At 44.8% G+C, this 57,671-nt stretch carries 58 protein-coding genes and 2 tRNA genes (2 of these 60 cut by a window edge); 39 read left to right on the top strand and 21 right to left on the bottom strand.

What is annotated here, in order from left to right:
* The 6 genes from AC6I2O_RS16310 to aspS form a co-directional block, all read left to right on the top strand.
* A protein-coding gene (locus AC6I2O_RS16310) for a RelA/SpoT family protein (protein WP_120392878.1) crosses the window boundary here: on the top strand, window positions 1-452 show its 3' portion. It extends 1,852 nt beyond the left edge of the window; 452 of the gene's 2,304 nt are visible here — the last part of the coding sequence; the start codon falls outside the window, past its left edge; the stop codon is at window positions 450-452.
* A 90-nt stretch (window positions 453-542) separates the two neighbouring features.
* Window positions 543-1,199 (top strand): MBL fold metallo-hydrolase, encoded by a 657-nt coding sequence (locus AC6I2O_RS16305; RefSeq protein ID WP_497743281.1) that lies wholly within the window; start codon window positions 543-545, stop codon window positions 1,197-1,199.
* 9 nt (window positions 1,200-1,208) lie between these two features.
* Entirely contained in the window at window positions 1,209-2,729 is a 1,521-nt protein-coding gene (gene hemZ, locus AC6I2O_RS16300) for a coproporphyrinogen dehydrogenase HemZ (protein WP_497743280.1), read from the top strand.
* Window positions 2,722-3,390, top strand: coding sequence for an HD-GYP domain-containing protein (locus AC6I2O_RS16295; protein WP_120392875.1), 669 nt, complete (start codon window positions 2,722-2,724; stop codon window positions 3,388-3,390). Before hemZ ends, AC6I2O_RS16295 begins: the two co-directional genes overlap by 8 nt.
* Before the next feature lie 63 nt (window positions 3,391-3,453).
* Entirely contained in the window at window positions 3,454-4,701 is a 1,248-nt protein-coding gene (gene hisS, locus AC6I2O_RS16290; RefSeq protein WP_120392874.1) for a histidine--tRNA ligase, read from the top strand.
* Window positions 4,702-4,823: 122 nt separating this feature from the next.
* Window positions 4,824-6,632 carry an aspartate--tRNA ligase gene (gene aspS, locus AC6I2O_RS16285; protein WP_120392873.1) on the top strand — a complete coding sequence of 603 codons (1,809 nt, stop codon included), beginning with the start codon at window positions 4,824-4,826 and terminating at the stop codon, window positions 6,630-6,632.
* Between the two features lie 67 nt (window positions 6,633-6,699).
* Here aspS and AC6I2O_RS16280 read toward each other — a convergent pair whose 3' ends face one another.
* Window positions 6,700-8,022: a DUF1294 domain-containing protein gene (locus AC6I2O_RS16280; RefSeq protein ID WP_120392872.1), complete on the bottom strand. Its 1,323-nt coding sequence runs from the start codon at window positions 8,020-8,022 to the stop codon at window positions 6,700-6,702.
* 278 nt (window positions 8,023-8,300) lie between these two features.
* Between AC6I2O_RS16280 and cysK the strand changes: the two genes are divergently transcribed.
* The 4 genes from cysK (at window position 8,301) to AC6I2O_RS16260 (ending at window position 12,013) form a co-directional block, all read left to right on the top strand.
* Window positions 8,301-9,230: a cysteine synthase A gene (gene cysK / locus AC6I2O_RS16275; RefSeq protein ID WP_120392871.1), complete on the top strand. Its 930-nt coding sequence runs from the start codon at window positions 8,301-8,303 to the stop codon at window positions 9,228-9,230.
* Window positions 9,231-9,372: 142 nt separating this feature from the next.
* The gene (locus AC6I2O_RS16270) at window positions 9,373-10,203 is read left to right on the top strand and encodes a MetQ/NlpA family ABC transporter substrate-binding protein (protein WP_497743352.1); all 831 of its coding nucleotides are present in this window, start codon (window positions 9,373-9,375) and stop codon (window positions 10,201-10,203) included.
* A gap of 147 nt (window positions 10,204-10,350) precedes the next feature.
* A complete protein-coding gene (locus tag AC6I2O_RS16265) occupies window positions 10,351-11,361 on the top strand; it encodes a methionine ABC transporter ATP-binding protein (protein ID WP_120392869.1) in 1,011 nt (336 codons plus the stop codon).
* Window positions 11,351-12,013 carry a methionine ABC transporter permease gene (locus tag AC6I2O_RS16260; RefSeq protein WP_120392868.1) on the top strand — a complete coding sequence of 221 codons (663 nt, stop codon included), beginning with the start codon at window positions 11,351-11,353 and terminating at the stop codon, window positions 12,011-12,013. Before AC6I2O_RS16265 ends, AC6I2O_RS16260 begins: the two co-directional genes overlap by 11 nt.
* 156 nt (window positions 12,014-12,169) lie before the next feature.
* On the opposite strand, the gene rpoN is transcribed toward AC6I2O_RS16260, so the two are convergent.
* Window positions 12,170-13,483 carry an RNA polymerase factor sigma-54 gene (gene rpoN, locus AC6I2O_RS16255; RefSeq protein ID WP_120392867.1) on the bottom strand — a complete coding sequence of 438 codons (1,314 nt, stop codon included), beginning with the start codon at window positions 13,481-13,483 and terminating at the stop codon, window positions 12,170-12,172.
* A 242-nt stretch (window positions 13,484-13,725) separates the two neighbouring features.
* On the opposite strand from rpoN, the gene AC6I2O_RS16250 reads away from it, so the two are divergent.
* The 3 genes from AC6I2O_RS16250 to thiI all read left to right on the top strand — a co-directional run bounded on the left by AC6I2O_RS16250 (window position 13,726) and on the right by thiI (window position 16,592).
* Window positions 13,726-14,130 (top strand): ACT domain-containing protein, encoded by a 405-nt coding sequence (locus AC6I2O_RS16250; protein ID WP_120392866.1) that lies wholly within the window; start codon window positions 13,726-13,728, stop codon window positions 14,128-14,130.
* 86 nt (window positions 14,131-14,216) lie between these two features.
* Window positions 14,217-15,374 (top strand): cysteine desulfurase family protein, encoded by a 1,158-nt coding sequence (locus AC6I2O_RS16245; protein WP_120392865.1) that lies wholly within the window; start codon window positions 14,217-14,219, stop codon window positions 15,372-15,374.
* Between the two features lie 36 nt (window positions 15,375-15,410).
* Window positions 15,411-16,592: a tRNA uracil 4-sulfurtransferase ThiI gene (gene thiI, locus AC6I2O_RS16240; RefSeq protein WP_120392864.1), complete on the top strand. Its 1,182-nt coding sequence runs from the start codon at window positions 15,411-15,413 to the stop codon at window positions 16,590-16,592.
* Window positions 16,593-16,688: 96 nt separating this feature from the next.
* Here the strand turns inward: thiI and AC6I2O_RS16235 are convergent, their stop codons facing one another.
* Window positions 16,689-16,919, bottom strand: coding sequence for an HPr family phosphocarrier protein (locus AC6I2O_RS16235; protein ID WP_120392863.1), 231 nt, complete (start codon window positions 16,917-16,919; stop codon window positions 16,689-16,691).
* 192 nt (window positions 16,920-17,111) lie between these two features.
* Here AC6I2O_RS16235 and mtaB point away from each other — a divergent pair, with 192 nt between their 5' ends.
* From mtaB to AC6I2O_RS16200, 7 genes are all read left to right on the top strand, one after another.
* Window positions 17,112-18,521, top strand: a complete 1,410-nt coding sequence (mtaB, locus tag AC6I2O_RS16230) for a tRNA (N(6)-L-threonylcarbamoyladenosine(37)-C(2))-methylthiotransferase MtaB (protein ID WP_120392862.1) — start codon at window positions 17,112-17,114, stop codon at window positions 18,519-18,521.
* A gap of 142 nt (window positions 18,522-18,663) precedes the next feature.
* A complete protein-coding gene (locus AC6I2O_RS16225; protein WP_120392861.1) occupies window positions 18,664-18,939 on the top strand; it encodes an IreB family regulatory phosphoprotein in 276 nt (91 codons plus the stop codon).
* Window positions 18,939-19,373, top strand: coding sequence for a Holliday junction resolvase RuvX (ruvX, locus tag AC6I2O_RS16220; RefSeq protein ID WP_120392946.1), 435 nt, complete (start codon window positions 18,939-18,941; stop codon window positions 19,371-19,373). The genes AC6I2O_RS16225 and ruvX overlap by 1 nt, the downstream gene beginning before the upstream one ends.
* Window positions 19,366-19,629, top strand: a complete 264-nt coding sequence (locus AC6I2O_RS16215) for a DUF1292 domain-containing protein (protein ID WP_120392860.1) — start codon at window positions 19,366-19,368, stop codon at window positions 19,627-19,629. The genes ruvX and AC6I2O_RS16215 overlap by 8 nt, the downstream gene beginning before the upstream one ends.
* A 122-nt stretch (window positions 19,630-19,751) precedes the next feature.
* Window positions 19,752-21,443 (top strand): ribonuclease J, encoded by a 1,692-nt coding sequence (locus AC6I2O_RS16210; protein WP_120392859.1) that lies wholly within the window; start codon window positions 19,752-19,754, stop codon window positions 21,441-21,443.
* Window positions 21,444-21,463: 20 nt separating this feature from the next.
* Entirely contained in the window at window positions 21,464-21,805 is a 342-nt protein-coding gene (locus AC6I2O_RS16205) for a YlbF/YmcA family competence regulator (protein ID WP_120392858.1), read from the top strand.
* Window positions 21,802-22,497, top strand: a complete 696-nt coding sequence (locus tag AC6I2O_RS16200; protein WP_120392857.1) for an O-methyltransferase — start codon at window positions 21,802-21,804, stop codon at window positions 22,495-22,497. The genes AC6I2O_RS16205 and AC6I2O_RS16200 overlap by 4 nt, the downstream gene beginning before the upstream one ends.
* A 269-nt stretch (window positions 22,498-22,766) precedes the next feature.
* Here the strand turns inward: AC6I2O_RS16200 and AC6I2O_RS16195 are convergent, their stop codons facing one another.
* Window positions 22,767-24,101 (bottom strand): IS110 family RNA-guided transposase, encoded by a 1,335-nt coding sequence (locus tag AC6I2O_RS16195; RefSeq protein ID WP_120393879.1) that lies wholly within the window; start codon window positions 24,099-24,101, stop codon window positions 22,767-22,769.
* Window positions 24,102-24,472: 371 nt separating this feature from the next.
* Between AC6I2O_RS16195 and AC6I2O_RS16190 the strand changes: the two genes are divergently transcribed.
* The 18 genes from AC6I2O_RS16190 (at window position 24,473) to AC6I2O_RS16105 (ending at window position 41,891) form a co-directional block, all read left to right on the top strand.
* Window positions 24,473-25,720 carry a peptidase U32 family protein gene (locus AC6I2O_RS16190; RefSeq protein WP_120392856.1) on the top strand — a complete coding sequence of 416 codons (1,248 nt, stop codon included), beginning with the start codon at window positions 24,473-24,475 and terminating at the stop codon, window positions 25,718-25,720.
* A gap of 211 nt (window positions 25,721-25,931) precedes the next feature.
* Window positions 25,932-27,092 (top strand): ABC transporter substrate-binding protein, encoded by a 1,161-nt coding sequence (locus tag AC6I2O_RS16185; RefSeq protein ID WP_497743279.1) that lies wholly within the window; start codon window positions 25,932-25,934, stop codon window positions 27,090-27,092.
* A gap of 205 nt (window positions 27,093-27,297) precedes the next feature.
* Entirely contained in the window at window positions 27,298-28,182 is an 885-nt protein-coding gene (locus AC6I2O_RS16180) for a branched-chain amino acid ABC transporter permease (protein ID WP_120392945.1), read from the top strand.
* 14 nt (window positions 28,183-28,196) lie between these two features.
* Complete coding sequence (locus AC6I2O_RS16175) at window positions 28,197-29,267, top strand: branched-chain amino acid ABC transporter permease (RefSeq protein WP_120392854.1); 1,071 nt, start codon at window positions 28,197-28,199, stop codon at window positions 29,265-29,267.
* Entirely contained in the window at window positions 29,264-30,109 is an 846-nt protein-coding gene (locus tag AC6I2O_RS16170; protein ID WP_120392853.1) for an ABC transporter ATP-binding protein, read from the top strand. Before AC6I2O_RS16175 ends, AC6I2O_RS16170 begins: the two co-directional genes overlap by 4 nt.
* Window positions 30,102-30,800 carry an ABC transporter ATP-binding protein gene (locus AC6I2O_RS16165; protein ID WP_120392852.1) on the top strand — a complete coding sequence of 233 codons (699 nt, stop codon included), beginning with the start codon at window positions 30,102-30,104 and terminating at the stop codon, window positions 30,798-30,800. The genes AC6I2O_RS16170 and AC6I2O_RS16165 overlap by 8 nt, the downstream gene beginning before the upstream one ends.
* Before the next feature lie 87 nt (window positions 30,801-30,887).
* On the top strand, window positions 30,888-31,544 hold the full coding sequence (sigK, locus tag AC6I2O_RS16160) for an RNA polymerase sporulation sigma factor SigK (RefSeq protein ID WP_120392851.1): 657 nt from the start codon (window positions 30,888-30,890) through the stop codon (window positions 31,542-31,544).
* An 88-nt stretch (window positions 31,545-31,632) separates the two neighbouring features.
* Window positions 31,633-32,415, top strand: coding sequence for a 4'-phosphopantetheinyl transferase family protein (locus AC6I2O_RS16155; RefSeq protein ID WP_497743278.1), 783 nt, complete (start codon window positions 31,633-31,635; stop codon window positions 32,413-32,415).
* Between the two features lie 22 nt (window positions 32,416-32,437).
* On the top strand, window positions 32,438-33,328 hold the full coding sequence (locus AC6I2O_RS16150; protein WP_120392849.1) for a homocysteine S-methyltransferase family protein: 891 nt from the start codon (window positions 32,438-32,440) through the stop codon (window positions 33,326-33,328).
* 145 nt (window positions 33,329-33,473) lie between these two features.
* On the top strand, window positions 33,474-34,517 hold the full coding sequence (hflK, locus tag AC6I2O_RS16145; protein WP_120392848.1) for an FtsH protease activity modulator HflK: 1,044 nt from the start codon (window positions 33,474-33,476) through the stop codon (window positions 34,515-34,517).
* Between the two features lie 18 nt (window positions 34,518-34,535).
* Window positions 34,536-35,408 (top strand): protease modulator HflC, encoded by an 873-nt coding sequence (gene hflC / locus AC6I2O_RS16140; RefSeq protein ID WP_497743277.1) that lies wholly within the window; start codon window positions 34,536-34,538, stop codon window positions 35,406-35,408.
* Between the two features lie 275 nt (window positions 35,409-35,683).
* A complete protein-coding gene (locus AC6I2O_RS16135; protein WP_497743276.1) occupies window positions 35,684-37,468 on the top strand; it encodes a Na/Pi cotransporter family protein in 1,785 nt (594 codons plus the stop codon).
* An 18-nt stretch (window positions 37,469-37,486) separates the two neighbouring features.
* Window positions 37,487-38,164, top strand: coding sequence for a response regulator transcription factor (locus tag AC6I2O_RS16130; protein WP_120392845.1), 678 nt, complete (start codon window positions 37,487-37,489; stop codon window positions 38,162-38,164).
* 4 nt (window positions 38,165-38,168) lie between these two features.
* Window positions 38,169-39,497: a sensor histidine kinase gene (locus tag AC6I2O_RS16125; protein ID WP_120392844.1), complete on the top strand. Its 1,329-nt coding sequence runs from the start codon at window positions 38,169-38,171 to the stop codon at window positions 39,495-39,497.
* A gap of 122 nt (window positions 39,498-39,619) precedes the next feature.
* The gene (locus AC6I2O_RS16120) at window positions 39,620-41,032 is read left to right on the top strand and encodes a L,D-transpeptidase family protein (protein ID WP_120392843.1); all 1,413 of its coding nucleotides are present in this window, start codon (window positions 39,620-39,622) and stop codon (window positions 41,030-41,032) included.
* Between the two features lie 200 nt (window positions 41,033-41,232).
* Window positions 41,233-41,307 (top strand) — tRNA-Pro (locus tag AC6I2O_RS16115).
* Window positions 41,308-41,329: 22 nt separating this feature from the next.
* Window positions 41,330-41,400 (top strand) — tRNA-Gly (locus AC6I2O_RS16110).
* Window positions 41,401-41,627: 227 nt separating this feature from the next.
* Window positions 41,628-41,891 (top strand): hypothetical protein, encoded by a 264-nt coding sequence (locus AC6I2O_RS16105; RefSeq protein ID WP_497743275.1) that lies wholly within the window; start codon window positions 41,628-41,630, stop codon window positions 41,889-41,891.
* Between the two features lie 127 nt (window positions 41,892-42,018).
* Here the strand turns inward: AC6I2O_RS16105 and AC6I2O_RS16100 are convergent, their stop codons facing one another.
* Together AC6I2O_RS16100 and AC6I2O_RS16095 are read right to left on the bottom strand one after the other, a co-directional pair.
* The gene (locus AC6I2O_RS16100; protein WP_497743274.1) at window positions 42,019-42,234 is read right to left on the bottom strand and encodes a helix-turn-helix domain-containing protein; all 216 of its coding nucleotides are present in this window, start codon (window positions 42,232-42,234) and stop codon (window positions 42,019-42,021) included.
* 120 nt (window positions 42,235-42,354) lie between these two features.
* Window positions 42,355-42,567, bottom strand: a complete 213-nt coding sequence (locus AC6I2O_RS16095; protein ID WP_497743273.1) for a helix-turn-helix domain-containing protein — start codon at window positions 42,565-42,567, stop codon at window positions 42,355-42,357.
* Window positions 42,568-42,689: 122 nt separating this feature from the next.
* Here AC6I2O_RS16095 and AC6I2O_RS16090 point away from each other — a divergent pair, with 122 nt between their 5' ends.
* Entirely contained in the window at window positions 42,690-43,400 is a 711-nt protein-coding gene (locus AC6I2O_RS16090) for a hypothetical protein (RefSeq protein ID WP_497743272.1), read from the top strand.
* A 143-nt stretch (window positions 43,401-43,543) separates the two neighbouring features.
* Here the strand turns inward: AC6I2O_RS16090 and AC6I2O_RS16085 are convergent, their stop codons facing one another.
* The 15 genes from AC6I2O_RS16085 to AC6I2O_RS16015 form a co-directional block, all read right to left on the bottom strand.
* Entirely contained in the window at window positions 43,544-45,310 is a 1,767-nt protein-coding gene (locus AC6I2O_RS16085; protein ID WP_497743271.1) for a phage tail tip lysozyme, read from the bottom strand.
* A gap of 55 nt (window positions 45,311-45,365) precedes the next feature.
* Window positions 45,366-45,743, bottom strand: a complete 378-nt coding sequence (locus tag AC6I2O_RS16080; protein WP_497743270.1) for a hypothetical protein — start codon at window positions 45,741-45,743, stop codon at window positions 45,366-45,368.
* Window positions 45,736-46,185: a hypothetical protein gene (locus AC6I2O_RS16075; protein ID WP_497743269.1), complete on the bottom strand. Its 450-nt coding sequence runs from the start codon at window positions 46,183-46,185 to the stop codon at window positions 45,736-45,738. Before AC6I2O_RS16075 ends, AC6I2O_RS16080 begins: the two co-directional genes overlap by 8 nt.
* 12 nt (window positions 46,186-46,197) lie before the next feature.
* Window positions 46,198-46,671, bottom strand: coding sequence for a hypothetical protein (locus AC6I2O_RS16070; protein ID WP_497743268.1), 474 nt, complete (start codon window positions 46,669-46,671; stop codon window positions 46,198-46,200).
* Between the two features lie 70 nt (window positions 46,672-46,741).
* A complete protein-coding gene (locus AC6I2O_RS16065; protein WP_497743267.1) occupies window positions 46,742-46,888 on the bottom strand; it encodes a hypothetical protein in 147 nt (48 codons plus the stop codon).
* Between the two features lie 69 nt (window positions 46,889-46,957).
* Window positions 46,958-47,869, bottom strand: a complete 912-nt coding sequence (locus AC6I2O_RS16060) for a phage baseplate protein (protein WP_497743266.1) — start codon at window positions 47,867-47,869, stop codon at window positions 46,958-46,960.
* Between the two features lie 72 nt (window positions 47,870-47,941).
* The gene (locus AC6I2O_RS16055; RefSeq protein ID WP_497743265.1) at window positions 47,942-48,913 is read right to left on the bottom strand and encodes a hypothetical protein; all 972 of its coding nucleotides are present in this window, start codon (window positions 48,911-48,913) and stop codon (window positions 47,942-47,944) included.
* 15 nt (window positions 48,914-48,928) lie between these two features.
* A complete protein-coding gene (locus tag AC6I2O_RS16050; protein ID WP_497743264.1) occupies window positions 48,929-49,381 on the bottom strand; it encodes a hypothetical protein in 453 nt (150 codons plus the stop codon).
* Window positions 49,382-49,407: 26 nt separating this feature from the next.
* Window positions 49,408-50,562: a hypothetical protein gene (locus AC6I2O_RS16045; RefSeq protein ID WP_497743263.1), complete on the bottom strand. Its 1,155-nt coding sequence runs from the start codon at window positions 50,560-50,562 to the stop codon at window positions 49,408-49,410.
* Between the two features lie 18 nt (window positions 50,563-50,580).
* Window positions 50,581-51,567, bottom strand: coding sequence for a hypothetical protein (locus AC6I2O_RS16040; protein ID WP_497743262.1), 987 nt, complete (start codon window positions 51,565-51,567; stop codon window positions 50,581-50,583).
* 87 nt (window positions 51,568-51,654) lie between these two features.
* A complete protein-coding gene (locus tag AC6I2O_RS16035) occupies window positions 51,655-52,092 on the bottom strand; it encodes a hypothetical protein (protein WP_497743261.1) in 438 nt (145 codons plus the stop codon).
* A 19-nt stretch (window positions 52,093-52,111) separates the two neighbouring features.
* A complete protein-coding gene (locus AC6I2O_RS16030; protein WP_497743260.1) occupies window positions 52,112-53,125 on the bottom strand; it encodes a hypothetical protein in 1,014 nt (337 codons plus the stop codon).
* A 31-nt stretch (window positions 53,126-53,156) separates the two neighbouring features.
* Window positions 53,157-53,552 carry a hypothetical protein gene (locus AC6I2O_RS16025; RefSeq protein ID WP_497743259.1) on the bottom strand — a complete coding sequence of 132 codons (396 nt, stop codon included), beginning with the start codon at window positions 53,550-53,552 and terminating at the stop codon, window positions 53,157-53,159.
* 10 nt (window positions 53,553-53,562) lie between these two features.
* Window positions 53,563-57,576 (bottom strand): tail fiber domain-containing protein, encoded by a 4,014-nt coding sequence (locus tag AC6I2O_RS16020; protein ID WP_497743258.1) that lies wholly within the window; start codon window positions 57,574-57,576, stop codon window positions 53,563-53,565.
* On the bottom strand, window positions 57,577-57,671 hold the 3' portion of the coding sequence (locus tag AC6I2O_RS16015) for a phage tail domain-containing protein (protein ID WP_497743257.1). 718 nt of this gene lie beyond the right edge of the window; the window shows 95 of its 813 coding nt (coding positions 719-813); its start codon lies off the right edge, out of view; the stop codon is at window positions 57,577-57,579. It abuts the gene before it with no gap.

Genomic DNA, 57,671 nt, shown 5'->3' with positions numbered 1-57,671 from the left:
TTACCGTTCAGGGGATCAATGATGTCAGCGTGCGTTTTGCAAAGTGCTGCAGCCCGATTCCGGGTGATGAGATTGTCGGCTTTGTGACAAGAGGACGCGGTGTCACTGTGCATCGTACGGACTGTATCAATATCATCAATCTTCCCGAGGAAGAGCGGGTGCGCCTGATTGACGCTGAGTGGCAGCAGGAAGCACAGATGGGCGATAAAGGGCTTTATCTGGCGGAGATTATGATCTACTGCAACAACCGCACAGGCCTTCTGGTAGATATCACCAAAATATTCACAGAGAGAAAGATTGACGTCACCTCTGTAAATTCGCGTACGAGCCGGCAGGGAATCGCGACAATCGCGATGTCTTTTGAGGTTGCAGATAAGGGCACGCTGAACGCTCTGATTGAAAAAATCAGGCAGGTGGAGAGCGTACTTGATGTAGAGCGGACCACAGGATAACTGTGACGGCATGACAGGGCCGGCAAAGTCGCCAGTTGCAAAACTGCATTTATATAATACAGGAAGATTACCGGAAAACAGGAGAAACGTATGGGAAAACTTCGAATTAACACGCTTGTCCTTGGCGCGATGGCAACGAACTGTTACCTCGTCATAAATCAGGAAACAAAAAAGATGATCGTCATTGATCCGGGCGCAGAACCGGAGCGGGTGATTCGAAAGATTGAAGAATCAGGAGGCATCCCGGAGGCCATTTTGCTGACACACGGGCACTTTGACCACATCGGAGCGGCAGAGGCGATACGGAGCTATTACAGCGGGAATATGGCAGAAAAAGCGAAGCAAGGTGTTTGGATCTGTGCGCTGCGAGCCGAACAGGAAGTCTGCGGCAGCAGGGAACAGAATCTTTCATCAGCGTTTGGCAATGGGTTTACCGTGGCGCCGGACTGTTTTTTGGAGGATGGCGAGACTGTCTCCATAGCCGGTGTGACGGTCAAAGTTCTGCATACGCCAGGGCATACGGTCGGGGGTGCATGTTATTATATAGAGGAAGAGAAGACGCTGTTTTCCGGAGATACGCTGTTTTGCTGCAGCGTAGGGAGAACAGATTTCCCGACTGGCAGCATGCGTGAGCTGAGAAACGCAATTCATACGAAACTGTTTGTGCTTCCCGATGATACGCTGGTGTTGCCGGGGCACGGAGCGTCAACGAGTATAGGATACGAGAAAAAATATAATCCTTATTAGGGAACGATTATGATTACAGTACAGTTAAACAGACAGAATTTTGAATATGATATACATTCTCTTGTCAAAGCGTTTTATCCGGAGCAGGATGTGCGTATCTGTTATGTGGGAGAGGCGGTTTCAGAGAAAGAGGATTGTGCCGGGAATATGGACGCAGGGAAGGAAACACCGGAGTCGGAAGCAAAAGAGCTGCCGCTGCTGGTGATTTCTTTTGTGCCGGAGGATTCTGGAGAAAAGATTTGTGCAGAATTTGAGACAGATATCACACACGTTCTTTCCGATGAGACTTTTATACCGGAGGGAACGGAACGCAAAGCGGTAAAAAATGAACTGAAGCGTATGCTTTACCGTATGCTTTCTTTGGCTACAGGAGAAAAACTTCCATGGGGCAATCTTACCGGTATCCGTCCGACAAAAATTCCGATGAACCTTCTGGAAAAGGGCTGGAAAAATTCCGAGATTGCGCAGTATATGCGGGACACGTACTTTGTAAGCAATGAAAAAACGGCGTTGTCGATTGCGATTGCAAACAGGGAGAGTCATATTCTAAAAGATATCAATTTCCAGAATGGCTACAGTCTGTATGTGGGTATTCCGTTTTGTCCGAGCATCTGCATGTACTGTTCGTTCAGCTCAAGTCCTCTACATCTATGGAAGGATAAGGTCGACCTTTATCTGGATGCGCTTTGCAGGGAGATAGATTATGCGGCGGATGCGTTTGCCGGACGGGAGTTGAACACGGTTTATATTGGCGGCGGGACACCGACCACGCTGGAGCCGTATCAGATGGAACGTCTGCTCCAAAAGCTGGAGGAGCGGTTCTGCTTTGCGCATTTGCAGGAATTTACGGTGGAGGCCGGAAGGCCGGACAGCATTACAAGGGAGAAGCTTGAGGTGTTGCGTGCGCACGGAATTTCGAGGATTTCGATTAATCCGCAGACGATGAACCAGGCGACGCTGGATTTGATCGGACGGCGACATACGGTGGAAGAAACCGTGCAGGCATTTGCTCTGGCGCGGGAGATGGGATTTGACAATATCAATATGGACTTGATTGTGGGGCTGCCCGGAGAGGAAAAACCGGAGGTAGAGCACACGATGCAGGAGCTCGCAAAGCTTGACCCGGACAGTATCACCGTGCATTCTCTGGCTGTCAAGCGTGCGGCGCGGCTGCGGCTTTTTAAAAAAGAGCATAAAGAAATGACGATGACGAACAACCGTGAAATTATGGATATGACTGCCGCGTATGCACAGAAAGCCGGAATGGTGCCGTATTATTTATACCGGCAGAAAAATATGGCCGGTAATTTCGAAAATGTCGGTTATGCCAAAGAGGGCAAAGCCGGGATTTACAATATTCTGATTATGGAGGAACTTCAGAGTATTCTGGCACTTGGAGCCGGAGCGTCGACGAAAATGGTGTGGGCGCAGGACAGAATCGAGCGAATTGAAAATGTAAAAGATATTAAAAATTATATTGAGCGTATTAATGAAATGATAGAGAGGAAACGGGCTGGGCTGCATGAGTAATATCGGGCATGAATACAAAAAAAAGTACCAGATCATTCGTCCTGAGGTTATCACAGAGCTGTTGCACGGAACCAAGGTAAGCAATCTGGCGTATCTTGTCGGAAAACAGATGCATTTTACGCAGGAAGAGTGTCATGATCTGGCAGTTGCCGGTTTTCTACATGATATTGGAAAGCTGGAGCTTGCGAAATATGTGAGGGGGCACGAGGGAGAGACTCTGATTATTGAGGAGCTGAAATACGTGCGTCTTCATTCGCGGCTGAGCGCGAGAATACTGGAAAAAAAGGGGTATTCCAAAGAAATTGTAGATATGGTAATGTTTCATCACGAGAATTGCGACGGCTCTGGATATCCGATGAATCTGGTACAGGAGGACATTCCGATCGGGGCGCGTGTGATTCGGGTATGCGACGTGTTTGCGGCTCTTACGGACGACCGGCCATACAGGAAGGCGTTTGATGTGAATACTGCGATGCAGATGATGATCGAAGAATCCAAGGACTATGATATCCATGTATTTCTGGCATTTATGAATGTAGTTCATTATGAAAATTTGGAACGTATTATGAATACATCAGATTTGGAGCAAAGGCTGTGGAAGGCTGAGCTGCCATGGAAGGCAGAAGCGGCAGAGGCCGCAGACAGGCAAAATCCTAAATAGCAGGAAGCAGAACATGTTTTAAAAGATACAAGAAACAGGAATTGCAGCAGAGGAGGAAAAATTATGATTACACAGGCGCCAAGAGGCGTACAGGACTGGTATGGCGAGGAGATGCGCAAAAGAGCGATTGTGGAGAAAAAGGCGCGTGAAATTGCTGCCACGTATCACATGACAGAAATCATCACACCGATGTTTGAGCACACGGTGCTGTTTCAGCGCGGCGTCGGAGAGACGACGGATGTGGTGCAAAAAGAAATGTATACGTTCGAGGACAAAGGCGGCAGAAGTATTACGCTGAAGCCAGAGGGCACAGCGGGCGTTATGAGAGCTTATCTTGAACACAATATGTACGCTCAGCCTGCGCCTGCTAAGCTGTATTACGTGACGCAGGCATTTCGGTATGAGAAGCCGCAGAGCGGACGGCTTCGCCAGCACCATCAGTTTGGCGTGGAATTTGTAGGTTCGTCCAGTCCGCTCGCTGAGGTAGAGCTGATCACGCTCATTACGGAATTAATTGCGAAGCTGGGGCTTTCGGATGCGAAGCTTCATATCAACAGCATTGGCTGCAAAAACTGTCGAAAAACGTATAATGATGCGCTGCTTGCATATTTAAGGGAGCATGAAAGTGAATTATGTCCGACCTGTCGGGAACGGATGCAGAAGAATCCGCTGCGTGTCATCGACTGCAAAGTGGATGCGTGTAAAAAGATTGTAGAACATGCACCGAGAACGATTGATTATCTGGATGACGAGTGCCGGACTCATTTTGAGGAGCTGAAAGCGCTCTTGGATGAGATGCAGATTCAATATACGGTAGATACGGGCATTGTCCGTGGCCTGGATTATTATACAAAGACGGTATTTGAATTTGTGGATTCGAATGGCTTTACGCTTTGCGGCGGCGGCCGTTATGATGGGCTCATTCATGAGATTGACGAAAAACAGGATATCCCGTCCGTGGGATTTGGAATGGGAATTGAGCGTATCTTGTATTTTATGGACAAGGAAGGCGTGGAATTCCCGCCGGCAGACCCGGTCGCTCTGTATGTGGGAATTCTCGGCAAAGAGGCGAGAGGAAGAGCATACCGCCTGGTAGACAGTCTGCGCAGACAGGGATTCATTGTGGAGACAGACTACATGGACCGCAGTGTGAAGGCACAGATGAAATACGCCAATAAGCTCGGTGCGAAAAAGACTGTGATTATCGGCAGCCAGGAGCTTGAAGAAAACAAAGCCCGTATCAAAGATATGGAGACGGGAGAGCAGGTGGAAGTGGGGCTGGATGAAATCGCAGAGCTGCTGAAGCAGTGAGGGAGCGAATTGTGAAGATACCGCCGGTTCAGCGTTTGTATTGGAAACCGGTACCGGAATAAGAGATTACGGCAGAGCGGCATAAAGTATGGATGTATCTGCCTGAATAGGAGGAAGAAAAGATGGCTGAGGCTATGAAGGGGTTGAAAAGGACCCATCGCTGTACGGAAGTGAGTAAGGCAGACTGTGGAAGCACAGTGACGGTCATGGGCTGGGTACAGAAAAGAAGAAATCTGGGTAGCTTGATTTTTGTGGATTTGCGTGATCGTTCCGGTCTGTTGCAGATCATTTTTGACGAGAAGGATATCGGGGCGGAGGGCTTTGAGAAGGCTTATACGCTGCGCAATGAATATGTGATTGCTGTGGTTGGACGCGTGGAAATGCGGGAAGGCGCAGTAAATGAAAACCTGAAGACAGGAGAGCTTGAACTCCGGGCAACCGGGATTCGGATTCTGTCCGAGTCAGAGACACCGCCGTTTCCGATTGAGGAAAACAGCCAGACAAAGGAGGAACTTCGCCTGAAATACCGTTTCCTGGATCTTCGCAGACCGGATATTCAGGACAAGCTGATGCTTCGCAGCCGTGTGGCAATGGAGGTGCGGAATTTCCTGACCGAGGAAGGGTTTCTGGAGATTGAGACTCCGATTCTGATCAAGAGTACTCCGGAGGGCGCGAGGGATTATCTTGTGCCAAGCCGCGTACATCCAGGTCATTTTTATGCACTTCCGCAGTCGCCGCAGCTGTTTAAACAGCTTTTGATGTGTTCCGGTTATGACCGCTATTTCCAGATTGCAAAATGTTTCCGCGACGAGGACCTGCGTGCGGACCGCCAGCCGGAATTCACACAGATTGATATGGAGCTTTCCTTTGTCGATGTGGATGATGTCATTGATGTGAATGAGCGGCTTCTGGCACGACTGTTCCGGAAGGTTCTCGGAATTGAGATACAGCTTCCGATTCAGCGGATGACATGGCAGGAGGCTATGGATCGTTTTGGCTCGGACAAGCCGGATCTTCGTTTTGGCATGGAGCTGCATGACGTATCTGAGCTGGTAAAGGACTGCGGATTTTCTGTGTTTACGAATGCGCTTGCAGCAGGCGGCAGCGTGCGGGGTATCAACGCAGACGGCCAGGGAAGCATGCCGCGCAAGAAAATCGACGCTCTGGTAGAATTTGCAAAGGGGTACGGGGCAAAAGGCCTTGCGTATCTGGTAATCAATCCGGATGGAAGTTATAAATCTTCCTTTGCGAAATTTATGACAGAAGAAGAGCTGCATGCGCTCGTTGAAGCGATGAACGGACAGCCTGGGGATCTGCTTCTGTTTGCGGCAGACAAAAATAAAGTAGTATGGGACGTACTGGGAGCGCTTCGTATTGAGCTGGCCAAAAATCTTGGCCTTCTGAAAAAGGATGATTATAAATTCCTGTGGGTAACAGAATTCCCGCTTCTTGAGTGGGATGACGAGGCAGCCCGTTTTACGGCAATGCATCATCCGTTTACGATGTTGATGGAAGAGGATTTGGACAAGCTGGAAAGCGATCCGGGAGCCGTGCGTGCAAAGGCTTATGATATCGTACTGAATGGTACAGAGCTCGGGGGCGGCAGCGTCCGGATTCATCAGGGGGATATTCAGAGCCGTATGTTTGATCTCCTGGGCTTTACAAAAGAACAGGCGCAGGAACAGTTTGGTTTTCTGCTGAATGCGTTCAAATATGGCGTACCGCCGCACGCAGGACTTGCATTTGGATTTGACCGTCTGATGATGCTGATGACAGGCGCGGACAGCATCCGTGAAGTGATCGCATTCCCGAAGGTGAAAGATGCATCGGACCTGATGACAGAGGCGCCGGGAACCGTTGATGAAAAGCAGCTTGAAGAACTCTGCCTGTCAGTAACAGAAGAGGAAAAAGACGAGAATCAGGGAGCTTAAAGAAACAATAAAAAAGGGCTGTTGCAGGAAGGATAGGCATCCTTTTGCACAGCGCTTTTTTTCGTGTCTAATTATTTACGGTCTCTGTTGAGAGGGTTTCGCGGGAAAGGGAATTGAAGGTTTCAATAGCGCCGCGCATATCTCCGAGCAGAGCATTTGTAAATTCGTTTCCGAAATGGATTTCCCAGATCCTTCCGTCATTATGAAAAATCATATCGATATCTGTCGAACTTACTTTGGTATTTTCTTTGAGTGATTCCAGAAGCAATCTTGAAGTTTCATTTGAAAACGTAACTGCGTCATCACGGATTGATTTTGTTGAGCCCGCATATTCGAGCAGATGTTTCTTATAAATGGTGAGGACATTTTTCATATCGACACTTTTGATTCGAATTACTACTTCAGCTGAGGAACCGTATTCTGTGCATTTTATGATTTCGTAGTCAAATGCAGAGGCCAGCTGTTTGATGTATTCTTCGTCTATTCTCTGATAAAAGTCTGTGTTGTAGGTAGCGAAGATATCTTCCACAGAGAGATATTCTTTCCACTGCTCCGGTGTGAGCTGCTTCAACGCATCCAGATGAATGGAAACAATCTCTGTGACCGGGAGGATGTTCGGGTCATTCATATAAGTAATAAAGCCGCTGACCAGTTCGTCTTCCAGGACCTGATCGGCCAGGATGATCCAGCCGGAATCGTCTTTTTTTAAATGAAAATGCGCGGCGGTCACGACAGGTTCGTACGTATTGTGAGCCAGCGTATCACGGAGCAGACGATAGTAATCGCTGGTCGTGGTGCTGCGGGATTCCGGATAAATTGCTACGGATTCTTTGAGGATTTTGCGGCAGAGATCGCGGGCCAGCGCGCGCATGTCAATGTTTGTGATATTTACGCTGACGATTGCTGTGTCTCCGTCAATTTCTTCCTGATGAATGTTGTATGTAAAATTTTGGAAAAAAAGGTCGACCGCATCGGCAGTCTCTTGGTTTATGACGCCGGAAGCGAGATGGGAATTCATAAGATTTTCATAGGAGACGAAGGACTGAATTGTATCAGGGTCCAGTTTTTGAATCAGATCCAGCTCATTTTGTACAGCCTGAGCAGGGCGCCCCATACGTTTGGTGTTCCAGGAGAACAGCAGTCCAATGAGAAAGAGCTGTATCACCATAATGGCGGGAATACCGATCGAGAAAGTGAGGTGCTTCGTCTTGTGGCGGAATACATACATCCCGGTCAGGATGCCGATACTGCCAAACAGAAGAGCAATCGTGAAAAGGGTTCTCTCTGCAACACGCCATTTTCCGCGGCGGGCTTTTCTTTTGTCGATCCCCATGATAAAGAAACCGATCAGGTTTATCATGATAATGTAGATAATCAACAGTGTTTTCATAGGTTCCTCCAATAATAAGTGCAAAGTATTTTTATTTTAAACCAAAACATTGAGAATGTCAAATGTTCTTAATAAGAATACTATTTTTCGACAAAAAATGAGTGACTTTTTGGCCTTCATGCAGTGACATTTACATATGCATTTAATATCTGCGGAAAAGATATATAAAATATAGAGGATAGAAAAAAGAAAAATCTGGTTGACAGGCGAAATAAAAGTGCTATAATACTAATCAACCAAAAACATAGTAATCATATAGGAAAAGGGAGGATAAGAAGGTGAACATTTATAAAGGAGCGCTTGATCTGATCGGAAATACTCCGCTTGTGGAAGCACAGAATCTGGAAAGAGAGCTGGGGCTGGAGGCAAAGCTGCTTCTGAAACTGGAGTATTTTAATCCGGCGGGAAGTGTGAAGGACCGCGTTGCAAAGTCAATGATTGAGGATGCCGAACAAAAGGGGATTCTGAAAGCAGGTTCTGTGATCATTGAACCGACTTCTGGCAACACGGGCATCGGGCTGGCTGCGATTGCTGCGGTGAAAGGGTACCGTATCATTCTGACGATGCCGGAGACAATGAGCGTAGAACGCAGAAATATTCTGAAAGCGTACGGAGCAGAGATTGTACTGACTGACGGGACAAAAGGCATGAGCGGCGCGATTGCAAAGGCGGAGGAACTGGCAAAAGAGATTCCGGACAGCTTTATTCCCGGGCAGTTTGTAAATCAGGCAAACCCGACAGCTCACAGAAATACGACCGGCCCGGAAATCTGGAAGGATACGGATGGAACGGTAGATATTTTTATAGCGGGTGTCGGGACAGGCGGTACGTTGACAGGTACCGGAGAATTCTTAAAATCGAAAAATCCGGAAGTAAAGATTGTGGCTATGGAACCGGCTTCTTCACCGGTACTTTCAGAAGGAAAGAGCGGTCCGCATAAAATTCAGGGGATCGGAGCTGGATTTGTTCCGGAGGTTCTCAATACGTCTGTTTACGATGAAATTATAACAGTTGCAGATGAGGAAGCTTTTGACGGCGCCAGACTTCTGGCAAAGCAGGAAGGTATTCTGGTCGGGATTTCTTCGGGAGCCGCGCTGCATGCTGCGATACAGCTTGCGAAGCGTCCGGAGAACAAAGGAAAAACAGTTGTTGTATTGCTTCCGGATTCCGGCGACCGTTATTATTCCACGCCGTTGTTTGTAAACTGATCTGCGTTTAGTTGCGAGCTTTGCATAAGTAAAGTATTGCATTTTTTAAACGCGGGTGTTATCATAAACTTTAAGTTTTTCTGTTCCCAGAAGGGGCGGTAAACTGCCGCAAAAGCGGACGATCGAAAAGAAAGAAGGAGATATTATGAAGAAGAATTTATCAAAAGTACTGGCACTGACACTGGCTGTTTCAGCTGCATTTGTTCCGGCAGCTCTGGCAGGGGCTGAGGAGGACAAAACGATTACAGTTGCAGCATCTCCGACACCGCATGCGGAAATTCTTGCGGAGGCTGCAAAGCTTCTGGAAGAAGAGGGATGGACACTGGAAGTAAAAGAGTTTGACGATTATATTCTGCCGAATGAGGTAGTGGAGAGCGAGGAGCTGGATGCAAACTATTTTCAGCATATCCCGTATCTTGACAGTTTTAATGAGGAGAAAGGGACGCATCTTGTAAATGCAGGCGGTATTCATTATGAGCCGTTTGGTATTTATCCGGGCACAAAGTCTGCACTGGATGAGCTGGAGGATGGCGACGTGATTGCTGTTCCGAACGACACCACGAATGAGGCGAGAGCTCTTCTGCTGTTGCAGGATAACGGTGTGATTACGTTAAAAGAAGGCGCAGGACTGACTGCTACGGTTATGGATATTGAAGACAACCCGAAGAATGTGGAAATTCTTGAGCTTGAGGCTGCTCAGGTGCCGAGAGTGGTGGACGAGGTAGCATTTGCTGTTATGAACGGAAACTATGCGCTGAATGCAGGATTTTCAGTAGCAAAGGATTCTATTGCTTTCGAGGCTTCTGATTCTGAGGCAGCAAAGACTTATGTCAATGTCATTGCTGTAAAACAGGGCAATGAAGAGAGTGAAAAGATTCTTGCGCTCGTGGATGTTTTGAAATCTGACGAAATTCAGAAGTTCATCAATGATACATATGATGGAGCAGTGATTCCGTTTGAAGAGGCTGAATAAGACTTTCATTTAAAATTTAGATAACACGGAATACAGGAATGAAAACAGAAGGCAGTTGCGGGATTATTATCTTGCAACTGCCTTCGTTTTACGGTATACTCAGAAAAGATTGGTGTTTTGGGAGAAAAGAGCACGAAGGAGAAGAATATGGAGCCGATTATTAAAATCGTACATCTGGATAAGTCGTTCCGGCAGCGTGATATGGAAGTCCATGCGCTGAAGGATGTGAATCTTGATATATATAAAGGTGATATTTACGGTATTATTGGTATGTCCGGGGCAGGGAAGAGTACGCTGGTACGCTGCCTGAATTTCCTCGAACGGCCGACCGGTGGAAACGTAGTCGTAGACGGGAGAGATCTGGCATCGCTTTCCGAAAAGCAGCTGCGGGAGGCACGCAAGGATATTGGCATGATTTTTCAGCATTTTAATCTGCTCATGCAGCGCAGTGTGATTGACAATGTCTGCTTTCCACTGGAAATTGCCGGTATGAAGAAGCGGGAAGCGCGGCAGAAGGCGATGGAATATCTGAAAATTGTCGGGCTGGAGGAAAAGGCGAAGGCCTATCCGGCTCAACTTTCCGGCGGTCAGAAGCAGAGGGTGGCGATTGCAAGGGTGCTTGCGTCCGATCCGAAGATTCTGCTGTGTGATGAGGCGACCAGCGCGCTCGATCCGCAGACAACAAAGTCAATTCTTCAGCTTCTGAAGGAGATTAATCAAAAATACGGCATTACGATTGTGGTCATCACACATGAGATGGCTGTCGTACAGGAAATTTGCAGCCATGTGGCGATTATTGATCATGGAAATCTTGCAGAGCACGGCACAGTGGAAGAGATTTTCCAGTCACCAAAATCCAAAGAAGCCAAGCGACTGATTTATCAGGGCTTTGAACGGGTGACGGAGATGAAGGGGCGGCGTTGTGTGCGTATTGTCTTTTCTGAAAATTCTTCTTTTGAGCCGGTGATCGGAAATATGGTGCTGGCATTTAAGACGCCGGTGAATATTCTCTATGCGAATACGCGGGATCTGGACGGAGTTGCGACGGGAGAAATGATTTTGCAGCTTCCTGAGGACCCGGTACTGGGCGATAAGATGATTGCGTACTTAAAAGGCGCAAAACTGGCAGTGGAGGAGTTGATCGATTATGTTGAATGAGAAGATGGTTATGCTTTTGATTGAAGGAATTGGCCAGACGCTGTATATGACCCTGGTACCGACGCTTCTCGGTTACGTATTTGGAATGCCGCTTGGGATTTTGCTGACCGTGACGGATAAGGATGGGATTCGGCCGAATGCAGCCGTGTACAAGGTAATAGACTTTATCTCAAATATTTTTCGGAGTATTCCGTTTTTGATTCTGTTGATTCTTCTGATTCCACTGACCAAGATACTGGTGGGAAAAAGTTATGGTTCCAATGCCATGATTGTGTCCCTGACCATTGCGGCAGCGCCGTATATCGCCAGGATGGTAGAGTCATCCTTAAAGGAAGTGGACCACGGTGTTATTGAGGCGGCACAGAGTATGGGCGCCAGTAATCTGACCATAGTATTCAAGGTGCTTCTAATCGAGGCCAGGACTTCTCTGATGGTGAACGCGACGATTGTGACGGCAACGATCCTGGGGTATTCAGCTATGGCAGGTACCGTTGGAGCGGACGGACTGGGTGCGATTGCAGTCCGCTACGGCTACAACCGTTATCAGTTTGATATCATGCTGGTAACTGTTATTTTGCTGGTGCTTCTGGTACAGATTATGCAGGGAATTGGTATGATGTTGTCACGCAGGTTTGACCGGCGCAGGACGTGATGCAGAGTTCGAGGGACATAAAAGAAATATAAATATTTTAAAACAGAACTGCTGTAAAACAGAGGTGACGTGTGGAGAGAATTACACAGGTCAGTCGAAGCTGTTTTACAGCAGTTTTATTTATGATTATAGATAACAGCGATGGGTTGGCGCGTCTCAGAATTCGCGCCGTCTGCCGGATTCCGGGATATCTATTTCATTTCGATACTTGGCGATCAGTCTTCTGGAAACGGTCAGACCTTCCAGGGCAAGTATCTCTGCGAGACTGGAATCGGAAAGAGGGTGCTTTTTGTCTTCCCTGGCAATGATTTCCCGGATTTTATGTTGGATGCTTTCTTTCTTTTCAAGCCCCTGCACAAAGAAATAACTGAGCGGGAAGATACCGAACGTGCATTGCAGGAACTTGTCTTTTACAGCGCAGCGGATAACGGATTCCGGTATTTGAAGCTCTGCCGCTGCTTCTGCCAATGAGAAGGAAACAAGGTGACCAGGTCCGTTCTGGAAAAAGATCTGCTGCTTCTGGACAATCAGTCGTCCCAGTGCGAGAAGCGTTTGGTTTCTCTGTTCAAGACATTCGGACATTCGGTCAAGCTGCCGTTTCTGCGCATTCAGATAGGTAGTCACTTCGCTGGATTCGCTGTTTTTCATCATGTCGAGATATTCTTCGTTTAATCGAATAGTGGGAAGCAGAGATTCATTTACCAGTATATCATAATATCCCTGAAATTTGACAACTGCCAGATCAGGACGGATATACTGCATATATCTGCGCTCGCCAAAAGCAGCGCCCGGCCTTGGATTGAGGCTGCGGATGACGCGGCCTGCGCGCAGCACCTCGTCAAGCGGTACATGCAGCTTTTTGGCCAGTGACGGAAGCTGGTTTTTTCCGAAAGGTTCCAGATAGTTCTGCGTGATCGTAAGCGCTGTGTGATCTTCCGGATGATTTTTTTTCAACTGAATGGCAAGACACTCAGGCAGTGACCGGGCGCCGATGCCGTCCGGTTCCAGGGTTTGTAGAATGCATAGCAGGCTTTCTGCCTCATCAGGAGTCACTCCTGTGGCCTGTGCAATATCTGCAAGATCCATTTCAAGATAACCGGTCGGTTCCAGATTCAAAATCATGTAAGCCAGTACGCGGCGCTGCTGGGTATCGAGCTTCAGACCTCCAAGCTGGGCCATGAGCGTGTCGCTTAACGTTTCGCGCATGGAGATATCCAGGTTCCAGGGATCGAGAGCGTCCTTGCGGTCCTGTCTGGCATAGACACGGTTCTGGTCATCCGGAGCGTAGACCTTCCGGGTATCAAAGGCCTGAGTGGCCTGGGCGGATTCCAGATCCATCAGAGGATTCTCAAGCGCAAGATTTTGCAGGTGCTGATGAAGCTCCGCCAGGTTCATCTGGAGGATTGCCGTAAATTCAGTCAATTTTGGGGAAGTTGTCTGTTTGAGATTCGGGTTCATCTGTGTTTCCATAATATATCGCTTGTTGGTCTCCTTTTTTACGGTATTTTTATCACAGTATTATTGTTATATTTATATAAATAGATAGTACTATGATGAGAAATTATTGTCAATATTTGTTTGGCCAGAGAAATGATCTGAATTCAGGCTTGCCCTTCGCAGCGCTTCTGTGTTAGAATCACGGAGAACAACAAAAGTGTCGGAATTGCAGGGATTGCAAAGCAGACAAGACCGAGGGAAAGAAGGACGAAAAGATGTTAAATCAGGTGTCGATCTATGCAGAAAATAAAAAAGGAGCCATGCTGGAAATTACGGAGATTCTGAGCAGAGAGGAAATCAATATTCTAGGTTCTGTGACGAATGACAGCCCCGAGTATGGAATTGTAAGAATGGTCGTGTCTGACCCACGCCGTGCGGTGCAGGCGCTGGAAGCAGTCGGATATATGTGTAAGGTGACGGATGTGCTTGGGATTGAGATTCAGGACCGGGTTGGTGAGCTGAGCCGGCTGCTGGCAGCCTTAAATGACAGCAATATTTCTGTCGATTATCTGTACCTGTCCTTTAATCGTGAATCGGGAAGCCCGATTATGGTATTCCACTGCAATGACATCGCAGAGGTGGAAGGATGTCTGGCAGCCAAGGGATTTTGCAGTCTGTAGCGCGCAGATTTCGATCATCTGATTGCGTGTTTGTATATCTGTAAAAATGGTGTCATCCGAAAATACAGGAGAAAAGAGGGAGTCTGGTGGAAGCATATCTGGACAATTCAGCCACAACGCGATGTACGGAAGCAGTGCGTGAGGTGGTTGTTCGTACAATGATGGAGGATTACGGAAACCCATCCTCCAAACATATGAAAGGTGTGGAGGCAGAGCGTTATCTGCGCGAGGCAAGAGAAACGATTGCGAAGACACTGAAAGTACATGAAAAAGAAATATATTTTACTTCTGGAGCCACGGAGTCCAATAACTGGGCGCTGATTGGAGCTGCCATGGCCAATCAGAGAGCCGGGAAGCATCTGATTACGACAGCAGTCGAGCATGCGGCGGTGTTGCTTCCGCTTCACTATCTGGAGGAGCAGGGATTTCGGGTGACGTATCTTCCGGTGGATGAGAGAGGGCATATCAGTCTGAAAGATCTGGAAGAGGCGCTTGACGACGATACGATTCTTGTGTCGATGATGTATGTAAATAATGAAGTGGGAGCCATTGAACCGGTTGCAGAGGCTGCAAAACTGATCAAAAAGCGGAATCCCAAGATTTTGTTTCATGTAGATGGCGTGCAGGCGTACGGTAAGTTGCCGGTTTATCCGAAAAAGCTGGAAATAGACATGCTCTCAGTCAGTGCGCATAAGATACACGGACCGAAGGGGATCGGTTTTCTGTATATAAATGATAAAGTAAAAATCCATCCGCTTTTGCTTGGAGGCGGACAGCAGAAGGGGATGCGTTCTGGTACGGACAATGTGCCGGGAGCGGCCGGCATGGCGCAGGCGGCGAAAGAAGCGTATGAACATCTGGAGGAACATACGGCGCATCTGTTGAAGCTGAAGGCAACTATGATGGAAGGACTTGCCAAGCTTCCTTCCGTGGTGATTCACTCAGAGGAAGGCAGCAAAAGCGCTCCGCATATTGTCAGCGCAGCATTTCCTGGTGTGCGCAGCGAGGTGCTGCTTCATGCACTGGAGGAGCGGGGGATTTATGTTTCCGCGGGCTCTGCGTGTTCCTCCAATAAAAAGCTTCCGGTGAGCGCGGTTCTGAAGGAACTGCATCTGCGGCAGGAGCTGCTAGAATCTACGCTTCGTTTTAGCTTCAGCGCTTATACGACGGAGGAGGAGATTACATACTGCCTTGCTACACTGAATGAGCTGTTGCCTGTATTGCGGCGGTATGCGCGTCATTAAAAAAGGAAACAGGAAGAACGAAGAGGGAATAGAGCCATGATATTTAAAACAATTTTGATCAAATATGGAGAGATCGCCATCAAGGGAAAGAACCGTCATCTGTTTGAGGACGCGCTGGTCAGCCGTATTGTCCATGCACTCCGGGATGTAGAAGGCGAATTTCATGTATACAAGGAGCAGGGAAGGATTTATATTGACTGCAATGAAACGTATGATTATGACGAAACGATTCAGGCTTTGCAGTACGTATTCGGTATTGTAGGAATCTGCCCGGTTATGAAGGTAGAGGAAGCAGGGCTGAGACAGCTTGGCAATGATGTGATTGCATTTCTTGAGCATGTATATGAGACGCATCAGCAGACCTTCAAAGTAGTGACAAGACGGGCGCGAAAGAGTTATCCCATCGAGTCCATGGAAGTGAACTGCGAGCTGGGCGGCCGGATTCTGGAAGCATTTCCGGAAATGAAGGTAGATGTGCATGATCCCGAGATCACGCTACATGTCGAAATCCGGGAAAAGATTTATATTTATTCAAAGATCATTCCGGGCCAGGGCGGTATGCCGGTGGGGACAAATGGCAAGGCTATGCTGCTGCTTTCCGGTGGAATTGACAGCCCGGTAGCAGGGTATATGATCAGCAAGCGCGGCGTCCGGTTGGATGCAACGTATTTCCACGCTCCGCCTTATACGAGTGAGCGTGCCAAACAGAAAGTGGTGGATCTGGCGCAACAGGTTGCGCGGTATTCCGGGCCGATCAACCTTCATGTAGTGAATTTTACAGATATTCAGCTTTACATTTATGACAAATGTCCACACGATGAGCTGACGATCATTATGCGCCGTTATATGATGAAGATCGCAGAACATTTTGCGAAAGAGCGGGGAGATCATGCGCTGATTACCGGGGAAAGCATCGGACAGGTGGCGAGCCAGACGATGCAGAGCCTTGCGGCGACGAATGAGGTCTGCACCCTGCCAGTGTTCCGTCCGGTGATTGGTTTTGACAAGCAGGAGATTGTCAGCATTGCGGAGCGTATTGGAACGTATGAGACTTCTATTTTGCCGTTTGAGGATTGCTGTACCATTTTTGTGGCTAAGCATCCTGTGACAAAGCCGAATCTGAATGCGATTAAGCGTTCTGAGAGAAAGCTGGATGAAAAGATTGATGAGCTTGTGCAGACGGCGATAGAGACGACAGAGATTATCCGCGTTGAATAGATCAAAAGAAAATACAGAAAACAAAGAAAATGCAGCAGATAAGCTCGGCGAAGCGGGCAGAATCTGCTGCAGCTCTTATAAAACGCTGTCATCCGTTTAGATGATGTATGCAGAAAGTACATTCATGATCTCATCAATGTTGTCTTCTGCATGGATATTCAGATCAATCGGTTTGGAAAGATCGAGGCTGAAAATACCCATGATAGATTTTGCATCAATAACATATCTTCCGGAAACGAGGTCAAAATCGTTGCTGAATTTTGTGATATCGTTTACGAATGATTTTACTTTATCAATAGAATTTAAAGAAATTTGAACTGTTTTCATAAATAAAATGCCTCCCGCGTTTGATAGTTGTGTAGTTCCTTCGAATCTGCCACTATCTTACCGTTTGGAGATATAAAAGTCAAGCCTGAAAGTGGCAAATGCCGTTTGGAGAAAGAAAACACAGGACTGAAAGTGCAAATATTGTATGGCGCTATAAAAGTCAGACAGAGAACAGCAAAGCGGAGGTAAGGTATGAAAAAAAAAGCAGCGCTTCATAATTTGGGCTGTAAAGTAAATGCTTACGAGACAGAGGCCATGGCGCAGCTTCTTGCGGATGCAGGGTATGAGATTGTGCCGTTTGAGCCGGGGGCGGATGTCTATGTGATTAATACGTGTACTGTGACCAATATTGCGGATCGCAAGTCGAGGCAGATGCTGCATAAGGCGAGAAAAATGAATCCTGAAGCGGTTGTGGTGGCTGCCGGCTGCTACGTTCAGACAGCGCAGAACCCGGTTGAGGAGGATGTCGCCGTAGATATTGTTCTTGGCAACAACTGCAAGAAAGATCTGGTGGAGGCACTTCGGTATTTTGAGGAGATGCGTGGAGAGACGCACGGCTGTGAAACGGCAAAAGCGCCGGAGGCGGAGTTCGGGCAGGAGACAAAGGCAGCGGGCGGTGTGCAGCAGAGGCTTGATATCAATCATACGAGGGAATACGAGAATCTTTTTCTTTCCAGAATGCAGGAACATACGCGCGCGCATATCAAAGTGCAGGATGGCTGTAATCAGTTTTGCAGTTATTGTATTATTCCGTATGCCAGAGGCCGCGTACGCAGCCGCGCGCTTGCAGACGTGATTCATGAAGCTTCCGAACTTGCTGTAAACGGCTGTCGTGAGGTGGTGCTGACCGGGATTCATTTAAGTTCCTACGGGACAGATTTGGGGCTTACGCTTCTCGATTTGATTCGGGCGGTTCATGAGATCGAGGGGATTTCAAGAATCCGTCTTGGTTCCCTTGAGCCTGGAATTATTACGGAGGAGTTTGCCGGGGCCCTGGCAGCGCTTCCTAAGCTATGTCCGCATTTTCATCTTTCTTTGCAAAGCGGATGTACGGAGACACTGCGGCGTATGAACCGTCGTTACACAGCAGAGGAATTTGAGGAAAAATGTCAGATTTTGCGGCGGTTTTTTGACCGGCCGGCTGTCACAACAGATGTCATTGTCGGATTTCCCGGAGAAACACAGGAAGAGTTTGATGCCACGGTGGAGTTTCTGGAGAGAATCCGTCTGTATGAGACGCATATTTTTAAATATTCCAGACGGCATGGGACAAGAGCCGCGTCGATGCCGGATCAGATTCCGGAGCAGGAAAAGGCGGCCCGCAGCGACTGGCTGATTGCGCTTGGGGAGAAGAATCGCGGTGCGTTCGAGGCGCAGTATACAGGATGTGAAACAGAAGTTCTTTTTGAGGAAAAAACGACAATAAAGGGGCAGGAATACTATATTGGTTACACCGGGCAGTATATCAGAGCCGCTGTGCCGGCGGGGCAGAACTATGAAAATGTTCTGGTACGCGGTCGCCTGGGAAAAGAACTGGCGCCGCATGTGTTTCTCCTGGAGCAGGAGCATATGGGGGAGTCTGATAGCAGGATCTTTCTTTAGGCAAGCAAAGAGGCAGGTTCTGTCGAAAGAATTTCTGGAAATGTCGAAAAGGATTCCGGGAAAGGGATTGAATTATTTTTCGAATTATATTAGAATGTATATTAATTGATGAAGATACAGAAGCGAATAAGGACGTGGAAAGATGGCAGATATTAATAACACACAGTATTTTAACTTCAGCGCAGACCCTGAAGTACGCGTGAAGACGGTACTTGATATTGTATACAACGCAATGACAGAAAAGGGCTACAATCCGGTGAATCAGATTGTAGGTTATATTATGTCGGGGGACCCTACGTACATTACGAACCACAAAAATGCACGCAGCATGATTATGAAAGTAGAACGCGATGAGCTGGTAGAGGAGCTTTTAAGAGAATACATCAAGCATAAATCTTGGCAGCAGGAGGCGGAATGATCCGCATTATGGGGCTTGATTTCGGTTCCAAGACCGTAGGGGTTGCGATCAGCGATCCGCTGGGACTTACGGCACAGGGAATTGAAATCATCCGCCGGGAATCGGAAAACAAGCTGCGCAGGACACTAGCCCGGATTGAGGAGTTGATCCGGGAGTACGAAGTGACTTCTCTTGTACTTGGATTTCCGAAAAATATGAACAATACAATCGGAGAACGGGCAGAAAAAACGCTGGCATTTAAAGAGATGCTGGAACGGCGGACAGGCCTTACAGTGACGATGTGGGATGAGCGGCTGACGACAGTGGCCGCGAACCGCGCATTGATGGAAGGCGGTGTCCGGCGTGAGAATCGAAAAGAATACGTCGATATGATTGCGGCTGTGTATATTCTGCAAGGATATCTCGACAGCCACGGAAGGGAAAAAGATGAATAAAAAAATAGAGTTTTGCCCGGTCGGAGAAGACAAAACGGTCGGGTTCTTTGTGGTGGAAGAAACCAGAATTGGCGGCGTATCGTATCTTCTGGTGACAGAGACAGAGGATGAGGAGGCAGATGCATACATTCTGAAGGATCTGTCAAAGGACGGAGAAGCAGAGGCGTGCTATACCTTTGTAGAAGATGACGGCGAACTGGAAGCAGTATCGAAAATTTTTGCAGAGCTTTTAGAGGACGTGGATATTGAGCTCTGAGAAGATAAAGAGAAAAAATTTAAACAGAAAAATCATACAGAAAACTTGGAGAACGGAATACATAGGTATTCCGCTGTTCTCGTGGGAAATAATATAATATTTAATGAGCATGGAGGTGCAGATTGAGAAAAGAACGGAATAAAAATGAAAAAAAGGAAAAAAATGAAAATCTGAAAATTATACCGATCGGCGGACTTGGACTGATCGGAATGAATATGACGGCATTTGAATACAACAACAGTATTGTAGTTGTAGACTGCGGACTTGCTTTCCCGGAGGACGATATGCTGGGAATTGATCTGGTGATTCCGGATGTCACATATTTAAAAGAAAATATAGACCGGGTAAAGGGAATTGTCTTTACGCACGGTCATGAAGACCATATCGGAGCGCTGCCCTATATCCTGAAAGAACTCAGCGTGCCATTATACGCGACGAAACTGACTATGGGCCTGATTGAGCGCAAGTTGACAGAACACAACCTGATGCGCACAACAAAACGAAAGGTGGTAAAGCCCGGACAGTCGATCAATCTCGGGGAATTTCGCATTGAATTTATCAAAACAAATCACAGTATTGCGGATGCAGTAGCGCTGGCTATTTATTCACCGGCGGGGATTGTGGTGCATACGGGCGATTTTAAAGTAGATTATACCCCCGTGTTTGGAGATGCGATTGATTTGCAGCGCTTTGCGGAGATCGGAAAAAAGGGCGTGCTTGCGCTTATGTGTGACAGTACGAATGCAGAACGGCCAGGGTTTACGGCATCGGAACGCACCATCGGCCACGTATTTGACAATCTGTTTTCAGAGCATCACAATACACGGATTATTATTGCAACTTTTGCATCGAACGTGGACCGTGTACAGCAGATTATTAATTCGGCTTACAAGTACGGGCGAAAAGTGGTTGTGGAAGGCCGCAGCATGGTGAATATTATCCAGACTGCCTCCGAACTGGGGTATCTGAACATTCCGGAAAATACACTGATCGAGCTGGAACAGATGAAAAATTATCCGGATGAGCAGATGGTGCTGATTACGACAGGCAGCCAGGGAGAATCCATGGCAGCGCTTTCCCGGATGGCTGCGAATATGCATAAAAAGGTATCAATTAAGCCGGGAGATACGGTTATTTTCAGTTCTAACCCGATTCCGGGCAATGAGAAAGCAGTCTCAAAGGTAATCAATGAGCTGTCCATGAAAGGCGCAAATGTTATCTTCCAGAATGCGCATACCTCAGGCCATGCGTGCCAGGAGGAAATTAAGCTGATGTATTCTCTGGTGCGTCCAAAGTATTCGGTTCCGGTTCACGGTGAGTACCGCCATATGAAAGCACAGGCGCAGATCGCAGAGAGCCTTGGTATAGCAAAAGATCATATTTATCTGCTGAAACCGGGAGATGTGCTGGAGATGAACAGCGAGAAGGCGCGGGTAGCCGGTCATGTACAGACAGGAACCATTCTTGTAGATGGTCTCGGAGTCGGAGACGTCGGGAATATCGTGCTGCGTGACAGACAGCATCTGGCTGAGGATGGCATCGTGATTGCGGTGCTTACACTGGAACGCTATACAGGTCAGATTCTGGCCGGGCCGGATATTGTATCAAGAGGTTTTGTGTATGTACGAGAAGCAGAAGATCTGATGGATGAAGCGCGCAACATTGTCGAAGACGCAATGTCATATTGTAACAGCCATCATGTGACAGACTGGTCCAAGATTAAGAATACCATCCGGGATTCTCTGGGAGATTTTCTGTGGAAACGCACAAAACGGCGCCCGATGATTCTGCCGATTATTATGGAAGTGGAATAAAACATAAGCGGGTTAAATTTATGGAAACGATAGAAAAATGTACGGAGGCGCTGATTCAGGCCATACAGGAGAGCAAAGAATACGTCCGGTTCTGCCAGGTGCGCGATGCTGTTCGCATGGAACCCGGTCTGCGCCAGGAGATCAATGATTTCCGGCGGCATGTTTTTGCGGTGCAGAATGCACAGGAGCCTCTCGATATGTATGGGGAGCAGGAACGTCTGTGCAGGGACTATGAGGAATTCCGGAAGAATGCACTTGTACATGAATTTCTGGAATCAGAATTGAGAGTATGTCGGATCTTACAGCGAATTATGGCGGATGTTGCCGGAGCAGTGGATCTCGATGAGCAGGAGGTCATATGATCGTCCAGGAGCGGATGGCAGCATACATTGCATCGCTCGATGCAGGGAATGGAGCGTTTCTCGATGCATTGGAGCGGGATGCGCTGGCACATGAGGTTCCGATTATCCGAAAGGACATGCAGAGTTTTCTTCGTGTCCTGCTGGCCATGCATAGGCCTGACAAGATTCTCGAGGTCGGAACAGCAGTGGGATTTTCGGCAATCTTAATGGCAGAAAATACAGATGCAAACTGTCATATTACAACAATTGAAAAGTATGAAAAGCGGATTCCACAGGCCAGGGATAATTTTGCGGCATCCGGTATGGAGCGTCGGATTACGCTTTTGGAGGGAGATGCGCTGGAAATTATGCGTACCCTGGATGGCCCTTATGATATGATTTTTATGGATGCGGCAAAGGGCCAGTATATCCATTTTCTGCCGGAAGCACTGCGGCTGCTTCGCACCGGAGGGATTCTGGTCTCAGACAATGTATTGCAGGACGGCGATATCATTGAATCGCATTACGCAGTGGAACGCCGGAACCGCACGATTTACAAGAGAATGCGGGAATATCTTTATGTATTGAAGCACACGGATGGACTGCTGACTTCAATTGTTCCAGTAGGGGACGGGGCGGCTGTCACTGTCAAACAAAGTGAGACGATCGAATGGAGACAATGCGAAGCGCAGTGCCAGGGGAAAGAAAGATAAACGGTCAAAGAAGCAGGAACGACAGACAGAAACGGAACCGAAAATGATAAGAATTATGCAGAAAATATGTGCGCCTCGCAGCAGTATGCCGGGGCGTACTTGCGTATAGGTTAGAAATAATTTTCAGGTATACAAAAGTCCAGCTAAGAAATGTCAATAGGTAAATTGAAAAATGTTTAAAAATTTTTTTTCGAGCAGTTGATCTAAAAAAGGGTAACTTTAATAAACCCAATTGTTATGGGATTTTTTAAAGTTGATTCCGACTTCTATCATGCAGCGGCGTTCATAGTTCCTGAGTGTTCTGCTGCGTACCGTTTGCAGTGTTCCTCTGGTGTAATGAGTTCAAAAGGCTTATTATCCCGGAGCATGGCAAAAATGGTGTTACAGATTTTGTGCATGACAGCCCCAACGGCAACGATCTTTTTCTTGCCGGCACATTTGCGGATGTAATAGTCATAAATGACAGGGTTCACGGGCGCATTTGCTGCTTTATCTACTTTCAGGTTGTTGATGGCGGCCATATGCAGGATACGCCTGGCAAGGCTGGAGCCCCGCTTGGACATATGGACCCTGTCCCCGTGGAACTTGCCGGAATCATTTACACCGGGATCCATCCCAAAGTAAGCATAAAGTTTTTTGGGTGAGGAAAACAGGTCAAAGGAGCCCATTTCCGCGATCAGGACGACCGCACTCAGGAAACCGACACCCGGCAGGGTCTGGAGGAGGGAGATACGGCCACGGACCGGCGTTCCTTCCAGCCTTTCGACAGCTTTATGCAGTTCTTCGAGCATGCTGTCCAGATGCTCCTGGTATTCCCGGTAGAGTTTTATATATAGCCGGATCCGGAGGGCGTTGCTTTGAAGGGCACGCCCGAAAACAGCTGCATCCTCTGCGGCGTCATGCAGGGCGTCATATTTTGCCAGGGCGTACTTTTCCCCGAAGCGTGCTGTGGAACGGATCATTTCCACCACCGTCTCCTTTGGTGCGGCGAGAAGCTCCTGTGCAAGGGGATACGCATCCAGAAGTTTTAAAGAAGTCTGGGTGGTGACCTTACTGAACACCTTTCGGTATGCGGGGAAAGATACTTTCAGTTCCGCCGTGAGCTTCAGGATGACAGCGGACTGCAGGTCCTTGAAGTAATAATAGTCCCGTACCAGGTTGCGCAGGTCAATGACCTCATCATCCGGAATGACGGAAGTCTTCAGGGAAGCATCCAGCCCTACTTTGGCAGCTTTTTTAGAATCAAATTTATCATTATGCAGTTTTCTTACGTTCATGTTTGTGCTATTCTTAGTAATGATAGGATTAATGACCGAGCAGTCAAAACCCTTATCGCGAAGGAAGCACAGGAGCGGGATGTGGTAGATCCCGGTGGACTCAAGGAAGCAGCGGCTTTCAAGAGAATACGCCTTTTGTGCTTCCTTTATTTTTGTGACGGCAAGCTCCCGGGACTGGGGATCGGAATGAACGATCTTGAAAGGTTTCCCGGTAAGCGTGCTATTAGGGAGCATGATGGACATCCAGGTGAAGTCTGCCCCGACATCAAGCCCGACTGAGAGATAGGGAGTGTTTTCAAGCATCTTAAGTACTTTTTGGTATTGCATGTTTTTATCCTTTCCGGCAGGCATCCAATTCCAAAAGGCGGATACACAACCTAGCGGCTTATACAGGTATAGCCTGAGGCCTCCCAACCAGCCAAAACATAAATCACCACCGAATGGACTGACAGACTTATCTTAAGGTTTCGCCAGCAGAGGCTCTGCTGGTTCCCAAGGAGGAAACGTCAATGATCCTGCCTCGGTGATTATACCTCTATATTTTGTCTGGTGCATTAAGGAAACCTCAGACACGGTAAATGTTTATAACTTCTGATGGAGAGGGAATTCTCCTTCTGTTATTCATCAGATATGACCTTGTAACTTATTAACTCTATAGCTCTTGTAGCTATATCATTATTATACTAGGAGGAAAAGACGTGAGACATCCGGAATTATTGATCCCGGCAAGCAGCCTGGAGGTGTTGAAAACAGCCGTGATTTTTGGCGCGGATGCCGTGTATATCGGCGGGGAGGCTTTTGGCCTTCGTGCAAAGGCGAAGAATTTTTCGATGGAGGAAATGCGGGAGGGGATTGCCTTTGCGCATGAATACGGGGTAAAGGTATATGTGACGGCCAATATTCTGGCTCACAATGAGGATTTGAATGGAGTACGGCAGTATTTTGAGGAATTAAAAATGATCGGGCCGGATGGGCTGATTATTGCAGATCCCGGTGTTTTCATGATTGCAAAAGAAGTGTGCCCGGAGATCGAACGCCACATCAGCACGCAGGCAAATAACACGAACTATGCAACCTACCGTTTCTGGTGGGAGCTTGGGGCGAAGCGGGTAGTTTCTGCGCGGGAACTCTCACTTGCTGAGATACAGGAAATCCGTGCAAATATACCGCCGGAGATGGAGATTGAAAGCTTTATACATGGGGCGATGTGCATTTCCTATTCCGGGCGGTGCCTGCTCAGCAATTATTTTACGGGAAGAGATGCGAATCAGGGCGCGTGTACGCATCCTTGCAGATGGAAATATGCGGTTATGGAGGAGACAAGGCCCGGAGAGTATCTGCCGGTGGAGGAGAATGAGCGGGGAACCTTTATTTTCAACTCCAAGGACCTGTGTATGATTGAACATATTCCGGATATTGTGGAAGCCGGGATTGACAGTTTGAAAATAGAAGGGCGTATGAAAACGGCCCTCTATGTGGCAACCGTGGCCCGGACGTATCGGAAAGCGCTGGATGACTACCAGAGGGACCCAAAACAGTATGCAGCAAACATGGCATGGTATCAGGAGCAGATTTCGAACTGTACGTACCGCCAGTTTACGACCGGATTTTTTTATGGAAAACCAGGGGACGAGTCGCAGATTTATGACAGCAATACGTATGTGAAAGAGTATACGTACCTCGGAATTATAGGCGAGCAAAGAGCGGACGGTTGCTATCTGATTGAGCAACGCAATAAATTTTCAGTCGGCGAAGAGATTGAGATTATGAAGCCGGATGGCAGAGATGTTCTGGTGCGCGTTGCGGCAATTTTTGATGAAGAGGGAAATCAGATGGAAAGCGCTCCGCATCCGAAACAGAAGCTTTGGGTTGATCTGGAAGGTTTGGCAGATGTGTATGATATTCTGCGGCGAAAAGAAGAGGAGACCGGGAAAAGCGAGAAATAAAAAGCACACGTGAAAAAATAAATGTGCACGAGTGAAAGAACAATCGGACAAATGTCCGCCTGATGCGGAAAATTGTTTTTTGTACGTACAGCGAACAAAAGTCCTTGCAATACGGACAAAACCGGACTAGAATAAAATATGTGTTTGAGACTTTACAAGGATAAAGCCTTCGAATTCAAAAAAGAGAAATCGAAAACAGGAGGTAGTTGTTATGAAGAAAATGGTTGCATTAGCAGTATGCGCGGCAATGTGTTTTGCAGGTACGATGAGCGTTTCGGCGGCAGAGACAGTGAAGATCGGTGTTTTTGAGCCGGCATCCGGAGATAACGGTGCAGGCGGCAAGCAGGAGACGCTTGGTATTCAGTATGCAAACAGTGTGGCTCCGACCGTTGAGATTGGCGGAACAGAGTATAATGTGGAGCTGGTAGTAGTAGACAATGAATCCTCTGCTGAGAAAGCTCCGACAGCAGCTTCCCAGCTTGTGAGCGAGGGCGTATCCGTAGTTCTTGGTACATATGGTTCCGGCGCAGCGATCGCAGCAGCTCCGACATTTGAGCAGGCAGGCGTTCCGGCAATCGGCGTTACCTGTACCAATCCGCAGGTAACAGAAGGAAACGATCACTATTTCCGTATCTGCTTCCTGGACCCGTTCCAGGGTACCGTACTTGCAAACTTTGCAGCAGACAATTTTGAGGCAAAGAAAGCATACGTTCTGACAAAACTTGGTGATGATTATTCAGCAGGTCTTGGTTTCTACTTCTCAGAGGCATTTCAGAGTCTTGGCGGTGAAGTAATTCAGGACACCTTCCCGGAAGGAAATGCTGACTTTACTTCTTATATTACGACAGCCATCAACGAAGGCGCAGATGTTATTTTTGCTCCGACTTCCACAGAGGCAGCTCAGCTCATTATTGATACGGCAGCTTCCCAGGGTGCTGAAATGCCGCTTCTGGCAGGCGATACATGGGATTCTAACGTTATCCTGAGCGCAGCAGAAGGCAAAAATATTCAGGTATATGTAACCACATTCTATCAGGAAGGTGGAAACGAGGAGTTTGATAGCGGCATCAAAGAGTGGATCAATGCAGACAGCACCAACCTGGCAAACAACGGCGGAAACGACACCGTTGCGGCAGTTACGGCAATGGGATATGATGCATACTTTACAGCACTTGAGGCACTCAAGAATGCTGGCTCTACGGACCCGGCAGCAGTGACAGAGGCTCTTCCGAGCACTACCTGCACAGGCGTTACCGGTGCAATCGCATTTGACGATGTAAACGGCGATGCAATCCGTGATACCGCATACGTTAAGGTAGCAAATACCGAGACTGCTCAGTGGGATTTCGTGGCAGAACAGGGCGTTAACTAATTTAAAAGCAGAATGAGTAAGGGGTGCCGCAGGAGGCGCTGGGAAGCTTTGTTCCGGTCTGCTGTCCGGATATCATGGATGGCAGGCAAAGAAACAGTTTTCTCATAAGCATCCTGCGGCAGCCTTTTTCTTGAGTTTATTTTTATGAAAATTTGGGACAATGCAGAATATTTTTCTGTTCCGAAGAGAAGGGAGCTTTTTTGTTATGGATTTTATCAGCAAAAACCTGCCATATCTTTTGGCCGGAATTTCTGTGGGCGGCCAGTATGCCCTGATTGCCATCGGTTATACGATGGTTTACGGCATTCTCAGGCTCATCAATTTTGCTCACGGTGATATTTTTACGGTGGCAGCGCTGGTTCTGGTGTATTCCTCTACAATCATGCCGCTGTATCTTTCCATTCCGCTGACGCTGGTTGCGACGGTAGTTCTCGGCCTGGTGGTGGAACGTGTAGCCTATAAACCACTGCGCAATGCGCCGCGTATGTCTGTTATGATTTCAGCGATCGGAGTATCTTATCTGCTTCAGAATCTGGCACTTTACATAACAGGTGGTCTTGCACAGACTTATCCGGCGATTCCGATCATTTCCAACACGATCAAGATCGGTCCGGCAACTACAAAAATTGTTACTGTTGTGACGCCGGTGTTGACGATTGTTCTGGTGTTTGCACTGATGCAGCTGATCAATCACACGAAAATCGGTATGGCGATGCGCTCTGTGGCAAATGACTTTGAGACGAGCCGTCTGATGGGAATTAAGGTAGACAATATCATCAGTATGACCTTTGTGATCGGTTCTTTTCTGGCAGCAGTCGGTTCGCTTTTGTATTTTACAAATTATGCATCCGTTGTTCCTACTTCCGGAGCAATGCCGGGGCTGAAAGCTTTTGTCGCTGCGGTATTCGGCGGAATCGGCTCGATTCCGGGCGCTGTGATCGGCGCATTTATTATCGGTATCTGTGAAAATATCATCAAAGGCCTTGGATGGACAACGTTTTCAGACGCATTCACGTTTGCGCTTCTGATCGTTATCCTCATCGTCAAGCCGACTGGTCTGTTTGGCGAAAAGGCAACAGATAAAGTGTAAGAGAGGTGGCTGTTATGGGAAAAAAGAAAAATATAATAATCTCAGCGCTGCTTCTTCTGGCGCTGCTTGCGGTGATTATGATTCTGGAGCAGAGGCTTCCGGCGACGCACATTGCGCTCACGGTACTGAAAAAGGGATGTATTTACTCTCTGGTGGCAGTTTCCATGAATCTTCTGAATGGTTTTACAGGATTGTTCTCTCTGGGACAGGCCGGTTTTATGCTGATCGGCGCCTATGCGTATGCGGTTCTGACGATACCCGTGGATGCACGCGCGTCTGTGTATCAGTATTTTCATGGCGGCGTGATTCAGTTTTCCGTGCCGGTGTTTGCGGGCCTTCTGGCTTCCGGCATTCTGGCAGCAGCCTTTGCCTGGCTGATCGGCCTTCCGGTGCTGCGGCTGAAGAGTGATTATCTGGCGATTGCAACACTTGGTTTTGCAGAGATCATTCGCGCATTTTTCCAGTGGGATGTGCTGGGACCAATCACGAACGGTTCTAATATGCTCCGGAAATATCCGAGCTTTACATCCGTGACGTTCCCGTTTCTGGTCTGCGGTGTCTGTATCGCAGTGATGGTACTCGTGATTCATTCTTCGTACGGACGGGCGTTCAAGGCCATCCGCGATGATGAGATCGCGGCAGAGGCTATGGGCATTAACCTTGCAAAGCATAAACGAATGGCGTTTTGTATCTCTTCGTTTTTTGCAGGAGTGGGCGGCGGCCTTCTGGCCATGTATCAGTCCTCCATTCAGTCACAGACTTTTAAATCAGCTATGACGTATGAGATTCTTCTGATTGTCGTGATCGGAGGACTCGGAAGTGTGACGGGAAGCTGCATCGCATCGTTTCTGTTTATCGCATGCTCGGAGTGGTGGCTGCGTTTCCTGGATGTGGAAACGAAAATCGGAGATTTCAAGGTCCCGTTTTTGCGTGCCGGTTTCCGAAAGGTTGTATTTTCTGTTATTATCATGGCAATCGTCCTGTTTGCACGAAAAGGCATTATGGGAAGCCGTGAGTTTTCGGTAGATGGAATCTGTAAGTTTTTCAAAAAAAGGTTTGGCAGAAAAAAGGAGGTTAAGTTATGAGCAACAATGTCCTCCGGGTAAATGATATTACGATGCAGTTTGGCGGTGTGGTAGCGGTTGACAATTTGTCTCTTGAGGTGAATGAGGGAGAAATCGTTGCACTGATCGGACCGAACGGCGCCGGCAAAACGACTGCTTTTAACTGTATTACCGGCGTGTATGAGCCGACAAACGGTTCTGTTTCTTTCTATGGAAAGCAATTGCTGGAGAGCCATCCGCGCGGAAAAATGAAAAAGATGTACAAAGGCGAGAATGCCGGAACATACAAAAAGCGTCTTGTGCCCACGCCGGACCTGATCACGAAAGCGGGAATTGCGCGGACCTTCCAGAATATCCGTCTGTTTTCCACAATGACGGTATTCGACAATGTACTGATTGCAAAGCATATGCGTGCAAAGCAGAATCTGCTCACAGCGACCTTCCGCCTGAATTATGCGGAGGAAGCAAGGATGCGCAAAGAGACGATGGAGCTTCTGGAAATGCAGAATCTGGCACATTTAAAGGATGAGATAGCCGGGTCATTGCCGTATGGACTTCAGCGCCGTCTGGAGATCGCGAGGGCGCTTGCGACACAGCCGAAGCTGCTTTTGCTGGATGAGCCGGCAGCTGGTATGAATCCGCAGGAGACGCAGGAGCTTGCTGATTTTATCCGTCAGATTCGTGACGAATATCAGTTGACTATTTTTATTATCGAACATCATATGGATCTTGTCATGCAGATTTCAGACCGTGTGTACGTACTGGATTTCGGCAAGCTACTGGCAAAGGGAACGCCGGAAGAGGTACAGAACAATCCGCATGTCATCGAGGCTTATTTGGGGGTGAGTGAAGAAGATGCTTAAAGTAAATGATCTGAAAGTAAATTATGGCGGAATCGAGGCTGTAAAAGGAATCAGTTTTGAGGTGCCGGAAAAGAGCATCGTCACACTGATCGGCGCAAATGGCGCCGGAAAATCCACAACGCTGCGCTCCATCGTTTCTCTCGTAAAGCCGTCAAACGGAAAGATTGAATTTCTGGGTGAGGACATCACGGGAAGAGACACGAATGATATTGTGGCAAAGGGAATCACGCTCGTTCCGGAAGGACGAAAGATTTTTCCAGATCTGACTGTTCTGGAGAATCTGAAAATCGGCGCTTACATGCGTAAGGATAATCTGACAGAGGACCTGAACTGGGTATATGATCTGTTTCCACGCCTGAAGGAACGCCACTGGCAGGCCGGGGGTACGCTTTCCGGAGGCGAGCAGCAGATGCTGGCTGTGGCCAGAGCGCTGATGAGCCGTCCGAAGCTGATTATGATGGATGAACCGTCGCTCGGGCTGGCGCCGCTGATTGTACAGGGGATTTTTGAGATTATCAAAGAGATCAACAAACAGGGCGTGACGATTTTGCTGATTGAGCAGAATGCAAATATGGCGCTGCGCACGGCAGATATCGGTTACGTGATGGAGACAGGCAATATCACGTTGACCGGAAGCGGAAAAGAGCTTCTGGTGAATGAGCAGGTACGTGCGGCATACTTGGGCAAGTAAAATAGAAAATTAATGTAAAAATATGGAAAAGCACTTTTGGCGGTGAGTAAACATAAGATAAAATAAAACCGCTTAGAGGTGCTTTTTTTGAAAACATTTAAGAAGCCGCTTTCTCCTGAGGAAGAAAAGTATTATCTGGAGAAGTATAAAGAAGGGGATACGGCAGCTAGGAATCTGCTGATCGAGCACAATCTAAGGCTGGTAGCGCATATTGCAAAAAAATATCAGGCGCCGGAGCATGATACAGATGATTTAATTTCGATAGGGATTATCGGGCTTATTAAAGCAGTCATGACTTTTGACAGCGGGAAGAATAATAAGCTTGCCACTTATGCGGCGAGATGTATTGAAAATGAGCTGCTTATGATGCTGCGTTCCCGGAAAAAACTGACACGGGAGGTATCGATGTATGAAAAGATCGGTGTTGACCAGGAGGGACGGGAGCTGCGGCTGATGGATGTGCTGGAAAGCGAGCCGGTGGATATACTGGAAAATCTGGAAACGCAAAGAAACATAAGCCAGTTAAGAAGTTGTATCTGCAAGGTGCTGAATGAGCGGGAGTTACTTATCATCTGTGAGCGATATGGGTTATGCGGTATGGAGGAAAAAACACAGCGGGAAATTGCAACGAGCCTTGGAATCAGCCGTTCTTACGTCTCAAGGCTGGAAAAACGTGCATTAGAAAAACTGAAGGATGCGTTTGAGGAGGACCTGACAGAAAGACCAAAAGCCGTCGGTATCTGAACGCATATGGTTTTGTGGCGCAGTTGACACTATGGGGCAAGGTTTGCTATACTGTGAGGAAATCTGTAAGCAGAAATCGGAGAAACATATGATCTATGTCTGTGAATATGACGGCCAGGCAGACGACCGGAGATTACAGGAGCGCGCAGAAGCGCTCCTGCTGTCGTTTCAGAAGAAATGCGGCAGCGAAAGACAGCGCGCAAAGCTGAGGCAGAGAATTCTGGCCAGATTGTTGCTTGATTTTGCAATTCGAAAAGAATATGGGTGTTCGTTGACGGACCTCGGCTTGACGATTGGGGCGGACGGAAAACCGGAAAGTACCCTGCGGCCGGATATCCGTTTTAATATCAGTCATTGTGATACGGCCTGCGCCTGCATGGTCGGAGCGCATGAGACGGGAATTGATATTGAGGGGAAGTTTCTTTACCGGGAGAATCTGGCGCGGAGGATATGTACATCCGGAGAATGGGCGGTTTTTCAAAGTCTGGATGCAAAGGAGCGTGCGACGCAGCTCCATTTTTTGTGGTCGCTGAAAGAAAGCTGTGTCAAATGGGACGGCAGAGGATTGGCATATGGGATGCAACGGATTGATCTGAGGGGCTGTCTTCCGCTCGTATTGCGTCCTGGTGAGAGCCGTATGGCGGGGGCGTGGGTACCGGATGAAGCAGAGCAGCCAGGTCATGGCGGAGGACAGGGTGGGACAGCCGGCCGGCCAGGGATTTGCGAAAGAACTGGTGTGAAAAACAGCAGTGTGCCGAGAAGCTGCAGACTTTGGCTGCAAAATAAGGAAATGTATACACTGGCTGTCTGCTGTGAGGAAATACCGGCAGACGGGCCTTATGATATAAAAGAGACGGAACTTTTGGGATGACAGAACAGAAAGGGAGACAAGTATGACAAAACAGGAATTCAGGGAACTGACAGAGCAGGGGATTGTTTTACTGGACGGAGCTACAGGCTCAAATTTTCGAAAGGCGGGGATGCCGGTGGGCGTCTGCGCAGAGCTTTGGGCGCTGGAACATCCGGAAATTGTAAAGGAATTGCAGCAGGCATACGTGGCAGCAGGAAGTCAGATTATTTATGCACCGACTTTTTCGGCGAACCGTATCAGCCTTTCCATGCACGGATTGCAGGAACGGATCGCAGAGCTGAACCGGGAACTTCTGGCTCTGAGTCGTGAAGCTGCAAATGGTCGGGCATACGTGGCGGGAGATGTCACGACAACTGGAAAAATGCTGGAACCGCGCGGCGAAATTTCTTATCAGGATCTGTACCATGTCTATCAGGAACAGATTGAGATTCTCGCTGCAAGCGGAGCAGATCTGCTGGTGGCGGAAACGATGCTGGATGTGGAGGAAACACTGGTTGTACTGGATGCAGCGCAGTCTGTCTGTGACCTTCCGGTCATGTGTACGCTGACGTTGCAGGCGGATGGCAGCGCGATGTATGGCGGCGATGCGGTGGAAATGGTGGAGACATTGCAGGAGATGGGGGCAGTGGCTGTGGGGCTGAACTGTTCGGTCGGGCCGGACCAGCTGGAGGCTGTCGTTTCATCTATGAAACGAGTAGCGAAAGTGCCTGTGATCGCAAAGCCCAATGCCGGGATGCCGGAGATTGACGAACTGGGAAACGCGCATTATAACATGCCGCCGGAGCATTTTGCCGCGTCGATGAAACGGCTGACAGAGTGCGGGGCGGGCCTAGTGGGAGGCTGCTGCGGGACGACACCGGAGTATATTGCCCTGCTGGCGCAGGCGCTTGGGAAAAATTGTGGTTTGAAATAGGACATACATGGAAAGACGTATTTACAATCCGTATTGTTTGGTGTATGATAATGCTAATTTTCCATAAAAAGAGCGCAGGAATCCGCGAATGATACGATTATAAACGGATTTTTGGAAAAATGTGCGACAATTAAGGAGGGCGTAAATGGACAACGGAAGAAATGACAAAGCAAAGCTATTGAGGCGTTTGCAGTATGGCGGGATTGCCGTGGCTGTTTTGCTGGCAGTACTGCTGCTCGGGAACGGCATGTGGTATCAGATTGAAGAGCAGGAGGAAGCGGTGATTGTGACACTCGGGTCAGCTGAGACTGTTTCTGAGAAAGGGCTTCATTTTAAAATACCGGTGATTCAGCAGGTACATAAGGTGAATACGACGATTCAGGGATTCCCGATTGGTTATGAGATCAATTCCAATGAGACGGTGGCCGATGAGGCAATCATGATCACTTCAGACTACAATTTTATTGATGTCGATTTTTTTGTGGAATATCGTATTTCTGACCCGGTAAAATACCTTTATGCGTCAGGAGACCCGGAGCGTATTCTGAGAAATATTGCGCAGAGCAGCATTCGTACCGTTATTGGAAGATATGACGTGGACAGCGTTCTGACTACGGGCAAGGCAGAAATTCAGGCGAATATCAAGGAAATGATTCTGGAAAAGCTGGAAAAGCATGAGATTGGTCTGTCCTTGGTGAACATTTCCATTCAGGACTCAGAGCCACCGACGCAGGAAATTATGAAAGCGTTTAAGGCAGTGGAGACAGCAAAACAAGGAAAAGAAACGGCACTGAACAACGCAAATAAATACCAGAACGAAAAGCTTCCGGCAGCAAAGGCTGAGGCAGACGAGATTGTTAAGGATGCCGAGGCGCAGAAGCAGATGCGGATCAACGAGGCCGAGGCGCAGGTGGCCCGTTTCAAAGCAATGTATGAAGAATACGAAAAAAATCCGGTTGTGACAAAGCAGCGGATGTTTTTTGAGGCCATGGAAGATATTCTTCCGGATTTGAAGGTGATCATTGACGACGGAGGCGGTGTGCAGAAAGTGTTGCCGCTGGATTCCTTTATGGGAAACCTTGAGAACGGGAGTGCCAGCGGAAGCTCTGGTCAGGCGAAGCAGAGCGGAGGCAAGGATGCATCATCCGGAGTGGGCGGTTCTCAGAAAGAACAGTCTGTGGAGGAATAATGGAAGGAGGAGAGGGCAATGAAGAAAAAAATAGCGGCAGCTGTGGCGGTTGTTCTGTTGCTGGTGCTTCTCGGCTCCAGTGTGGTTGTAACGGCAGAAAATGAATATACACTGATACGTCAGTTCGGACGAATCAGCAAGGTGGTTGATCAGCCGGGAGTTTCACTGAAGCTTCCGTTTGTGCAGACCGTGGATACGTTTCCGAAACAGACGCTTTTGTACGATTTAGTACCTTCTGAGGTCATCACGCGGGACAAAAAAACAATGATTACAGACAGCTATGTGCTTTGGCGGATTTCAGAGCCGATGAAGTTTGCGCAGACGCTCAACGGTTCCGTGATGAATGCAGAGAGCCGTATTAACACAGCCGTGTATAATGCTTTGAAAAATGCGATCAGCAGCATGAATCAGGACGAGGTAATTACGAGCCGTGACGGAGAGCTTTCCGCGCTTGTCATGGATAAGATTGACGATAATATGGACCAGTATGGTATTGAGCTTATGCTGTTTGAGACGAAGCAGCTCGATCTTCCAGATGATAACAAGGAGGCAGTCTATGAGCGTATGATATCTGAACGCGACAATATAGCGGCCACTTACACGGCGGAAGGAAATTCAGAAGCTCAGGTGATTCGCAATTCCACGGACAAGGAAGTTGCCATCAGTATTTCAGAGGCGAAAAAGCAGGCGGAAATTCTTGTGGCAGAAGGAGAGGCAGAGTATATGCGGATTCTTTCAGAAGCATATGACACGGAGGAAAAAACAGAGTTCTATTCGTTTGTCCGCAGTCTTGATGCTCTGCGCGTTTCCATGACCGGGCAGGAAAAGACCGTAATCCTGTCTTCGGATTCTCCGATTGCGAAGATTTTTGAAGGGTACGACGCGCAATAAGCAAAAGATAGAACTTTTTACAGAGTCAGAGCCCGGGGAGGTCAGGCAAAATTAGGGGTGGATTTTTGTTTCGGAACCTCATTTTTGCCTTTCTTTCCGGGTTTGTTTTGTTTTTTTATATGGATACGATAGCAGTCTCGCACGCTACCTGCTTACACTGAAAATTTTACCTTGATTTTACATAAGACGGTTTTGAATTTTACGCGATATATGTATAATCGGCCTTGTTTCGCGCAGGATAGACAGAAAGGTTTAAAAGGTTACGGAGGAAAAATATGGATATTTTCAGTGTATTTACAATGGCGGGGGGATTGGCGCTGTTTCTTTATGGGATGCATGTGATGGGGGACGGGCTTTCCAAGGTGTCTGGTGGACGGCTGGAAAAGATTTTAGAGAGACTGACCTCAAGCACGACGCGGGGAGTTTTGCTCGGAGCAGCAGTTACAGCGGTAATTCAGTCATCCTCAGCTACTACGGTTATGGTAGTCGGTTTTGTAAATTCGGGAATTATGACGCTGCAAAGAGCGGTTGGAATTATCATGGGGGCGAACATCGGTACAACGATTACTTCCTGGATTCTGAGTCTTTCCGGGCTGGAGGGCGACAGTTTTTTGATCAGGATGATGAAACCATCTTCCTTTTCACCGATTCTGGCACTTGTCGGAGTCTGTCTGCTGTTGTTTTCCAGACGGGAAAAACGAAAGGATGTCGGGACGATTTTGATCGGTTTTGCAGTGCTGATGACCGGGATGGAGACAATGAGCGGGGCAGTGAAGCCGCTTGCAGGGGTTCCGGAATTTACCCGTCTCTTTTTGGTGTTTGAGAATCCGGTGCTTGGTATGACGGCAGGGGCATTGCTTACCGCGGTAATTCAGAGTTCTTCGGCTTCGGTCGGCATTTTGCAGGCCCTGTGTGCAAGCGGAGCAGTCACCTTTGGGGCAGCGCTTCCTATCATTATGGGACAGAATATCGGAACGTGTGTGACGGCTCTCATTTCTGCAATCGGTGCAAAAAAGAACGCAAAGCGGACCGCTTTTGTTCATTTATATTTTAATCTGCTCGGTACGATCGTTTTTATGTCAGTTTTTTATGCCGTAAATGCCCGTATTCAGTTTGGTTTTCTCGATACGGCGGCCAACGCGGCAGGCATTGCGGCAGTGCATACGATCTTTAATATACTGGCTACACTTTTGTGGCTGCCATTTCATGAGCTTTTGGTCAAACTTGCAATGTTTACTGTTCGGGATAAAAAGCAGGAAGCGGGCAGAAGTGAAAGAATGCTGGAGGGCCTGAGAATTCTGGATGACAGATTCCTTGAAAATCCGGCGCTTGCCATGGCACAGTGCCGAAAGGTATGCGCGCAGATGGCTGAGATGACAGTGGAGACGCTTGATACGGCGATTACACAGCTTCGTGATTTTTCAGAGGAAGCGGCAGATCAGGTGATGGAATGGGAAACGCTCGTCGATCAGTATGAGGACAGACTTGGCACATATCTCGTGCGTGTGGCTGGGAATGAGATGCAGACAAAGGACAGCCATACGCTGTCGGTGCTTTTGCACAGCATCGGAGATTTGGAGCGAATCACAGATCATGCAGTAAGTATTACAAGGGCAGCACGTGAAATTCATGAAAAGAAGCTGGCTTTTTCTGAGGCAGCAGTTCAGGAACTGGGTGTATTTTCACAGGCGGTAAAAGAAGTTGTGCAGATCTCCATGGAGGCCATGAAAACGGAAAATATTGATCTGGCGCAGAATGTCGAACCTCTGGAAGAAGTCATTGACGATATCGGAGACGAGGTGAAAAGCCGGCACGTGGAAAGGCTGCGCAGCGGAAAATGTACGATTGAGCTTGGGTTTATACTTTCTGATTTGACCACGAGTTATAAAAGAATTGCGGATCACTGTTCGAATATAGCAGTGTGTCTGATACAGGCGAATGAAAATGCGTTCGGACGTCATGCATATCTGCATTCGTTGAAAGAGGCGGATAATCATCAGTTCAGGGCGCGGTTTCAGAAATATAAGGAGCGTTATGCCTTGCCGGAGGAATGGGCATAGGTCTGGGAGAGGAGTTTTATGGCGTTGATTTACATTGTTGAGGATGATGAAAATATCCGGGAAATAGAAATGTTCGCGCTGAAAAACGCAGGATATGAGGTGATGGGATTTGGCTGTGCGGCTGATTTTTTTGCAAAAGTGCAGGAAAGGCTCCCGGCTCTTGTGCTTTTGGATGTGATGTTGCCGGATGAGGATGGGCTGGTTGTGGTAGAAAAGCTCCGGGCACATGCGAAGACACGCAGAGTCCCGGTCATCATGGCAACTGCAAAAACAACGGAACTGGATAAAGTGAAAGGGCTTGACCTGGGAGCCGACGATTATATTACAAAGCCGTTCGGTGTGATGGAGCTAATTTCGCGGGTAAAAGCGCTGCTGCGCAGAAGCAGCGGCATGGAAGAGCAACGGTTGTATTTCGGGCCAGTGTTGATGGATCAGGAGCAGAGAGCCGTATTTGTGGACGGTACTTTGTGTGAGCTGACGTATAAGGAATATGAGCTTTTGCGGGTGCTGCTGGTTCATGCGGGAATTGTATGTACAAGGGATATGATTCTGGAGCGGGTCTGGGGAACTGATTTTGAAGGGGAATCGCGCACGCTTGATATGCATATCAAAACGCTGCGGCAGAAACTTGGCGCAGCGGGCAGCATGATCAAAACGATACGAAATGTCGGTTATATGCTGATAGAGGAGAAATAGAAAGATGAAGAGAAAAATCAATCGGTACCTGCTTTTTACAGTATTTCTGACACTGACCGCCACATTGCTGATGGCGGTCATGATTTTTAACCATATGTATCAGGAACAGATCGTAAAGGACATGCGCATGTATGGAGAAGCACTGGCAGGTATGGTTTCTTCCGGTGAAGAATTATCGGAAAGATACACCAGACCACAGCAGGAGCTTCGGGTCACTGCGGTTGATGCGGCAGGCACGGTTGTTTATGACAGTCAGAAGGGTTCCGACGCTATGAGCAATCACAGGGACCGCCCGGAGATTCAGGAGGCAGAAAAAAGTGGAGAGGGTCATGTAGTGCGCCATTCAGACACACTTGACCGTGATATGTATTATTTTGCGATTCGTCTGGAAAACGGAGATGTTCTGCGCATCAGCAAAGAGGCGGACAGTATTTGGGGTATGTTTCAGCGTACGATGTTCGGAATTACCGGAATTGGCGTATTAATGCTGATGGTCTGTCTGATTTTATCGCATTATATGACCGAAAGCCTTATGCGTCCGATTGAGAAGCTGGCGGAGCATATTGATGAAGAAAATATGGGGGAAGAAGAAACAATTGATACGTATGAAGAGTTGAGGCCATTGATTGAGACAATCCGGGAGCAACACAGAGATATTATAAAAGGAGCAAAGCTCCGGCAGGAATTTACGGCGAATGTTTCTCATGAGTTGAAAACACCGCTGACAGCGGTATGCGGATATGCAGAGCTGATCGAGACGGGAATTGCAGGAGAAAAAGAAGTCAGGCGATTTGCAGGAGAGATTTCGAGGAGTGCAAGAAGGCTGTTAACCCTGATTAACGATATTATCCGGCTGTCAGAGCTGGATGGCGGGCATGCGGATATTTCCTTTGCGGAAATGGATTTGTATGACAGTGCCGCTGCCTGCGTGGAGATGCTGCAGCTGGAAGCCGGTCAGCATGGAGTACGTATTTTTTGCAACGGAGGTCCGTGCAGGATTTATGCTAATAAAGAAATGATAGAAGAGCTTTTGTTTAATCTTTGTGACAATGCAATCCGCTATAACAAGCTGGGCGGCAGCGTTGCGGTTACGGTGGGACAAAGGGATGGCAAGGCGTTGCTGTCGGTGAAGGATTCCGGAATCGGCATACCAAAGGAGAGTCAGGAGCGTGTTTTCGAGCGTTTTTACAGGGTCGATAAAAGTCGTTCGAAAAAAACTGGAGGAACCGGGCTGGGACTTGCAATTGTGAAGCATATTGTAGCGCAGCATGGGGCAGAATTAAGGATGGAGAGTGTGCCGGGAGAAGGAACAGAGATGACGGTTATATTTTAAATGAATCTTAATATTCCTCCACTTGACTATTTTCTTGTAATAGTGCAATATTAAGAAGGAAATGGCTTGGGGAAGCCAGGGGGTAGTAAAAACAGAAAGAACAGAAGGGTAAGGGATCAAAATTGAAAAAAAAGAAAAAAGGGCTTAAGATTGCTGTTATTATTCTATTTTGTCTGGTAGCAGCCGGACTGGGTGCGCTGGGCTATTATTTGTATGAACAGGCAAACAGCGGTCTTTTTTTTGACGGAACAACGCTGAATGGTTATGATGTGACAGGCAAGAGCTGTAAGGAAGTACTGCTGATTCTGGAAAAGGATTACAGTGCGCCGAAGCTGGAGCTGAAAGAAAAAGGCGAGACTGCAAAAACGCTTACACTGGAAGATATGGGTTATACCATTGATCAGACGAAGCTTCTTAGCAATATTCAAAGCTGTATGAGGGAGCAGAATCTAAAGCTGTTGTTCAGCCTGATGGACGGTAATACGTTTGAGGTGGAAATTCCTTTTACATTTGATGAGGCGGTGTTTGAAGCGTCTGTGACCGCAGCAGGACTGGCACAGCCGCGAACGTCAAGTATTGACGCATCTCTGGAATTTAACGGAACAGAGTATTATATTGAGCCGGAAGTCTACGGAAATGAGATGGATGATGCGGATTTGCGGGTCATGGTTAAAGATTATGTAGACAGAATTGTTGCGAATAACAGACCACAGAAGGACTCTTCGCTGGATATTCCGGAATCGTTTTATTTTCTTCCGGCGGTTACGCAGGATGACGGAGAAATGAACGCACTGATGAACATTTATAACGCTTACTGCAAGGCGAAGATTACGATTACCTTCGGAGAGGAAAAAGAGGTGATTGACTGGTCTGTGATTCAGGAATGGCTGGACATTGCGGATGGAGAGGCGAGTCTTCGGGAGGAAGAAATCTACAATTATGCGTACGATCTGGCGGCGCGGTACGATACACTGTATTACCAGAGAGACTTTACAACGCATGATGGTCAGACGATCAGTTTTGAGTCCGGTGATTACGGTTATCAGATTGACAAGGATGCAGAGGCAGAGCAGCTGATCCAGGATATTCACGCCAATACTGAGACGGAGCGCGAACCAGTCTATGCAGTCAAAGGCTATAAGCGTAACGGCAGGGATGACATCTGTGGAAATTATGTAGAAGTCAATTTGTCGCAGCAGCATCTCTGGTTCTACAAGGACGGCGAGCTGATTGTGGAAACAGATATTGTTTCCGGACTTCCGAGAGATGGCAGAGGCACAGTGACCGGAATTTTCGGGATTCCGTATAAAAAGAGTCCGGAGGTTTTAAAAGGTGACACCTGGGAAGAGGATGTTACTTACTGGATGCCGTTCCATGATGGACAGGGACTCCACGACGCGCCGTGGCGTAGTTCATTTGGCGGCGGCATTTATCAGAGCAATGGTTCACACGGATGTGTAAACCTGCCTTCCGAAGCAGCACGGATTATCTACGAAAATATGGAAGAACGAATGCCGATTATTTTGTACTATTAAAAAAGACAGATTCCAGAGCGAACGGGCGTTTTCGCTGTTTGATTTGGAATCTGTTTTTGCTTCGCAAATCTATGGAAAACGGTCAGGAAAAAGGAAAGACCAGAAATTGTAAATGATTTTTGAAAAAGTTGTTGACTTTTGCGAAAGGCTATATTATAATTCAACTTGCGTCAAGCGAAGGACGCCTGGCAATACCGAAGCGGGGTGTGGCTCAGCTTGGCTAGAGCGCCTGGTTTGGGACCAGGAGGTCGCAGGTTCGAATCCTGTCACCCCGATTTTTCCAGGTATCGCATGCACGCGGGTGTAGTTCAATGGTAGAACACCAGCCTTCCAAGCTGGATACGTGGGTTCGATTCCCATCACCCGCTTCACGAAATAAGCATAAAAAACCAGTAAAATCAAGGGTTTGCAGCCTACACGGATGATAAAGCACGTGATAACTGTTGATAACTATTGATTAGAAAGGTAAGTTGGATGCTTGTTTTTTTTGTTGCTTCGTAAGAATCGTACATTTTCCTGATTGTATTTTTTGACTAAATAAAGTATAATGATGAAAATGAATGATAGCCCATTTCAAGGAGGTAGAAGAGAGTCAATGGGACAGATTAGAAGATCCAAATCACAGGTATTACAAGATAACATTGATAAGCTTAACGAGAAAATTCAGGCATATGAGCAGAATATTGTTGATACGAAAGCTCAGATTGAAACACTGAAGAACGAATTGACAACTATCCTTGAGAAGGAAGCTCGTGAAAAAGAAGAAGCTGACATGAAAGAATTGGCTAAACTGATGAAGAAGAAAAAAATTACGTTAGATGACATCAAAGAAATGATTGAAAAAACTGATACAGAATAAAGGGCAAAAAAATAAGGCGATACAATTAAGTATCGCCTTATTTTTTTATCTTTGTTTAAGAATTACAAGAAAAGAGGGAGTCTCATAAAAGTAATTAGGGAACACAACATTTTTAACACTGTGTTCCCTAATCTTCATTTGACTCATCTGGTACATATTCCATAATATCTTCTATGCGGCAGTCAAGAATTTTGCATAGATTATTTAGCGTGATGGTTTTAACAACCATATTATGCCGTAATCTGTGAAGTTGTGCTTTGTCAATTCCATAATCTTTAATCAGTTTGTACTGACTGATATTCTTTTCCTTCAGTGTTGACCATAGGCGGTCATATTTTATCATTTGGATGTCACCCCTTTATTAATATTTTAATGTGATACGGGCAACAAGGATATGGTGCGTGTGAACACTATAAATGGAGAATAAAAAAGGACATTGTAAAACTATGAAGTTTATAATGTCCTATTCATCCTTATCGTCTGGTACATATTCCATGATATCTTCAATCTGACATTCAAGTATCTGACAGAGTCTGTTCAATATAATCGTTTTGACAATCATATTTTTCCTTAGCCTTTGGATCTGCGCTTTATCAATCCCATAATCATTTATGAGTTTATATTGGCTGAGGTTTTTCTTTTTGATTGTAATCCATAAACGGTCATATTTTATCATGTGTTTCCCTCCTTCCTCTTGCATTTTAAGGTGCAATTGTTTATAATAATATGGTGTTTGTGCGCACCATATTATTATGAACGGAAGAATTAAAAAAATACGGAATACATAGGAGGCGTATATTGGCAAAAAAAAGGCGGATTTTATTTTTGATGATCATTTTCTGGTGTCTATTTTCAGGATGTGGAAAAGCGCAGCCAAAAACAATCAATGACAAAACAGAAATTAAGACAAAACAAAGAGAGTTTCAAACAGAAACTACTTCTTCGGTAAAGTCTGAAGAGTGTTATATATGTGGGGAGAGGAATGAAAGTTTGATGCCTTATTACGCAAAGAGAGATTCCGTCGGTATTATTTACTGGAATCAACTGCAAATTACTGACTCTGACGTAAGGGAGTATGATGATGATGGAAATGAACTATTTGAACAGGATTGCTTTAGAATACGTTCCTGTTCTTTTGGCGATGGTTATGGCAATATTTCTGTAAGCGGTATGCCTAATCGAGGAATTACTCATATAAAAGTATATTATGAAGATATTGATGGCGTAAACTTAAAAGCAGTGAGTAAGATTGTATGTCAAAAATGTCTGGATAAAGCAGTAGAGTTTTATACAGACCAGAAGAAGACAGATAACGATAGAACGATTGGAACAACAGGGTATTGTCTGGTAGATTTTTCCACCAGAGAACTCTATACATTGTCTGATCCCTATAGGGGATATTTTATCAGAGATTACTATGTTACCTATGAAATTATAGAAGACATAGAGGGAACAGATGGTCATATAGAAATAATTATCTTTTATGCTCCAGAACGAAAAAAGGAATAGGAAGATGGGAATGTTTTGCCATACTATCCAACAGTGATATTGACTGTATTATAAAGAACATTCGGGACTGTTACATTAAAACTTGAGACGGGGATGCGGACATAGAACCCAGTTCGGATGATGACTATATGTTTCTATAGAATTTATTTCAGTCCTAGAAGAGACTTCCACATTTTTCCACGTGCAGTAATTTCACCATCAACTGTCGTATATTTTAATACTTTCTTTTGATACTCATTGACTGCTTTTGTAAACTTTTCTCCGGCATCTCCATCAGCTTTTCCTACAGACGTATATCCTAAAGCATACAGATATTTCTGTAGCGGCTTTACAACAGCATGATTACGATTTCTGGTAGAAGATACAGTTATAGTCTTAGACAAGGTTTCAGATCCCGCAATGCCGTCAATCTTTGCGCCTACAGCTCTTTGTATGTCTTTTATAAATTGTTTCTGTGTGTATCCATTATTCTGATTTGAGTCATTGGCCTTTGGTTGTATATACTTTGCACTTACGAATCCAGTTTTACCATTATACCTAATATAATACCAATCCGATCCATCAGATGCCTTCAGAACGTCGCATACGCTAATTTCACAGCCTTTCTTTAGTGGACTGAAGGAACAAGTAGGGTACGACGTTCCAGCCCATGTACGGACGTTTAACGTGGTTGCAGTTACAATCCCTTTCCACTGTTCACTTTCATTTAATTTTGATACGCTGCCTGATGGATTATTTGAAGGTTTAGAAGTTGGAATAGAAGATGAATCGGTATTAGAATTGCTAATTATAGACCAGTCAAGAGTACAGAATTTTGTTCCTGGAAGCTGTGAATTAAGATACGTCTTTTCTACAACACCTCCGCCATTTGGTGTTATGCCGGATGCTCCAGATGCATTTCCTTCAATCGTCCAGAATTTATCCCCAGAAATCTTTGTGACAATTCCTGTATGTGCAAAGACACCATTCCTATAAAAGATTACAATATCACCAACTTTAGGGTTGGCATTTTTGGTAAATAAACTTCCAAGGGTAGGACAGTAAACATATGGCCAATGCTTTAATAATTTCTTGGCGTTACTTTGCCCGAACGCTTTCATTAATACCCAGGACACAAAGCAGGCGCACCATGGTTGTCCCTGATAGTCAGGATACACATCACGCCAATATTTTGTATAATTGTTACTACCAGCATTTGCTGTTTTATCATCCAAGTATGCATTTGATTTCTTTTCCAAATATCCAACTTCGGCCTTTGCAACCTGAATCATCTTGTTTATATTTTCCGTTTTAGTGGCTGTATTCATTGCTTTATCTCCTTGACTTGAATTTCCAACTGTATTTTTTAAAGCATCATAAATTTGCTTCGCATAGTTATATCTTGTATTGCTAAGAGCCTGCCAGTTAGCAGGGGACTCAAAGTCCTTTAATACTTTGTCAGATGCAGTCCTAATAGAAGAAGTAGTAGTTAACACATTCCATACAGACTGATATTTTGTTTTTAGTTCATGCACGCAGTATTCAATCTGTATATCTTCGTCTGCGATACTCTTGCCTTTTTCAACTGTCTGTTCATATAGCCCCTGTTTCCTTGCAGGAGTTGTCCATTGGCACATTGCATATCCATATACTTTCCCAGGTAACGGATTCAAGAATCTTTCTTTTGTGATCCTCCCAGAATTAATTTCTGCTGTATATGTTTCATCTGTATAATCTTTTCCGTTTCTATCTTTTATTCCATGTTCTCGTAGTCTTTGTAAGCACAAAAATTCTACTCTATTTGCAAAAAATCCTGCACTTTCACTGTAGATGTTGCCACATAACCCAGCAGCACCTTCTGGGGTCATTCCATATTCTCTAAACTTCTTATAAGCTTTTTTACAAAAGCTATTGATCGTTATTTTAGACATAGTATCCTCCTTTTATAAAAAATTAGCAGTGCCCATAACAGACACTGCCAACATCCTAATCAAGTGTTTTATTTTCAATAATTTCCCTAAGAGTCACAAGAGACTCATCAATCTGTTCATCAATAAATCTAATTAATTCTTCCTGATTAATTGCTTTGGAAAGAATTGGATACATCTCAAAGATTTGTTCTATTACCTGAGATCTTTTAATCGCGCCAGATTTATTCCATTCAGCATAATCTTCCTCTGCATCAGTAATTAGCTTTAATACAGTGTGCTTAATTTGTTCTTTTGCAATAGCTATCCGTTCCTCATCCGTTTTAGAAAAGAATGATATAGTTTTCTTTGTTATACTTATGATAATACCAATACACACTAAAATCATTGTCCAATTTTCATTTAAAAATGATAAAAAGTTTTTAATACTAGCCATATGCTTCCTCCGTTTCTTCTATAGGTTCAGTTATAATAAATTCTGAATTTTCAATTTTCTTATACTCAAGTTCCATATCTTTTTCTGCCTTGGTCTCCTTATATGATTTTGCAGAATAAACAGTAAATGCAAGAACTTCTCCAACGGTCGTTGTAACAACAGCTCCGATGAGAGAGTAGAGTGCACTTAGATCCTGCAATACAAACATGACATAGCAGCTATATGCCTCGATTGCAAGACAGTTAACTAGCATAAGAATCATAAGAAGAGCTGTGATAATTTTTGTTGTTTGTATCTTCTTCTTTGGCTTCTTATATTGATTTGCGATTTCTTTAAGCTCACGTTTTTTTAGTTTACGAAGACCACGTTCTTCAATTTTCTTTAACTTTTTATTAAATTCCAATTCTTCTTTGTATTCCTTAGAATCATATCTTGAACTCATATGTACCACCTTTTATTCATTTATATCCTCATCATTTTCGTCCAATTTACCAATTATACGAACATTACGAACTTTAACCATAAGAGTTTTTACATATCCATTTCCATGATTACTATACTCTTCGTACATTTCCTCCAATGCTTTGAGCTGGCGAATAGTAATATAATTATTGCTAATTGCCTCTTCACCAGCTCTAACTATTGAATGTCGCATTTTCTTAAGATCAGTTTTCTTTTGTTCCTCTAATGTTTCAGTAATAGATTTTAATGATGTTAGGATATTTGTTAATTGACTATCATGTTTTTTAACTAAAGACTTAAATGAGTCGTTTTCATCTTTAATACTTTTCGATTTTTCAAACATTTTATATAATTTTATTATTCCATATGAAAGAGTCCCTATCATTCCAAAAAACACTGTAATCCAAGCAATTATAGTTCCAACTGGAATAGAAGAGAGCAGTTTTATTACGTCATTTGTTCCCATGAAATTCCCCTTTCAATGACTATGTGAAGATTATGTTGATTACTGTTATGTAGCAACAATACAAACGGTTTTAAACATAATACACATTTAAATTTTCTCTTGTTAAAATATCGCCAGTTTCTAAGTCAATGTTTCCAGTTAATGTTTTAATATCATCTTCGGTAACATCTTCACCAATCATAATATTGAGAAGATATGTTAGGATTTGTTTTTTCATTTTGACCTCCTAATTAAAAACGGACATCGTCAAATTTGATGTCCGTCAAAAATATTATTAAACTTAAAATTAAGCAACTCTCTTCCACATATAGCAGGTTATGTATGGCTGTAAGTTGTTATGTGCATTTCCACTACCTGTAGAATTTGTATTGTGTGCGGAAATGGTAACATTATGTGTGTGGTTTGCAGATTGATTACCAGAATTAAATTGTGCAGAATTTGCTGTTGTTGCTGTAGATGGGCCATTTGACGTTGTTGCTGGAATAGTAACAGAGTGATTATGATTGGCTGATATTCCTCCTGTTGTTCCACTTACAAGATGATGATGTGTTGCATCAATGGTAAATGTATTATGTCCCATTTGTGTTCCTGCGCCTGCAGCTCTGTCTGTTTTATTTGTCGCTTGACTTACAATTCCAGATGCGGTTCCTGTTTGCCATTGTAAAGCTTTGAAAGTACCAGTTAATGTTTTACTTGTATCACTTGTATTCACACTAAAGTTATGTGTGTGGTTTACTGATTCTGCAGCTGACGCTACACTAAACGAATTTGTTGTATGAGTATGATTATTTAATCCGTGAGAGTGGGCTCCAATTCCGTGTGTATGGTTGACACTATTTATTCCTGATGTGTATGATTTCTCGCTTATTGAATGGGCGTGTGATGGAATTTCACTTGAAGTTAGGGTATGTACTTTCTCACCACCAATAGCCTCAACTTCTGAAAACGCTGTGTCATTTACATCAACACCTACAGGAACCCTACCAGAACCCCATGCGACCCATTCTCCACCGAAATATACAGTTGGGTTAGTATTGTTTGCGCTCATATAGATACTGCCTATTGGATATTGAGCATCTCCAAGTTCGGCAATAATTTGATCTTTTAATTCTGCCATTTTATCAATACCAACGAACTCTTTTTTACATCTAGCTAGGAACCAGGTTAAAGAGTTAATTATATTTTCTCTTGATGTCATTTATTGCGTCACCTCCTACTTATGTTGACAGTAAAAAGTGGAGGAGGATATACCTCTTCCGGTTAGTTAAATTTACGCAAATAACGCTTTGATCTCTTCTTCTGTAATAGGAGTCATTACGTTTGCTTCTAACTCTGTTACGCGTCCTGTCAGCCCTGTAATACTCTGTGTATTCTGTGCTACTTGTCCGTCTGCAAGAGTTTTTACTTTATTATCCGCGTATGTCTGTGCCGTTGTAACTGCTGTCTGTTCAGCTTCACTCGCACGAGTACGTTCAGCATCTAAGTCAGCCTGTGTTGCCGCAGCATCTGCCTTGTCAAGGGATGCCTGTACTTCAGCAGAAAGTTTTAGTTTTGTTACATTCGCATCAGCAATCTTCACCGTAGTTACAGCGTCGTCTGCAAGTTCAGTCGTTCCTACACTTCCTGCTACAAGAGTAGCGCTGATTTCGCGTGTCTTCGGATCAATGGCGATCTGAACCTGTGTCGCTCCAGCTTTTGCGATATAAAGGTCAACTAACGTACCTACGTTGATATAGAGTGGGTCAGCCACATTTGCAAGAACAAGTTTGATATATGTACCTTTCTCCTGTCCTTCTGGATCCACTACCACGGAACCAGACTGTACTACCATGTCCTTCGGGATATCAATAACACCAATTGTAGCATCGCCCTGCTTAATAGTATAAGACTTAAGCATACCATCTGTTGTTACGTCGGATGTAATGGTCACAACTGCCGCTGTGCCTCCCGTGCCAATAGCAACTTTAATTTCTTCTACTGCACCCACGAGATTTTTTGCTGTTGTGGTAAGTGAATCGACATCGCCAACATCCGTTTTCAGTTTTGCAACGTCCCCACTTGCCAGTTCATCAACCAGGGTTTTTGCCTTACCTGCCGGGTCGTAGTTCACGCTGAGGCTATCTGCATAGGTTTTTGCAGCTGCGAGAGTAGCAGCATCCCCTTCTGAAATTTTCTTGTTGATGCCCCCATCATAGATTGTGAGACCATGTAGGTCTAAATAATTTTTTACTGTTTCTGCCATAGTTTTGTTCTCCTTTTAATTAAATAATGTTTTAATGTCCGATTCTTTGATCGGATATATTTTTTCACCCACGATCTTGAAAGACTGTGTCGCATCGTCCCATATAGAAATATTTTCTTCTGATGTGTTTACATATAGGGTTTTCTTGGAGCCGAGCTGTGGGAGAGTAGCGCCAATAGATACGACCTCTTCAGGAGGTGTGGTGATTTGCACCCATTTGTTTTGATAATTCCATAAAACAGCAGTCTCAATGACGAAATAAAAGCTCCCGTTAATGGGAGCTAACATGTTATTTCGTTCTGTATCAGTTTCTAAAGAAATAATCTGATTATAAAATGTCCGACGGTTATTTAAGTCTAGGGCGATGGTCCTGCTGTCCGGAATGAATATGAGTTGGCCATTTTTGATTGCTATATCGGGAACTTTGCTGGCAACTGTCCCAATAATTGATAACACATTCTCTGCCATCGCTTAATTATCATCCTTCCATTGTATTAAAATTCAATGATTGTAAGGGCTGTATCAGTGTAAGCTTTTGCTTTCTGTAAAGCCTGCTCAATCTGTTCTGACACATCTACCCCACCTGAGCCGACAGCTTTTTCTACGAATTCTACGACCGTAGTTGATGATCCGAGATCACCTATTTTTGAATTTAATTTTTCGTCTATATTTGCGCCGACTTCTGTTTTAAGTGCATCAACTTTTTTCTGAGCAACGTTTGCAGCTTCTGCTAACAATTCTTCCTGAGTCTTATCGTAGGTATCAAGCTGCTCTTTATTTGCGTGCTCATGAGCCTTCTCAATTGCATCGGTAAGGGATGTCATATTGATCTTAGAAGATTTAATTACCTTGCCGGTTGTGCCACTGAATACAACGATATCGCCGTCTACAGAAGATTCTGCGCCAGTTACGGCACCATCAATATTCCTCTGAAGAATCAGACCATCAGAGTTAGACGCAGTCTCAGCTACATAATCTCTTATGATAAGAATAAGGTCTCCAGCTTCACATTTCTGTCCCAGATATTCTCCCTCTAAAGCTACAACATATTTCTGTCCTGCTTTATAGGCCGTTTCAGGGAACGGATGCTCAGCATCAATGATAATAGGAGCCTCAGACTGAGCTGCCTCTATCAGACTTTCAGCATATTCCTTTGTGGCCAATTCTTTTCCTTCTAGTTTTATACTGCCAGAAAAGTCAGGATTAAGTATATTGGCTTTAGAACCAATGTCTGTTTCTAACGCACCGATCCGTGTATTAAAATCTGCGATAGAAGAACTAGCGTCTTCGAAAATCGGCTTCCAGTCAGTTCCATTCCAGATATAACCCTTATCATCTTCAATATAGATGACCCCCTGCTCTTGACCAGACTCCGGCCTTGTGCCTACCTGTACATATTGTTTCCGAGTACCGGCTCCACCACCAAGTTCTTCTAATGTACAGTTACCGTTTTCGCCTTGCAGGATATAGCCCTTATAAGATCCATTGACTTTTACGCTGATAATTTGTCCAGCATATGCATTTGCTTGCTGTGCGTACTGATCAGCTTCTTCTTTTGTGTCCCAAACAGAAGACAAATCTAAAGGAATTGGGTATGCTCGACTGTAGGGTTTAATCGCTACTAAAATTTTTTCAGAATCCATAATCATACTTTCACACCTCCATCCTTAAATTGTCACTTCAAACGTCATTTTCGCTGCTGTAGGAACAGGCATATTTAAAGTATAAACTTTGTAAGATACAAGCCCGTTATTGCCTCCACGTGCGTCAGCTACATCTACTAAAGAATGATCAAACATACCTAACATACTTGAATCACCTGTTTCAAGATATCTGATTTGGGTGAGATCAGGTAATGTAGCAGGATAAGCAATTACGACGTACTGTTCCCCTGTGGTTAAAGCCACATTGAATGTAAGCCCCTGTTTAGGATCTAAAACCTTGTGGCTTAATCCTCTTATCAGGTCAGATGTAATGTCTGGCATGTTTCCTGTTCCAGAACCGTAGAATAAATTTCTTTTGCCTGCGATTGTATAAACGTCAGAATCAATAGAACCAGCTTCGATATGACCTTCAGGAGATGGCTGGTCAAGATTGTTATTCTTGATCTCACCTTCTCCATATGTAGCACGTACGGTAAAAGACAACTCATCATTGTCAACAACTATAGGCGTACCAGTGTAGGTATACGGTGATGATGCGCTTTCACCTACAACTTCTTCACCCCGTAGGATTTCAAGTTTAGACAATGCTCCAGCATCATTTTGTACAAACGTTACTTGGAATTTTGGTGTGAGAGTAGTGCCAGCTTCCACAAAGTCACTCATCTGCTCAGCCTCATTTGATACAACAACAGATGGTTGTGTATACTCAGCCGATACGGGTTTCTGGACTAACAGGGCAACTATTTCATCTAATGACTTACCAGCAGGAATAACTTCATTGTCTTCAACACCAAGGCTGGTTACACCCTTAACAGCGATGTCTTCTTGAGTCCTAGATTTTAAAATCATTTGCTCATTGTTTGGCCGGATAAATATAAGCTCTTCCGTATCTTTGGTAGCGATAATATCACCAGCGTCCAGGACACCATCCGCAATAGACTGCGCAACATCATTACGGTTTCCATAACCAATTTTGGTTTTCATAGCCATGTTTATCTTACCTCCTTGTAATAATTTTATATAAAAAGGTATCGCTTACTCCTTACACAGTTAAACGATACCTTTTATTACATTTTATTAAAATTCAACTACATCAAATTCAGCTCCACAGCATGTTGGGGATTCAATAAGCTTAGTTCCCGCTTCCGTAGGAGTGATGGTAAGAATGACAGAGCTTGTACTCATAACATATTTCTTCTGATCCATCAGATCGTCTTTTGACAGTACAAGAGATAAACTTATATCACCAGCAAATGTGGTAAGTTTTGAATTAACAGGGAGCATATAGCAAAAATGTGTTTCTTCACAATCCACGTCTGCATGTACGAGCGTTTCCGCACGACCTACGTTGCCTGGAATTTTATACCTAACTTCAGCTTCAAATTCTGTAAGGTCATATCCACGATACACTTTTGGAAGCTTGAAATATACTTTATCTACTAGGGCTTCTCCCTGATAAATTGGCACTACATGTTTTTTTAGTAGTGTTTTATCTTCATCCATCAAAATAAACATAATGATCGCGTCCTCCTTTCTACGAATTAAAAATAGCTTGAATGTCTTCTTGAGTCACGTCCTCTGCAAGCTGTTCATGTATACTTTCACTTAAATCATATAAAATTTTACCCTGTGAAGCATCTAAGGCTAGACCAGGATTTACAGTAGTGAGATTGTTCGCAATAGCAGGAGCATCTACAAGATCCCCATATTTGCCGGTAAAAGCAACCGTCTTTAGATCATCTAACCACTTACTGATCTGTCCTAATAAAACAGCTATTGTCTCGTCAGATTGTAAAGGTTCCCTTCGTTCATCCTTAGTAAATGTTACAGTCTTTTCACTTATGTCTTTCAAAGCTGCAGCTGCATTTGCTTTGTCTGCAGCTTTGTTTGCTTGTGTGGCAGCCTCATTAGCTAAGGCTGCAGATTCATTGGCTTTCTCCGACGCATCAGTCGCCTTATCGGTTGCCACTTCAGATTTTTTTATTGTTTCTTCAAGCAGGCTGGTTGCCTGTTCGGCAGACTGTGCTGCCTGTTCAGCATGTTCAGCAGCATGGGTTGCTTGCTCTATCGCTACTAGAGTAGTCTCAGTAGCTTCATTTGCTTTCCCGGTAGCTTCTTCGGCATTGGAAATCATTACGTCTGCCTCAGCTAACTTATCATTTACCTTTTGTTCTATCTGTGCTACAGAAGTTATGTCAATATTCTCCACATATAGATAATCAGAAGGTTTGGCACGTTTGCGTACAGGAATTCTTACTATTGCAATAGACCTTGCAGACGTGAGTGCTTCATAATAATATACATATGCATCAATCCTTAATGATTCCTGCAGCAATTTATTAGGCACAGGCACTGTAACTTCATTCCCCTCTAAAGTTGTTTTAACGACTAAAGCTTCTGTACTTTCCATGTTTTGAAAATGGACAAGTGGGGCAGTGGATAAAGTAGGAAGATCTTTAATAATGATATATTGATTCTGATCCCACTGTGTTAAGTTCTCTATGAGCCTACCTTGCAGGTCGTAACAATCTAAACTAGAATCTGACATTTAGGCACCCCCTTTCGTAATACACCAAAACTTATTCCGCATCAGCTATCATAAATTTAACTGCCCTTAAGTCTTTTACAGAAATAGAAGAGGGGATGTCCTCTTTTTTTACTGTTTTAATTTCAATCTCGTTTTCAACTGTTAAATATTCATTGATTTTTTTCATTGCCTGTTCAAACTCTTTAACATAAGGTGCTTTTATCTTAATTTGATTATTGTCAATATCTTCAAAAGCATCTTTTTCGCGCAATGGTGTTAAAATTTTTGCTCTATTTCTTTCGAATTTTTCTACGATATGTTTTAACGTTTCGGAATTCGTTTCCATATCCCACGCGAACTGCACTGGAAGATCAATATCCTTTTGTATGAATTCTTCAATGGCGTTGTATAGCTCAATAGCTGTTTTTGTGTTAATTGTTTTCTTCATATATTCCTTCTTATATCCTTTCTTTCAAGTTGTTAATTTCGGATTGTAATTCTTGGATTTTTTCTTCCAAAGATTTGATTTGGATATGATGTTGCTGTGTGACTTGTATATGAGGAGCCATAATTTCTTCATACCGTAATCCACAGATATATGTATCAGGGTTATCTGGGTCAATTGGGACATCTTCATTAAATGTATACCTCACATATACTCCAAAATCTCCAATTGTGTTATCCATAGATTCCTTTACTTCACCAGCTAAGAATCCGGCATGATAGCGTCCAGATGTTCCGTCAGTAAATTTATATTTTTTAGGAGAGAGGGACATAATAAAATCTTCTGCATGTTTGATATCTTGTATATCTGTTTTGTACCGTTCATCAGATAAAGAGGTGTCTCCGCTAGAAGTGCGTTTATATACATTATTTGCAGAGATATAACAATTTTTCATGACATTTGTAGTTTCTGTTGACGATTCATGACTTCCTATCCATATGTTATTCGCAGATGAAACACCTATTAATGAGAGTGGCACCTTAGCATTGTCTTTAGTATATATGTATTTGCCATTATCCATATATATATATTTGCTTACAGACATGCTATCCCACACTTCTAAACTCCCGTCTATGACCACAGACCCATTAATAGACATGCAGGTGGTATAAGGATAGTTAGGGTCATAGTGAGCAAACATAACGTTATTGCATATTTGGACAAAATCACACTCTTCCCCAATAGAAATGTACGGATCTACCTCTTGCTTATATATTTTTAAGACATTTGTCTTAGGTATGTTATTAGAGTAAACATATATTGAGTCATTAATAGCAATCGTTGTAGCATTAATCTCTCCTACAATCTCCGCATTAGTAGCGTACAACTTTCCTGCGCTATCAACTTTGAACTTATCGCCGACGCTCAAACCACTATTGCCGAAATACATAGTACCAGCATTACCAAGAATTTCGTCTCCTCTATAGATAGAATTTTGCCCGATGCGCCATCCGCCTATATTACCGCCAGTAGCAACTACGTTACCAGCGATTACAGCTCCTGTACATTCTAACACTCCATCGGCATTAACCTTAAAATTATTTCCGATACTCAATCCACTGTTACCAAAGTACATATTTCCACTACCAGCTTGACCATACACATTCGACCCTTTATACAACGCTTCCGAGTTAAATAGCCAAGAAGCAATTTGTCCAGAATTGGTAGCAAGTAAGTTTGTAGCAGTTATGTTACCTTTTAAGTTTAAGTTTCCAGACGTATCGACAAATAATAACTCTTCATTTGTTCCACGTAGCATCTTAAATAATTTATCAGAATTCGGGTCTATGATGACAGTGTTTTTATCATTGCTGATAGTCAATCCGCTAGCATCAAATTTCATAGAATTATTTTCATTGTAAATTCCAAGTTCCTCACCGATGAGCAACCTACCGACAAGCACTTCTGCATTAACCCCGTAAGATTCTTTTAATTCTCCTGTAACTGGATCATTCCAAAAGAATCGGCCTACAGCAGTTTTAACACTTTCCCAGTTATTGTCTGTTATAGCCATCGTAGAATTTATGATCTTTAGCTGCATAGGATCCCAACCTTCTGTAAAGTCACTTTTTCTACGGCACAATAAACCATTTGAATCATAGACAATATCTTGAGAGTCTGCACTATTCATAATTTTAACGGTAGCGGTACTCATGCCTTTCTGAGACCATCCATCTAAGACCTGATACGACTGGTCGCCTTTAGATGCCTGATGTTCTACAAAGTCGTATGTTGTTGACATGCTCTTGGCGCTATTTAGGATACTTTCCGTATCGGAAATATCATCATTGATTTGTACTACATCAGAGAATGTAACGCTAAGGTTCATATAATCTTCAAAGTTAAGCTCATAGCCGAGCAATCTTAACTTATATATTTTTTCATCTACCTGTATACGGATCCAGTTACCAACTGCAAAGTATTGAGTAATAGGTTTAAATGCTTCCATGACAAGTAAGTTCTTTAATGAACTGGTAATAGAATGTTGGAGAGTAGCAGACTTGATAATTTCTTTCGTTGCCGTTTGTAAAAACTCATTAGCATTTTTAAATAACTCACTATTATCTAACCCATCAGATATGAAATTACTGTTTGTGTACATACTTTCACGCCGGAACGATGCAAATTCCGCCCAGAGGTTGGATCCAAGATATTTTTCAAAATTCAGCTGTTCTTGAATCCCATTACGAATTCTTTCGATTTCATCCTGCATATCTGCGATAGCATCCAATTCCTCATTGCGCACCTTAATTTCTGCTTCAATTGCCAGCACCTTATTATGATAAGGAGTATACAATTGATCTTTCAATGGAGGGTACACTGTACCATCGGCAACCCCTTGCTCAATTAAAATACCTTGACAGGCTTCAGCTACATTCAGCAATATTTCTAATGAAGTAAGACCATATTTTTTCAAGTCTGCAACAAATGTCGCTTGATCCTGCTTAAACATTTCACTAACGCTATAATCTTTTGTATCACCCTTAGCCAACCTGCGGTCTATTTGTTGTTTGACATATATTTCATATTCGCCGTTCACGACAACGTTTATAGGAGAGGTGGTGAAAGTGTCTTCTTCATCTGCTTCATTTGTAACAATAAAACTACCGGTCCAAGTATTCCCAGTTAAAACGTATCCTTCCGCTTCTTTGACCTTATACCTAAAATCAACCAGGATATTAGCCATTGCCAAAACAGCATTTTTTGCAGTGATAGCGGATAACACTTTAACATCCTGTACTGCAACTGGAGATAAAGAAACGGCAGTGAGTTTAGAAGCCTCATGCTGAGCATTCGTATCACTCATCTGTCTTGTAGGCATCAGGCCGGTTTCCAGATAATTATATAAATCTATAGTGTCGTAATATGCATTCATTAGACTTTGGTATCCCCTGACAGGCACCGGAATAGGCTTCCACCTGTCATCGTACACCTTATATTTTTCAACCAATACATTGAAGGCTGATACATCCACATCAGCTACGTAATTATTGACATAACTTTGATATAAATTATCATAGGAGTTAATCTTTTCAATCAACTCAGCGGACATATCTTCCTTTGATTCTTCAGTTACATGCCAAATATAGCTAGAGCCATTTGGATTACAGTTAACGACAGCAGCGGTCATATTATCATCGCCTGCTTCTAGTTTAAAGCAGTTTTTTACAGAATCTACATTCGTCGTATATGTCACTTGATCCAATCCATTGTCAGTGGAAAGTAGAATAGTAGTGTCTTCTCCATATCCCTCATATATATTTGTACTTTTACACTTCGGACACTTTCCTGTAAATTCTCCTCTGTACCCACATTCTTGACAACTGGACTCAAGGTCATAAGCTGAAACCATTCGTATAATTTTTCCATTCTCATCGCTAAAGGAGTCGAATATAAATAAGCATCCTATTTCTTCTGCGATGTCTTGGAATGCATCATAAATAGAAGTATTGTCGAAAGTAAAAGTCCTCTGTATTTTTCGGAGCGATTCATCTACATGTCCAATAGTTAGATTTACCGCCTTGGTTGTGATCCTATGTAGAAGTGATGATTCCGGGTGATAATCATCATAAAATATAGTTGGACGCTCATAGTCGTCACGGGCAATATCTTTCTCTGTGTTAATTTCAGTGGTGTATAAATTTAACTGTCCAAGTTCAGCCTCAGTAAGATGAGTTGCTGATATTGATTTCAGAACGTCATTTGATTCCTCTATATCAACATAAATCTCATACCATCTATCCCATTCTGGGATCCATATGAGCCTAAAATCCTTAATCTTATCCCATGGGGAACAGCTGTTCTTATATACCTGGAATGAAAATTCTGATGGAGCGTTTAAATTATCGGAGAATACCACGCTGTTAGCCACTATAGGAGGCATAATTTTCTCACCGCTTCGATATGCAAGAATCATCGTAGGATTTTCTACATTGCCAGCCGTATCAAAATTTAGTTTAACTGCCATTTACAGTGACACCCCCTTTATGATAGGACGATATTCTATTTCTACTTCACATGGGAGAGAGAAAGTAATCAAATTTGTTCTATTATCGTATGTGT

This window comes from Blautia sp. St.27G3, assembly GCF_059728505.1.
The sequence above is the reverse complement of the archived record's forward strand: the minus strand, read 5'-3'. Positions and strand labels throughout refer to the sequence as shown.

Coding starts and splice junctions, on each gene's coding strand:
- AC6I2O_RS16305 (WP_497743281.1), top strand. CDS start 543: ATGGGAAAACTTCGAATTAACACGCTTGTCCTTGGCGCGATGGCAACG.
- hemZ (WP_497743280.1), top strand. CDS start 1,209: ATGATTACAGTACAGTTAAACAGACAGAATTTTGAATATGATATACAT.
- AC6I2O_RS16295 (WP_120392875.1), top strand. CDS start 2,722: ATGAGTAATATCGGGCATGAATACAAAAAAAAGTACCAGATCATTCGT.
- hisS (WP_120392874.1), top strand. CDS start 3,454: ATGATTACACAGGCGCCAAGAGGCGTACAGGACTGGTATGGCGAGGAG.
- aspS (WP_120392873.1), top strand. CDS start 4,824: ATGGCTGAGGCTATGAAGGGGTTGAAAAGGACCCATCGCTGTACGGAA.
- AC6I2O_RS16280 (WP_120392872.1), bottom strand. CDS start 8,022: ATGAAAACACTGTTGATTATCTACATTATCATGATAAACCTGATCGGT.
- AC6I2O_RS16265 (WP_120392869.1), top strand. CDS start 10,351: ATGGAGCCGATTATTAAAATCGTACATCTGGATAAGTCGTTCCGGCAG.
- AC6I2O_RS16260 (WP_120392868.1), top strand. CDS start 11,351: ATGTTGAATGAGAAGATGGTTATGCTTTTGATTGAAGGAATTGGCCAG.
- rpoN (WP_120392867.1), bottom strand. CDS start 13,483: ATGGAAACACAGATGAACCCGAATCTCAAACAGACAACTTCCCCAAAA.
- AC6I2O_RS16250 (WP_120392866.1), top strand. CDS start 13,726: ATGTTAAATCAGGTGTCGATCTATGCAGAAAATAAAAAAGGAGCCATG.
- thiI (WP_120392864.1), top strand. CDS start 15,411: ATGATATTTAAAACAATTTTGATCAAATATGGAGAGATCGCCATCAAG.
- AC6I2O_RS16235 (WP_120392863.1), bottom strand. CDS start 16,919: ATGAAAACAGTTCAAATTTCTTTAAATTCTATTGATAAAGTAAAATCA.
- mtaB (WP_120392862.1), top strand. CDS start 17,112: ATGAAAAAAAAAGCAGCGCTTCATAATTTGGGCTGTAAAGTAAATGCT.
- AC6I2O_RS16225 (WP_120392861.1), top strand. CDS start 18,664: ATGGCAGATATTAATAACACACAGTATTTTAACTTCAGCGCAGACCCT.
- AC6I2O_RS16215 (WP_120392860.1), top strand. CDS start 19,366: ATGAATAAAAAAATAGAGTTTTGCCCGGTCGGAGAAGACAAAACGGTC.
- AC6I2O_RS16205 (WP_120392858.1), top strand. CDS start 21,464: ATGGAAACGATAGAAAAATGTACGGAGGCGCTGATTCAGGCCATACAG.
- AC6I2O_RS16200 (WP_120392857.1), top strand. CDS start 21,802: ATGATCGTCCAGGAGCGGATGGCAGCATACATTGCATCGCTCGATGCA.
- AC6I2O_RS16195 (WP_120393879.1), bottom strand. CDS start 24,101: ATGCAATACCAAAAAGTACTTAAGATGCTTGAAAACACTCCCTATCTC.
- AC6I2O_RS16185 (WP_497743279.1), top strand. CDS start 25,932: ATGAAGAAAATGGTTGCATTAGCAGTATGCGCGGCAATGTGTTTTGCA.
- AC6I2O_RS16180 (WP_120392945.1), top strand. CDS start 27,298: ATGGATTTTATCAGCAAAAACCTGCCATATCTTTTGGCCGGAATTTCT.
- AC6I2O_RS16175 (WP_120392854.1), top strand. CDS start 28,197: ATGGGAAAAAAGAAAAATATAATAATCTCAGCGCTGCTTCTTCTGGCG.
- AC6I2O_RS16170 (WP_120392853.1), top strand. CDS start 29,264: ATGAGCAACAATGTCCTCCGGGTAAATGATATTACGATGCAGTTTGGC.
- AC6I2O_RS16165 (WP_120392852.1), top strand. CDS start 30,102: ATGCTTAAAGTAAATGATCTGAAAGTAAATTATGGCGGAATCGAGGCT.
- AC6I2O_RS16155 (WP_497743278.1), top strand. CDS start 31,633: ATGATCTATGTCTGTGAATATGACGGCCAGGCAGACGACCGGAGATTA.
- AC6I2O_RS16150 (WP_120392849.1), top strand. CDS start 32,438: ATGACAAAACAGGAATTCAGGGAACTGACAGAGCAGGGGATTGTTTTA.
- hflK (WP_120392848.1), top strand. CDS start 33,474: ATGGACAACGGAAGAAATGACAAAGCAAAGCTATTGAGGCGTTTGCAG.
- hflC (WP_497743277.1), top strand. CDS start 34,536: ATGAAGAAAAAAATAGCGGCAGCTGTGGCGGTTGTTCTGTTGCTGGTG.
- AC6I2O_RS16135 (WP_497743276.1), top strand. CDS start 35,684: ATGGATATTTTCAGTGTATTTACAATGGCGGGGGGATTGGCGCTGTTT.
- AC6I2O_RS16130 (WP_120392845.1), top strand. CDS start 37,487: ATGGCGTTGATTTACATTGTTGAGGATGATGAAAATATCCGGGAAATA.
- AC6I2O_RS16125 (WP_120392844.1), top strand. CDS start 38,169: ATGAAGAGAAAAATCAATCGGTACCTGCTTTTTACAGTATTTCTGACA.
- AC6I2O_RS16105 (WP_497743275.1), top strand. CDS start 41,628: ATGGGACAGATTAGAAGATCCAAATCACAGGTATTACAAGATAACATT.
- AC6I2O_RS16100 (WP_497743274.1), bottom strand. CDS start 42,234: ATGATAAAATATGACCGCCTATGGTCAACACTGAAGGAAAAGAATATC.
- AC6I2O_RS16095 (WP_497743273.1), bottom strand. CDS start 42,567: ATGATAAAATATGACCGTTTATGGATTACAATCAAAAAGAAAAACCTC.
- AC6I2O_RS16085 (WP_497743271.1), bottom strand. CDS start 45,310: ATGTCTAAAATAACGATCAATAGCTTTTGTAAAAAAGCTTATAAGAAG.
- AC6I2O_RS16080 (WP_497743270.1), bottom strand. CDS start 45,743: ATGGCTAGTATTAAAAACTTTTTATCATTTTTAAATGAAAATTGGACA.
- AC6I2O_RS16075 (WP_497743269.1), bottom strand. CDS start 46,185: ATGAGTTCAAGATATGATTCTAAGGAATACAAAGAAGAATTGGAATTT.
- AC6I2O_RS16070 (WP_497743268.1), bottom strand. CDS start 46,671: ATGGGAACAAATGACGTAATAAAACTGCTCTCTTCTATTCCAGTTGGA.
- AC6I2O_RS16065 (WP_497743267.1), bottom strand. CDS start 46,888: ATGAAAAAACAAATCCTAACATATCTTCTCAATATTATGATTGGTGAA.
- AC6I2O_RS16060 (WP_497743266.1), bottom strand. CDS start 47,869: ATGACATCAAGAGAAAATATAATTAACTCTTTAACCTGGTTCCTAGCT.
- AC6I2O_RS16055 (WP_497743265.1), bottom strand. CDS start 48,913: ATGGCAGAAACAGTAAAAAATTATTTAGACCTACATGGTCTCACAATC.
- AC6I2O_RS16050 (WP_497743264.1), bottom strand. CDS start 49,381: ATGGCAGAGAATGTGTTATCAATTATTGGGACAGTTGCCAGCAAAGTT.
- AC6I2O_RS16045 (WP_497743263.1), bottom strand. CDS start 50,562: ATGATTATGGATTCTGAAAAAATTTTAGTAGCGATTAAACCCTACAGT.
- AC6I2O_RS16040 (WP_497743262.1), bottom strand. CDS start 51,567: ATGGCTATGAAAACCAAAATTGGTTATGGAAACCGTAATGATGTTGCG.
- AC6I2O_RS16035 (WP_497743261.1), bottom strand. CDS start 52,092: ATGTTTATTTTGATGGATGAAGATAAAACACTACTAAAAAAACATGTA.
- AC6I2O_RS16030 (WP_497743260.1), bottom strand. CDS start 53,125: ATGTCAGATTCTAGTTTAGATTGTTACGACCTGCAAGGTAGGCTCATA.
- AC6I2O_RS16025 (WP_497743259.1), bottom strand. CDS start 53,552: ATGAAGAAAACAATTAACACAAAAACAGCTATTGAGCTATACAACGCC.
- AC6I2O_RS16020 (WP_497743258.1), bottom strand. CDS start 57,576: ATGGCAGTTAAACTAAATTTTGATACGGCTGGCAATGTAGAAAATCCT.